The sequence below is a fragment of the Aeromonas sp. 11P genome, assembly GCF_051920165.1.
Classification (GTDB): domain Bacteria; phylum Pseudomonadota; class Gammaproteobacteria; order Enterobacterales; family Aeromonadaceae; genus Aeromonas; species Aeromonas veronii.
The window spans coordinates 2,772,501-2,830,171 of the sequence record NZ_JBQBDJ010000004.1; the positions used below are offsets into that span (position 1 = coordinate 2,772,501).

Annotated in this window: 49 protein-coding genes, 4 tRNA genes and 1 riboswitch (2 of these 54 cut by a window edge); of the genes, 30 read left to right on the top strand and 23 right to left on the bottom strand. The window is 59.9% G+C overall.

Features of this window, described 5'->3' with window-relative positions; all coding sequences use genetic code 11:
- A protein-coding gene (locus ACTG1P_RS12795) for an RNA recognition motif domain-containing protein (protein WP_440001418.1) crosses the window boundary here: on the top strand, nt 1–163 show its 3' end. It extends 329 nt beyond the left edge of the window; the window shows 163 of its 492 coding nt (coding positions 330–492); its start codon lies off the left edge, out of view; its stop codon occupies nt 161–163.
- A 7-nt stretch (nt 164–170) separates the two neighbouring features.
- Here the strand turns inward: ACTG1P_RS12795 and murI are convergent, their stop codons facing one another.
- The 3 genes from murI to nhaR form a co-directional block, all read right to left on the bottom strand.
- Nucleotides 171–974: a glutamate racemase gene (gene murI / locus ACTG1P_RS12800; RefSeq protein WP_440001419.1), complete on the bottom strand. Its 804-nt coding sequence runs from the start codon at nt 972–974 to the stop codon at nt 171–173.
- A gap of 108 nt (nt 975–1,082) precedes the next feature.
- Nucleotides 1,083–2,948, bottom strand: a complete 1,866-nt coding sequence (locus ACTG1P_RS12805; RefSeq protein ID WP_440001420.1) for a TonB-dependent receptor domain-containing protein — start codon at nt 2,946–2,948, stop codon at nt 1,083–1,085.
- A 52-nt stretch (nt 2,949–3,000) separates the two neighbouring features.
- A riboswitch (cobalamin riboswitch) is annotated at nt 3,001–3,178 on the bottom strand.
- 35 nt (nt 3,179–3,213) lie between these two features.
- Nucleotides 3,214–4,116, bottom strand: coding sequence for a transcriptional activator NhaR (nhaR, locus tag ACTG1P_RS12810; protein ID WP_069529133.1), 903 nt, complete (start codon nt 4,114–4,116; stop codon nt 3,214–3,216).
- A gap of 109 nt (nt 4,117–4,225) precedes the next feature.
- Between nhaR and ACTG1P_RS12815 the strand changes: the two genes are divergently transcribed.
- From ACTG1P_RS12815 to ACTG1P_RS12830, 4 genes are all read left to right on the top strand, one after another.
- A complete protein-coding gene (locus ACTG1P_RS12815) occupies nt 4,226–5,152 on the top strand; it encodes a sodium-dependent bicarbonate transport family permease (protein WP_201996004.1) in 927 nt (308 codons plus the stop codon).
- A 4-nt stretch (nt 5,153–5,156) separates the two neighbouring features.
- Entirely contained in the window at nt 5,157–5,459 is a 303-nt protein-coding gene (locus ACTG1P_RS12820; RefSeq protein WP_005321666.1) for a P-II family nitrogen regulator, read from the top strand.
- A 63-nt stretch (nt 5,460–5,522) separates the two neighbouring features.
- Nucleotides 5,523–6,032, top strand: a complete 510-nt coding sequence (purE, locus tag ACTG1P_RS12825; protein WP_202004860.1) for a 5-(carboxyamino)imidazole ribonucleotide mutase — start codon at nt 5,523–5,525, stop codon at nt 6,030–6,032.
- Nucleotides 6,029–7,153, top strand: a complete 1,125-nt coding sequence (locus ACTG1P_RS12830; protein ID WP_440001421.1) for a 5-(carboxyamino)imidazole ribonucleotide synthase — start codon at nt 6,029–6,031, stop codon at nt 7,151–7,153. Before purE ends, ACTG1P_RS12830 begins: the two co-directional genes overlap by 4 nt.
- A 73-nt stretch (nt 7,154–7,226) precedes the next feature.
- Here ACTG1P_RS12830 and ACTG1P_RS12835 read toward each other — a convergent pair whose 3' ends face one another.
- The 6 genes from ACTG1P_RS12835 to fabV all read right to left on the bottom strand — a co-directional run bounded on the left by ACTG1P_RS12835 (nt 7,227) and on the right by fabV (nt 14,294).
- A complete protein-coding gene (locus ACTG1P_RS12835) occupies nt 7,227–8,417 on the bottom strand; it encodes an L-lactate MFS transporter (RefSeq protein ID WP_040069602.1) in 1,191 nt (396 codons plus the stop codon).
- Between the two features lie 109 nt (nt 8,418–8,526).
- Nucleotides 8,527–9,270: a LytR/AlgR family response regulator transcription factor gene (locus ACTG1P_RS12840; RefSeq protein ID WP_058052680.1), complete on the bottom strand. Its 744-nt coding sequence runs from the start codon at nt 9,268–9,270 to the stop codon at nt 8,527–8,529.
- A 129-nt stretch (nt 9,271–9,399) separates the two neighbouring features.
- Nucleotides 9,400–11,073, bottom strand: a complete 1,674-nt coding sequence (locus ACTG1P_RS12845) for a LytS/YhcK type 5TM receptor domain-containing protein (RefSeq protein ID WP_440001422.1) — start codon at nt 11,071–11,073, stop codon at nt 9,400–9,402.
- Between the two features lie 81 nt (nt 11,074–11,154).
- Nucleotides 11,155–12,339, bottom strand: a complete 1,185-nt coding sequence (locus tag ACTG1P_RS12850; RefSeq protein ID WP_440001423.1) for an NAD(P)/FAD-dependent oxidoreductase — start codon at nt 12,337–12,339, stop codon at nt 11,155–11,157.
- 150 nt (nt 12,340–12,489) lie between these two features.
- On the bottom strand, nt 12,490–13,014 hold the full coding sequence (gene ftnA, locus ACTG1P_RS12855; RefSeq protein ID WP_005339225.1) for a non-heme ferritin: 525 nt from the start codon (nt 13,012–13,014) through the stop codon (nt 12,490–12,492).
- 92 nt (nt 13,015–13,106) lie between these two features.
- The gene (fabV, locus tag ACTG1P_RS12860; protein ID WP_440001424.1) at nt 13,107–14,294 is read right to left on the bottom strand and encodes an enoyl-ACP reductase FabV; all 1,188 of its coding nucleotides are present in this window, start codon (nt 14,292–14,294) and stop codon (nt 13,107–13,109) included.
- A 400-nt stretch (nt 14,295–14,694) separates the two neighbouring features.
- On the opposite strand from fabV, the gene ACTG1P_RS12865 reads away from it, so the two are divergent.
- Nucleotides 14,695–15,132 (top strand): universal stress protein, encoded by a 438-nt coding sequence (locus ACTG1P_RS12865; RefSeq protein ID WP_337075611.1) that lies wholly within the window; start codon nt 14,695–14,697, stop codon nt 15,130–15,132.
- Between the two features lie 192 nt (nt 15,133–15,324).
- Nucleotides 15,325–16,338: a tryptophan--tRNA ligase gene (gene trpS, locus ACTG1P_RS12870; protein ID WP_429214137.1), complete on the top strand. Its 1,014-nt coding sequence runs from the start codon at nt 15,325–15,327 to the stop codon at nt 16,336–16,338.
- On the opposite strand, the gene ACTG1P_RS12875 is transcribed toward trpS, so the two are convergent.
- Nucleotides 16,317–17,276 (bottom strand): LysR family transcriptional regulator, encoded by a 960-nt coding sequence (locus ACTG1P_RS12875; RefSeq protein WP_005357110.1) that lies wholly within the window; start codon nt 17,274–17,276, stop codon nt 16,317–16,319. The two genes, trpS and ACTG1P_RS12875, sit on opposite strands and share 22 nt — an antisense overlap.
- 91 nt (nt 17,277–17,367) lie before the next feature.
- Between ACTG1P_RS12875 and ACTG1P_RS12880 the strand changes: the two genes are divergently transcribed.
- Nucleotides 17,368–18,267, top strand: coding sequence for a DMT family transporter (locus ACTG1P_RS12880; RefSeq protein WP_005357113.1), 900 nt, complete (start codon nt 17,368–17,370; stop codon nt 18,265–18,267).
- Nucleotides 18,252–18,413, top strand: coding sequence for a hypothetical protein (locus ACTG1P_RS12885; protein ID WP_005339236.1), 162 nt, complete (start codon nt 18,252–18,254; stop codon nt 18,411–18,413). The genes ACTG1P_RS12880 and ACTG1P_RS12885 overlap by 16 nt, the downstream gene beginning before the upstream one ends.
- 123 nt (nt 18,414–18,536) lie before the next feature.
- Here ACTG1P_RS12885 and ACTG1P_RS12890 read toward each other — a convergent pair whose 3' ends face one another.
- Nucleotides 18,537–18,998 carry a DUF6314 family protein gene (locus tag ACTG1P_RS12890; protein ID WP_440001425.1) on the bottom strand — a complete coding sequence of 154 codons (462 nt, stop codon included), beginning with the start codon at nt 18,996–18,998 and terminating at the stop codon, nt 18,537–18,539.
- A 39-nt stretch (nt 18,999–19,037) separates the two neighbouring features.
- Here ACTG1P_RS12890 and ACTG1P_RS12895 point away from each other — a divergent pair, with 39 nt between their 5' ends.
- Nucleotides 19,038–19,892, top strand: a complete 855-nt coding sequence (locus ACTG1P_RS12895; protein WP_440001426.1) for a carboxylate/amino acid/amine transporter — start codon at nt 19,038–19,040, stop codon at nt 19,890–19,892.
- Nucleotides 19,893–19,898: 6 nt separating this feature from the next.
- On the opposite strand, the gene ACTG1P_RS12900 is transcribed toward ACTG1P_RS12895, so the two are convergent.
- Together ACTG1P_RS12900 and ACTG1P_RS12905 are read right to left on the bottom strand one after the other, a co-directional pair.
- A complete protein-coding gene (locus ACTG1P_RS12900) occupies nt 19,899–20,762 on the bottom strand; it encodes a GGDEF domain-containing protein (RefSeq protein ID WP_191966267.1) in 864 nt (287 codons plus the stop codon).
- Between the two features lie 70 nt (nt 20,763–20,832).
- Entirely contained in the window at nt 20,833–21,546 is a 714-nt protein-coding gene (locus tag ACTG1P_RS12905) for a 3-deoxy-D-manno-octulosonic acid kinase (RefSeq protein WP_100652185.1), read from the bottom strand.
- A gap of 200 nt (nt 21,547–21,746) precedes the next feature.
- On the opposite strand from ACTG1P_RS12905, the gene ACTG1P_RS12910 reads away from it, so the two are divergent.
- From ACTG1P_RS12910 to ACTG1P_RS12940, 7 genes are all read left to right on the top strand, one after another.
- The gene (locus tag ACTG1P_RS12910; RefSeq protein WP_440001427.1) at nt 21,747–22,802 is read left to right on the top strand and encodes a glycosyltransferase family 9 protein; all 1,056 of its coding nucleotides are present in this window, start codon (nt 21,747–21,749) and stop codon (nt 22,800–22,802) included.
- 299 nt (nt 22,803–23,101) lie between these two features.
- Nucleotides 23,102–23,728 (top strand): guanylate kinase, encoded by a 627-nt coding sequence (gene gmk, locus ACTG1P_RS12915; RefSeq protein ID WP_104016763.1) that lies wholly within the window; start codon nt 23,102–23,104, stop codon nt 23,726–23,728.
- 80 nt (nt 23,729–23,808) lie between these two features.
- The gene (gene rpoZ, locus ACTG1P_RS12920; RefSeq protein ID WP_026456240.1) at nt 23,809–24,084 is read left to right on the top strand and encodes a DNA-directed RNA polymerase subunit omega; all 276 of its coding nucleotides are present in this window, start codon (nt 23,809–23,811) and stop codon (nt 24,082–24,084) included.
- 136 nt (nt 24,085–24,220) lie between these two features.
- Nucleotides 24,221–26,338, top strand: a complete 2,118-nt coding sequence (gene spoT / locus ACTG1P_RS12925; RefSeq protein WP_139394799.1) for a bifunctional GTP diphosphokinase/guanosine-3',5'-bis pyrophosphate 3'-pyrophosphohydrolase — start codon at nt 24,221–24,223, stop codon at nt 26,336–26,338.
- A gap of 44 nt (nt 26,339–26,382) precedes the next feature.
- Entirely contained in the window at nt 26,383–27,114 is a 732-nt protein-coding gene (gene trmH, locus ACTG1P_RS12930) for a tRNA (guanosine(18)-2'-O)-methyltransferase TrmH (RefSeq protein ID WP_440001428.1), read from the top strand.
- Nucleotides 27,115–27,184: 70 nt separating this feature from the next.
- Nucleotides 27,185–28,225: an alpha/beta fold hydrolase gene (locus ACTG1P_RS12935; protein ID WP_440001429.1), complete on the top strand. Its 1,041-nt coding sequence runs from the start codon at nt 27,185–27,187 to the stop codon at nt 28,223–28,225.
- An 89-nt stretch (nt 28,226–28,314) separates the two neighbouring features.
- Nucleotides 28,315–29,130 (top strand): Cof-type HAD-IIB family hydrolase, encoded by an 816-nt coding sequence (locus ACTG1P_RS12940; protein WP_440001430.1) that lies wholly within the window; start codon nt 28,315–28,317, stop codon nt 29,128–29,130.
- Nucleotides 29,131–29,205: 75 nt separating this feature from the next.
- Here ACTG1P_RS12940 and ACTG1P_RS12945 read toward each other — a convergent pair whose 3' ends face one another.
- Nucleotides 29,206–29,520, bottom strand: coding sequence for a hypothetical protein (locus ACTG1P_RS12945; protein WP_440001431.1), 315 nt, complete (start codon nt 29,518–29,520; stop codon nt 29,206–29,208).
- Nucleotides 29,521–29,798: 278 nt separating this feature from the next.
- Between ACTG1P_RS12945 and ACTG1P_RS12950 the strand changes: the two genes are divergently transcribed.
- Entirely contained in the window at nt 29,799–31,373 is a 1,575-nt protein-coding gene (locus ACTG1P_RS12950) for a methyl-accepting chemotaxis protein (protein WP_440001432.1), read from the top strand.
- A gap of 4 nt (nt 31,374–31,377) precedes the next feature.
- Here the strand turns inward: ACTG1P_RS12950 and ACTG1P_RS12955 are convergent, their stop codons facing one another.
- From ACTG1P_RS12955 to ACTG1P_RS12965, 3 genes are read right to left on the bottom strand one after another with little or no spacing between them, the layout of a single operon-like run.
- On the bottom strand, nt 31,378–32,655 hold the full coding sequence (locus tag ACTG1P_RS12955) for a sigma-54-dependent transcriptional regulator (protein ID WP_440001433.1): 1,278 nt from the start codon (nt 32,653–32,655) through the stop codon (nt 31,378–31,380).
- Complete coding sequence (locus tag ACTG1P_RS12960) at nt 32,639–35,047, bottom strand: ATP-binding protein (RefSeq protein ID WP_440001434.1); 2,409 nt, start codon at nt 35,045–35,047, stop codon at nt 32,639–32,641. Before ACTG1P_RS12960 ends, ACTG1P_RS12955 begins: the two co-directional genes overlap by 17 nt.
- Complete coding sequence (locus ACTG1P_RS12965; RefSeq protein WP_440001435.1) at nt 35,044–36,303, bottom strand: ABC transporter substrate-binding protein; 1,260 nt, start codon at nt 36,301–36,303, stop codon at nt 35,044–35,046. Before ACTG1P_RS12965 ends, ACTG1P_RS12960 begins: the two co-directional genes overlap by 4 nt.
- Before the next feature lie 314 nt (nt 36,304–36,617).
- On the opposite strand from ACTG1P_RS12965, the gene ACTG1P_RS12970 reads away from it, so the two are divergent.
- Both ACTG1P_RS12970 and pyk read left to right on the top strand, forming a co-directional pair.
- Nucleotides 36,618–37,955 (top strand): MFS transporter, encoded by a 1,338-nt coding sequence (locus tag ACTG1P_RS12970; protein ID WP_184237170.1) that lies wholly within the window; start codon nt 36,618–36,620, stop codon nt 37,953–37,955.
- Nucleotides 37,956–38,027: 72 nt separating this feature from the next.
- On the top strand, nt 38,028–39,506 hold the full coding sequence (gene pyk / locus ACTG1P_RS12975) for a pyruvate kinase (RefSeq protein ID WP_440001436.1): 1,479 nt from the start codon (nt 38,028–38,030) through the stop codon (nt 39,504–39,506).
- Between the two features lie 23 nt (nt 39,507–39,529).
- On the opposite strand, the gene ACTG1P_RS12980 is transcribed toward pyk, so the two are convergent.
- From ACTG1P_RS12980 to ACTG1P_RS13000, 5 genes are all read right to left on the bottom strand, one after another.
- Entirely contained in the window at nt 39,530–40,045 is a 516-nt protein-coding gene (locus ACTG1P_RS12980; RefSeq protein ID WP_108613339.1) for a ricin-type beta-trefoil lectin domain protein, read from the bottom strand.
- A gap of 179 nt (nt 40,046–40,224) precedes the next feature.
- Nucleotides 40,225–40,301 (bottom strand) — tRNA-Pro (locus ACTG1P_RS12985).
- Nucleotides 40,302–40,377: 76 nt separating this feature from the next.
- Nucleotides 40,378–40,463: transfer RNA gene (locus ACTG1P_RS12990), tRNA-Leu, on the bottom strand.
- Between the two features lie 20 nt (nt 40,464–40,483).
- Nucleotides 40,484–40,559 (bottom strand) — tRNA-His (locus ACTG1P_RS12995).
- Nucleotides 40,560–40,610: 51 nt separating this feature from the next.
- A tRNA-Arg gene (locus ACTG1P_RS13000) sits at nt 40,611–40,687 on the bottom strand.
- Between the two features lie 232 nt (nt 40,688–40,919).
- On the opposite strand from ACTG1P_RS13000, the gene ACTG1P_RS13005 reads away from it, so the two are divergent.
- The 10 genes from ACTG1P_RS13005 to ACTG1P_RS13050 all read left to right on the top strand — a co-directional run bounded on the left by ACTG1P_RS13005 (nt 40,920) and on the right by ACTG1P_RS13050 (nt 57,477).
- Complete coding sequence (locus tag ACTG1P_RS13005) at nt 40,920–41,516, top strand: TetR/AcrR family transcriptional regulator (RefSeq protein ID WP_005339267.1); 597 nt, start codon at nt 40,920–40,922, stop codon at nt 41,514–41,516.
- Nucleotides 41,513–42,646 (top strand): efflux RND transporter periplasmic adaptor subunit, encoded by a 1,134-nt coding sequence (locus tag ACTG1P_RS13010; RefSeq protein ID WP_005355753.1) that lies wholly within the window; start codon nt 41,513–41,515, stop codon nt 42,644–42,646. The genes ACTG1P_RS13005 and ACTG1P_RS13010 overlap by 4 nt, the downstream gene beginning before the upstream one ends.
- 15 nt (nt 42,647–42,661) lie before the next feature.
- Entirely contained in the window at nt 42,662–45,742 is a 3,081-nt protein-coding gene (locus ACTG1P_RS13015; protein ID WP_005355755.1) for a multidrug efflux RND transporter permease subunit, read from the top strand.
- Between the two features lie 118 nt (nt 45,743–45,860).
- Nucleotides 45,861–47,828 carry an ATP-binding protein gene (locus tag ACTG1P_RS13020; RefSeq protein ID WP_440001437.1) on the top strand — a complete coding sequence of 656 codons (1,968 nt, stop codon included), beginning with the start codon at nt 45,861–45,863 and terminating at the stop codon, nt 47,826–47,828.
- 76 nt (nt 47,829–47,904) lie between these two features.
- Complete coding sequence (gene gorA, locus ACTG1P_RS13025; protein WP_440001438.1) at nt 47,905–49,254, top strand: glutathione-disulfide reductase; 1,350 nt, start codon at nt 47,905–47,907, stop codon at nt 49,252–49,254.
- Nucleotides 49,255–49,611: 357 nt separating this feature from the next.
- Nucleotides 49,612–51,306 carry a potassium-transporting ATPase subunit KdpA gene (gene kdpA, locus ACTG1P_RS13030; RefSeq protein ID WP_440001439.1) on the top strand — a complete coding sequence of 565 codons (1,695 nt, stop codon included), beginning with the start codon at nt 49,612–49,614 and terminating at the stop codon, nt 51,304–51,306.
- Between the two features lie 67 nt (nt 51,307–51,373).
- The gene (gene kdpB, locus ACTG1P_RS13035; RefSeq protein ID WP_440001440.1) at nt 51,374–53,431 is read left to right on the top strand and encodes a potassium-transporting ATPase subunit KdpB; all 2,058 of its coding nucleotides are present in this window, start codon (nt 51,374–51,376) and stop codon (nt 53,429–53,431) included.
- A 61-nt stretch (nt 53,432–53,492) separates the two neighbouring features.
- Nucleotides 53,493–54,020 carry a potassium-transporting ATPase subunit C gene (locus ACTG1P_RS13040; RefSeq protein ID WP_440001441.1) on the top strand — a complete coding sequence of 176 codons (528 nt, stop codon included), beginning with the start codon at nt 53,493–53,495 and terminating at the stop codon, nt 54,018–54,020.
- A gap of 126 nt (nt 54,021–54,146) precedes the next feature.
- Nucleotides 54,147–56,735, top strand: coding sequence for an ATP-binding protein (locus ACTG1P_RS13045; protein WP_440001442.1), 2,589 nt, complete (start codon nt 54,147–54,149; stop codon nt 56,733–56,735).
- Nucleotides 56,736–56,793: 58 nt separating this feature from the next.
- A complete protein-coding gene (locus tag ACTG1P_RS13050; RefSeq protein WP_005355774.1) occupies nt 56,794–57,477 on the top strand; it encodes a response regulator in 684 nt (227 codons plus the stop codon).
- 4 nt (nt 57,478–57,481) lie between these two features.
- On the opposite strand, the gene ACTG1P_RS13055 is transcribed toward ACTG1P_RS13050, so the two are convergent.
- Nucleotides 57,482–57,671: the 3' end of a multidrug effflux MFS transporter gene (locus tag ACTG1P_RS13055; RefSeq protein WP_440001443.1), read on the bottom strand. It continues 938 nt past the right edge of the window; only the last 190 of its 1,128 coding nucleotides appear in the window; its start codon lies off the right edge, out of view; it ends in the stop codon at nt 57,482–57,484.

Genomic DNA, 57,671 nt, shown 5'->3' on the forward strand with positions numbered 1-57,671 from the left:
CAAGCGCAGAGGTTTCGGTTTCGTGGAGATGCCCGCCGCCGATGCCGCCAAGGCGATAGCCGCTTTGAATGACAAAGAGTATCAGCAGCGAACCCTCAAGGTACGCGAAGCGAACGACAAGCGAGACAAAGAGGAGAAGGAGGGTGGTGAAGTCGAGGCTTGATCCCCCGTCAAAACCCCACCTCTTCCAGTGATGACAGCCCCCATGCTTGCAAGGGGGCTGTCAGTTTTTGGGCCTCCCCATCCAGCCGGGTACAGTAAGCCTTGGCAATCACCTCTTCTATATATACAGGCTGCAAGGCGGCATGCCCGCCATTACTCAGCAACCATGCCACCCGTTTGGCAACGGCACTGCCCGAGTCAATAAGCTGGCATTGCGGCATCAGTTGCCCAATCTCTTCATTAAGTAGCGGGAAGTGAGTACAACCGAGCACCAGCGTATCCGGCTTCTCTTCCCCCTCCAGCCAGTCGGCCAGCACTTCACGCAGCAGCGCAATATTGACCGGCAGGCCCGCCAGCTTGTGTTCAGCTTCTATAACCAGCTCGGTGGTGCCCTTGAGCAGCACCCGCTTGCCGGGGGCAAACTGGGCGATCAGTTCGTGGGTATAGTCGCGGCTGACGGTGCCCGGCGTGGCCAGCAGACCGATACAACCGTTGCGAGTCTGCGCGGCGGCGGGCTTGATGGCTGGCACCACCCCCACTACGGGAATATCCAGCGCCTCACGCAAGGCCGGCAGCGCTATGGTGCTGGCCGTGTTGCAGGCAATCACCACCAGATCGATATGATGACGGGCCACCATGGTGGTCACCAAGCGGGAGCAAGCAGCAATGAGGGCGGGCTCGCTCAATTCACCATAGGGGAAGTTGGCATTATCGAAGCAGTAGAAATAGTTGTGTGCCGGCAGAACGCGGCGGATCTCGCGGTAGATGGTCAGGCCACCCATACCGGAGTCGAACACGAGAATATTGGCCACTTGAGCTCCCCTTTGGTGCAAGGCGGCGATCATACTCCCGCCTGCCGCCAATAGAAAAGGCCCTGCCAATGGCAGGGCCCCTGATTTTTCCGCTTGGTCGGGTTCGGCTTAGAGTGAGTAATCCATTGTCACGTAGTAAGCGCGCTCATCGGCCGGATAGCCCACCGCGCTTTGATACTCCTTATCCAGCAGGTTGTTGATCTTGCCAGATACCTTGAGCGCCGGGGTGACCTTGTAGCCGACAGCCAGATTCCACACGCTGTAGCCACCCAGTTTGGTGGTGTTGGCCACATCGCCATAGCGCTCACCCTGATAGAGCCAGCTCAAGGAACCATCAAACTGCTGCCACTGCGCCTGAGTTACCCACTTGGCCCCTTTACGGGAGATCAACTGCAACTGTTTATCGGTCACCTTGTCTTTGGGATCCTTGTATTCAGCAGAGACCCGATGACTCAACCAGCCAGTGTCGAACTCCCCTTCCAGCTCGATCCCTTCAATGCGCGCCTTGCCAACGTTCTGTGGTGTCCACATACCCTGACTGTTGGGTGCCCACTGGATCATCTGTTCGAAGTCGTTGCGATAACCGGTGGCCCGCCACTCGACACCCGCAGTTTGACCATCCAGCATCAGCTCGCTGCTCTTCGACTCTTCCGGCTTCAGGTCGGGATTGCCAGAGCCCGGATAGTAGAGGTCATTAAAGGAGGGGGCGCGGAAACCGGTGCCATAGCGGGCGCTCAGGCGGTAATCCTCGACAAAACGCCAGCCTGCACCGGTTTGCCAGGTGTTGTGACGACCAAACTGCTCGTTGTCATCACTGCGGCCGCTCAGCTCGGCCTGCCAGGTCTGGTTGTCGAACTGGGCAAGGGCATAGAGGCCGGTGTTGTCGCGCTCTTTGGCGTCGGCCGGATATGTGGCGCCGGAGGAGCGGGAGCGATCATCCAGTCGATCACTCTGCCAATCGGCCCCGCCTCCCAGCGTCCAGCTATCGTTCAATTTCAAGCTGTTGACCCAGTTCAGGCTGTACTGGCGGGTGTAGGTCCGGTTATTGGCCTGATCGCGGCCACTGTTGTCCTGATAGTCGTAGGCATCCTGTTTGGAGAAGGCGCCACGCAGCTCACTCAGATAGCGATCATCGTGATAGCGCGACCCCAGCTGATAGCTCTGGTTTTCAGTCCAGGTTTCGTTGCGCTGATGGGTGGCTGGCCCCCAGGCGGAAGCAGCAGAAGATCGGTCGTACTGGGCCACATTGCGGAACCAGCGGGTTGTACCGAACAGATCCCAGTTGCTGCCGAGCGCCTGCTGGTAGTCCAGCATGGCGTTGTAGCCCTGATGCCCGTGACGGTCACCATCGTTGATGCCGGGCAAGGGATGTACGTTGTAACCCTCTTCATCATCAAAACCACCAGCCACCTTGAGCTGACCCGCCTCACCTACCTGGCTGGCACTACTGAAAGCGGCCTGTCGCTGTTGATGGGAACCAGCACCGATATTGAACTTGTGCTGATTTGTCCCCTTGTCGGGACGGGTAATGATGTTGATCACCCCACCGATGGCGTCGGAGCCGTAGATGGTGGCGCGCGGGCCACGAATGTATTCAATGCGCTCCACCTGATTGAGCGGCAGGTTATTCAGTTCGGTCATTCCGGCGGTCAAAGAGGCACTGCGCACCCCATCCACCAGCACCAGCGTCTGGGAGGAGGTGCCACCACGCACCCGCAGCGAGCTGAGCTGGCCTCGGCCACCATTGCTGACCACTTCCACACCGGGCAGGGTCTTGACCACATCGGTCACGGTCTGGGCTTGCAGGCGATCGATCTCGTCCCGGGTCACCACATTGACCGGGGCAAGCACGCTGGAGGCAGGTTGGGCGACGCGGGTAGCGGTCACCACCATGGTGGGATTGACGGGAATGGTCAGCTGCTGGGCAAACGCCGCCGTCGGCAACAGGGCAGCCGCCAGAAATTTCTTCGACATGAGAGATCCTTAAGTTCGCGTAAGTATCTACTTCGTGGCCGGTTTCTCTCGGCCCGAAATACGAACTCTGGCAGGTCTTCGGGCTCGGGGGCTGATAGCCTACGGCGACGGCTTCCCGCCTGACGGCAGTGCCCTGATGTCGCTTCGTTCCCCCTTACCGCTGCGCGCCAGCTCCGGATTTTCACCGGATTCCCTATTAAGCATGATGCGCCAAAGCGGGAGGATTATAGGCAGAGCAAAGCTGGATGTATAGCCATCCAGATTTCTATTTATTGCCAACCAGCGCCGCCAGCCGCTGCTGGGCCCCCTCCATCACCGCCTGTACCCCGGGATGAGAGAGATGGCGCCCTGCCGAGACCAGATAATAAGAGAGGGTAACGTCGGTGAGGGTCGCAATCCGCTCCACTCCGTAGAGGCGACCAATCTCGTCGGCCATCGCCAGCGGCGCCGGGAAGATCCCCATCCCCGCCTTGCCGAATGACTTCATCAGGGTGGAGTCATCAAACTGCCCCACCAGATGGGGATGAATGCCCTGCTGACGATACCACTCCAGCAGCCGATCGTGGGTGGCCGACTTCTCTCCGGGAATAAGCAACGGCAACCCCTCCAGCGAGGCGGGAAAGCCGTCCCGCGCCCGCGCCGCCAGCTCCGGGCTGGCAAACAGCGCCAGCGGGCTGCGCCCAAGCTCGTGGTTATAGCCACGCACGCCGCTGTCGGGAGGAAGCGGGCGATCGATCAGCACCATATCCAGCTTGTGACGGGCCAGTTCGCTGAACAGCTGCTCGGCTCGCTCCTCGTGACACACCAGCCGCAGCGGGGTCGCCAGCGCCATGGCGGGGGCCAGCAGCTCGAACGCCAGGGTACGGGGTACCGAATCGGCGATCCCTACCTGCATGGTCAGCTCCTGGCTGGCGTGGCGCAGGGTGTGCTCCAGCTCAGCGCCGAGCGAGAAAATGGCCCCCGCCTGCTCCTGCGCCTGCCGTCCGGCGGCGGTCAGCACCAGACGCCGCCCCACCCGGTTGAACAGCGCCACACCGAGGGACTGCTCCAGCTCGGCGACCTGACCGCTGATGGTCTGCGGCGTGAGATGCAGCTGTTCGGCGGCCTGCGTCACGCTGCCGCTGCGTGCCACATGCCAGAAGTAGTAGAGCTGTTTGTAGTTGAGCATGCCGTTCCCTATCAGTTTTTACCGAATAACCATCAGCGAGAATCTGATTTTATCGAAACATTGCGGGCTCTAGCATGCAAACATTATCTGAACTGCCCTGCGAACCATCATGCTGGACGTTGTTGTACTCTTCTTTCTGTTTGGTCTGCTGGCCGGTCTGGTGCGCTCCGAGCTCAAGCTGCCGCCCGCGCTCTACGACACCCTCTCTCTCTTTCTGCTGCTGGCCATCGGCCTCAAGGGCGGCGTCGGTCTGGCCCAGCAATCCCTGCAACCTCTGCTGCCGCAACTGGCACTGGTGATCCTGCTCGGCGTGGTGCAGACCCTGCTCGGCTTTGCCGTGCTGCGCCTCAAGATGAACCGGGTCGATGCCGCCGCCACCGCCGCCCACTATGGCTCGGTCAGCGTTGCCACCTTTGCGGTCGGGGTGAACTGGCTCACCGAGCGGGGCATCAGCTTTGAATCCCAGCTCTCCATCTTCTTGGCTGTGATGGAGATCCCGGCCATTCTGGTGGGCATAGTGCTGGCACGCGGCATCAGCCGCGAGACCCGCTGGCGCATGCTGGCCCACGAGACCTTCCTTGGCAAAGGGGTGACTCTGCTGTTGGGCGGCATGGTCATCGGCTATCTGGCCGGGCCGGACGGGATTGCCCCGCTCAAACCGCTGTTTGTCGACCTGTTCAAGGGGGCGCTGGCGCTGTTCTTGCTGGAGATGGGCCTCATCGTCGCCCGCCAGTGTCAGGATCTGCGCCGTCACGGCCTGTTCCTGCTCGGCTTCGCCCTGTTGATGCCGCTCGCCTCAGCGGGACTGGGATTGGCAGCTGGCCAGCTGATGGGCCTCTCTCTCGGCGGCCTGACCCTGCTGGCCACCCTGGCGGCCAGCGCCTCCTATATTGCCGTGCCGGCCACCATGCGCATCGCCGTGCCTCAGGCCAACCCGGGGCTCTCCCTCAGCGCCGTGCTGGGGGTCACCTTCCCGTTCAACATCATGCTGGGGATCCCGCTCTACCACAGCTGGGCCCGCCACTTCACGGAGTAGCCACATGCAGACCGAGACCCGCACCCTGCTGACCGTCATTACGGAAGCCAATCTGGAGCCGACCCTGCTGCGCACCCTCACCCGCGAGGGGCTGCGCGGCTACACCATCACAGATGCCCGCGGCCGGGGGGATCATGGCGAGCGCAACGCCAGCTGGAGCGAGAGCGGCAACATCCGGCTGGAGGCGATCTGCAGCCGGGAGCAGGCGGAGCGGCTGCTGGCCCACCTGCAGAGTCGCTACTACCCCGATTACGCCATGATCGCCTTTCTGCAACCGGTCGAAATCGTGCGACCCGAGAAATTCTGAGCCGGCTTGCCGGCTCTTTTTGTTTACCAAAAGCAAACGTTTAACAACAAGGATTCAGAAAAAATGAACACCCCTCCCCTGATCGGCCTGGTAATGGGCTCCGACTCCGACTGGCCAGTGCTGCAGGCCGCCGCCCGCATCCTCAAGGAGCACGGCGTGCCCTACGAGGCGCAGGTAGTCTCGGCCCATCGCACCCCTGATCTGCTGTTCGAGTATGCCGCCACTGCCCGCGAGCGCGGTCTGCGCGCCATCATCGCTGGGGCCGGTGGCGCCGCTCACCTGCCGGGAATGGTCGCTGCCAAGACCACATTGCCGGTGCTGGGGGTGCCCATTCCCTCGCGCCATCTCAAGGGAATGGACTCCCTGCTCTCCATCGTGCAGATGCCTAAAGGGGTGCCGGTCGCCACCTTCGCCATCGGCGAAGCGGGGGCTGCCAACGCCGCCCTGTTCGCGGTCTCCCTGCTCTCGGTCGCCCTGGATGACGACGCCCCCCGCTACCGGCAGCAGCTCGACGACTTCCGCACCCACGAGCGAGATCGGGTGCTGGCGCTACAACTGGAGGAGCCGACATGATCCTGCCCCCCGCCACCCTCGGCATGCTCGGCGGCGGTCAGCTTGGCCGCTACTTTGTGATGGCCGCCCACCGCCTCGGCTACAAGGTGGTGGTGCTGGATCCCGATCCGGCCAGCATCGCCGGTGCCGCCGCCGATCACCATATTGTCGCCCCCTATGACGACCCGACCGCCCTGCACGAGCTGGCCAGCCGCTGCGAGGCCATCAGCTGCGAGTTCGAGAACGTGCCCGCCGCCACCCTCGCGCTGCTCGAAAAACAAAAGCCGGTGCGCCCGGCCGCCAGCGCGGTGCGGGTCTGTCAGGATCGCCGCGAGGAGAAAGCCTTTCTGCGCGGTGCTGACATCCCGGTCGCCCCCTCTCTGGCGCTATTGCCGGAAGAGCCCATCCCCGCACAGGCCAGCGAACTCTTGCCCGCCATCCTCAAGACTGCCCGCGAAGGGTACGACGGCAAGGGGCAGTGGCAGGTGAGCAATCTGGATGAGCTGGCGACGGCACTGGCAGCCAGTGGCGTGCCCTGCGTGCTGGAAAAACGGCTGGCACTGGAGGGGGAATTTGCCCTGACCCTGGCCCGCAGCCCGAGTGGTGCCATCAGCTCCCTGCCGCTGGTGCAGAACTGGCACAGCGGCGGCATCCTCGATCAGACTCGCTCCCCGGCCAATGTGCCGGCGCTGGAGAGCGAAGCCAAAGGGATCGCCGAACACATCATCGCAGCCCTCAATTACGTGGGGGTACTGACGGTGGAGTTCTTTCTGGTGGAAGGCCGGCTGCTGGTCAACGAGCTGGCACCCCGCCCCCATAACTCGGGTCACCCGAGCCTCGATAACGCCGCATGCAGCCAGTTCGAGCTGCAGGTGCGCGCCCTGTGCGATCTGCCGCTGCCAGATCAGATCGCCGTGCATCCCGCCCTGTTAATCAACCTGCTGGGGGATCTCTGGCAAAACGGCCCCCCCGACTGGGCCACCCTGCTGGCGCTGCCCGGCCTGCATCTGCACCTCTACGGCAAGGGCGAACCCCGCCCCGGCCGCAAGATGGGCCACATCACGGTAACCGGTGACGACTGGCCAACGGTGAAGGAAACCTGCTGCAAGGCCCGCCAGCTGCTGGGGCTAGCGCCGCGCTAATCGAGCATCGGAAATGCAGAGACCCGGGCAGGGCCCGGGTCTCTGTTTTTGCTTGCTATGGCAGGGAGGCTTATCAGGCCCGCTCCACCGCTACCGGTGCCGGCAGGCGGATGGTGAGGGAGAGCACCAGCGCCACCACCAGCAACACCAGAATCAGGTGGAAGGTCGCCATAAAGCCGCCAAACAGGGAGGCCACGATGGAGCCGATGATGCTGCCCAGACCAAAGCCCAGATAGATGACGCCGTAGTTCTTGGTCAGGTTGTTAAGACCGAAGAAGTCGCTCACCAGCGAGGGGTAGACGGTGATGGTGCCGCCGAAGCTGAACGCCACACAGGCGACCGCCACAAAGAACAGGTTGGCATTGAGCGGCACGAACAGCAGCAGCGCCATGCCCGCCAGGGTAATCAGCTGAGCGATGGTGATGACCCGGATGCGGGACATCTTGTCGGAGAGGATGCCCAGCACCAGACGGCCACCCAGGTTGGCCATGGCGATGATGGCGACGGCGTTTGCGGCCACCACGGCTGGCAGACCCACCATCTTCTCGCCGATATCCTTGGCCACGCCGATAACGTAGAGGCCGCTCATGCAGGCGGTGAGGAACATCAGCGCCAGCATCCAGTACTGCGGCTTGCGCATCGCCTCGGCCAGAGTGAAGTCGCGGCTCTCGCTCTGCTGCACGGACGCGGCCTGCTTGGGCGCATCCTTCATCAGCATGCCGCCCACCAGCACCATGGACATGGCGATCAGCCCCCACAGCTGGAAGGTGGTCTCAAGGCCGGAGCTGGAGAGCAGCAGCAGGTTAATGTATTTGAAACCGAGACTGCCGAGACCATAGGCACCGATGGAGCAGGCGGAGATCAGCCCCTTGCGCTCCGGGAACCACTTCACGCAGTTGGAGAGGGTCATCAGGTAGCCGGTACCGTCGGCAAAACCAACCAGAATGCCCGCGCAGAGGTAGAGCATGGCCAGATTGCTGGCGTGAGCGGTGAGGAAGAAGCCGATGCCGAGCAGCACGCCAGCACCCAGCGTCACGTTACGCACCCCGAACCGCTCCTGCAGCTTGCCCGCCATGGAGGAGGCGACCGCCAGCGACAGGCTGAGCAGGCCGAAGGCGAAAGCGACCTGACTCACCGGCTCGTCCAGCTTGTCGGAGAGCTGGGCGTTGAACAGGCTCCAAGTGTAGACAGAACCCAGTGCGAACTGGGTGATGATGGTACCGATTAGTGTCAGGTACCGGGTGCGATTCATCTCTTTGGTCATGATGCGTCTCGGTCGATGGCCTTCAGGAAATTGAGGCCACTATAGGCAAGACGCAGCTCGCGCCGATCGATTAAGGCATGAAATGCAGATCGGCGGGAATGAATGACAATCAGAGCCGCATCAGCTGACGGAACGCCTTGATGTTGCTGCGACTGACCGGCACCTCGAACGGCAGATCATGGAGCCGGATGAGATAGGTGCTGTTAAACCAGGGGACTATTTCGCGGATCTTGTTGATGTTGACGCAGTAGGAGCGGTGGCAACGGAAGAACCCCTCGGCAGGCAGCCGGCTGACAAACTCGCTGATGGTCATGGTCATCACGTAGCGGTCATCACGGGTGTAGACATAAGTAAGCTTCTCGTCGGCTTCCGCGTAGTAGATCTGCTCGCAGGGGGTGACAATGATGCGCTCCCCCTTCACCAGATTGACGGTGCGATTGTGCGGGCTGCTCCCCTCACCGCTCGCCTCCCCCGTGGTGGCTGGTTGCGACTTGCCCGCATGCTCGAGCTTTTGCAGCAGGTTGATGATGCGGGGCTCGTTGTAGGGCTTGAGGATGTAGTCGAACGCCTCCAGCTCGAACGCTTCCACCGCAAACTCCTTGTAGGCGGTAACGAAGACAATGTGGGGCGGATGGCTCGACTTGTGCAGGTTCTTGGCCAGCAGCAGGCCATCGATGGAGGGGATCTGGATATCCAGAAACACCACATCCACCTCGTGATCCTGCAGGTATTTGAACGCCTCCAGCCCATCCTCGAAGCTCGCCACTATCTCGATCTGGCTGTGCTGATTCACCAGATAGATCAACTCCTCGCGAGCCAGATATTCGTCTTCCACTATGATCGCTTTCAACATGGCATTGCCCCCTGAAGAAGCACAGGAGAGGCAAGCTCCTCACGAATCAAACATTCGTCTTCCACAATGATCGCTTTCAGCATGACAACACCTCTCGCGGCACACACTTATCCTCAACCATGATGGCTCTCAGCATGGCATCGACTCCTGATCCGGCAGATAGAAACTCACCTCGGTACCCGGTTCCAGCCGCTTGAGGTGCAGGCCGTCGCCATAAAGCAGCTTGACCCGCTGATGCACGTTCATCAGGCCGATGCTGCGACTCTCCACCCGACCGGCGGCCACCCCGTCGATCACCGCCTGACTGATGCCGTAACCTGTGTCTCGTACCGAGATCCGGATGCCGCCCGCCAGCTGTTTTACCTCGATGGTGACCCGACCCGGCGCACTGCGGGGCTGGATGCCGTGCAGGATGGCGTTTTCCACCAGCGGCTGCAACAGCAGGCTCGGCACCTGAATGTGCACATCGTCCACCTCGAACACCACCTCCAGCTTGTCGCCGAAGCGGGCCTGCTCGATGGCCACGTAGTCGCGCACCTGCTGCAGCTCCTCCTGAATGTCGATGAGTTCATTCCCCTTGTTGAGGTTGTAGCGCAGGTAATCCGCCAGATTGGCGATCAGCTGGCGCGCCTGCTGGGGCCGGATGCGGATCAGCGACGAGATGGCGTTGAGGGCATTGAACAGGAAGTGCGGGTTGATCTTGCTCTGCAGTGCGGTGAACTCCGCCTTGCGAGTCATCTCCTTGAGTTGCTCGATGCGCGACACCTCCATCTGGGTGGAGATGAGCTGGGAGAGGCCCACCGCCATCTCCCGCAGGGAGCTGGTGATGCTGTGGGTGCGGCGGTAGTAGATCTTGAGAGTGCCGCTGACCGCGCCGTTTTCCCGCAGCGGAATAATGATGACCGAGTGAAAATCGGAGAGGTGATACTGGCGCAGATCGTTGTTGATGATGATCTGATCGAGCAGCACCGCCTGCTGGGTCATGCCGCTGATGGCGTGGTGCTCGTCCAGCTCGTAATAGTCCTTGCCCACCCCGACATAGGCCAGCACGTCATGGGTATCGGTAATGGCCACCGCATCGGCGCTGATGTCGCGCCGGATCACATCGCACACCTGACTGAGGGAGTGGCGATCGATGTTCTGGAAGAAGGGCAGCGTCTTGTTGGCGATATCGAGCGCCAGCTTGGCCTGCTTGGCGGCAATCAGCTCCTTTTCGTCATCCAGATCCTGCACCAGCTTGATGATGAGGCCGATGCAGAGCGCCCCGGCGATCATCGGATAGGCGATGTGGTTAACGATCTCCACCCCCACCTCATGGGGCTCGGTCAGCAGCCAGATCAGCAGCATGGTGAGCCCTTCGCACAGCATCCCCGCCAGAATGCCGTAGAGCCAGAGCCGTGACTTGCGGCAGCGCAGGTGCAGCCAGGTGGCGAGCAGGCCGGCGATGATGCTGGCGATAAGGCACGGGATGGAGGTGTGGCCATCCATGTCGATGAGGTAGCGGTGCAGGCCGGAGATAACCCCGGCCGGGATACCGACCCAGGGGCCGAACAGGATACCGCCGGAGATGATGGCGATGATCCGCACGTTGATCAGCGCCCCCTCCACCGGAATGCCGGTGTAGGTGCTGAACACCGCAAACAGACAGAAGATGGAGGCCACCAGCACCAGCTCCGCTGGGGTGTGATCCCGCTTCTGGAACAGCCGCTGGAACGGCCGGGTGCGGGTCAGGAAGAAGAGGGTCATCAGCATCAGCGCCGCCCGTTCGAACACCGCCAACAACATCATCTGATTCTCAAGCATTTGCGCCCCCTTGCAGCAACCCGACCGATCACCATAACCCTGACCAATAAATCGGGGCCGGATAAACCAGCCCCTGTGACATCAACAGTACTGCCCAGCCACCCAGCCGGAAGACCAGGCCCACTGGAAGTTGTAGCCACCGAGCCAGCCGGTCACATCCACCACTTCACCGATGAAGTAGAGGCCGGGCACCTTGCGCGCTTCCATGGTCTTGGAGGAGAGCTCGTTGGTATCGATGCCACCCAAAGTCACCTCAGCGGTGCGATACCCCTCGGTGCCGTTGGGCAGGATCTGCCAGTCCCCCAGCAAGTTGGCCACCGCTTCCAGTTCCCGCTCGTTGTATTGGCGCATCGGCTTGCTGACCAGCTGACCCAACTCTACCAGCTTGTCGACGAAGCGCTTTGGCAGCTCGCGCCCCAGCACGGTTTTCAGCTCCTGCGCGGGGTGCGCTTGCGCCCACTCGCGCAGGGCGGCCGGAATATCCAGCTCCGGCAGCAGGTTGATATGGATCTTCTCACCCGCATGCCAGTAGGAGGAGATCTGCAGGATGACGGGGCCGGAGAGGCCGCGATGGGTGAACAGCATCGCCTCCTTGAAGCGGGTGCCATCCTCGGCGGTCACCGCTACCGGCAGGCTGATGCCCGCCAGATCGGCGAACGCCTCTTTCTCCGCCTGATGGAGGGTAAAGGGCACCAGACCGGCGCGGGTCGGAATGACCTTGAGGCCAAACTGCTCCGCCAGCTTGAAGCCGTATGGGGTCGCCCCCAGCTTGGGCATGGAGAGTCCTCCGGTCGCCACCACCAGTGAGTGACAGCCGATCTCACCCTTGCTGGTCGTCAACACAAAGCCTTCGTCCTGCTTGCTGACGGTGAGGATCTCGGTCTGGAACTGCAGGGTCACCCCGGCCCAGTCGCACTCGGTGAGCAGCACATCGACGATATCTTTGGCACTCTCGAGACAGAACAGCTGCCCCAAAGTGCGCTCGTGATAGTTGACCCCGTGGCGGTCCACCAGATCGATAAAGTCCTGCTGGGTGTAGCGGGCCAGCGCCGACTTGCTGAAGTGGGGATTCTCCGAGAGGTAGGCGTGAGCACCCGCCTGATGGTTGGTGAAGTTGCAGCGACCACCGCCACTGATGAGGATCTTGCGGCCCGGCTTCTTGGCATTGTCGAGCACCAGCACGGAGCGGCCACGGTAGCCCGCCTGCGCCGCACACATCAATCCGGCCGCACCGGCCCCGATCACCACCACATCGACCTGCTTCATCATCACTCACTTATCAAAATAGAAACGGCACCTGGCCAGAACCGAGATTGCCTCTGGCGGAACAGAACCATAGTGGCTGCCCACCAGAATAAACAACGGCCCTTAAAAGGGCCGTTATTGTACTGGCTGAACACTAAGTGTCCACGACTATCAGGCGTTGCTGTCCATGATGCTGGCAGGGGCGCCCTTGGCCAGTTCGGCCAGCTCCTTGTCGATGAAGTAGAGGCCTTTGCCATCTTCACCCACCAGACCCAGACGGTCGACGATGCTCTTGAACAGCTTCTCCTCTTCATGCTGCTCGGCCACATACCACTGCAGGAAGTTGAAGGTGGAGTAGTCCTGGGTGGTGAAGGCTACGTGGGCCAGACCATTGATGCACTTGGTGATGTGATATTCGTGCTCCAGGGTGGTACGGAACACGTCGCCCAGCGACTTGAACTCGTGGGGAGGGGCATCGATTGCACCCAGCTTGGGCATGGCACCGGTCTCGCTCACATAGGTGAACAGACGCTCCATATGCTGGCGCTCCTCGACCGCATGTTGGCGCAGGAAGGTCGCCGCCCCTTCAAAGCCCTTGTCTTCGCACCAGGCGCTCATCTGCAGATAGAGATTGGAGGAGTAGAACTCCAGGTTAATCTGCTCGTTCAACTTCTCGATCATGGCTTGGGCCAGCATCTTGTTTCTCCTCAGTGATTTGGTATCGATTGTCGCCACACTCCCGCCGCGAATCAACCAGCCAACGAGAGGGAGATCCCGTTTCTTTCAGCTCAGGGGGTCAGCTCCCCAAGGGAGGCGACATCCACCGGTGCAGCATAATCGACGCCCGGCAGCTCGAAGCCATTGAGCTGCATGAAATCCTGCCGCAGCCCGGCAAAGTCCCCCAGCCCGTGGAAATTCTCCGGCGTCACCTTGGGCCAGAGCGCCGAGACGGCGGCCTGAATGGCCGGGTCGAGCTCGTGATCATCCATCCGGATCAGCCGGTTGCCATCGGCCACCACCCCATTGGGCCCATACATCTTGGCTGCAAACAGCCGCTGCATCTGCTCGATACAGCCTTCGTGCACACCGCGCTCCTTCATCACCCCCATCAGCAGTCCGAGATAAACCGGCAGCACCGGAATATAGGCGCTCGCCTTGGTCACCAGCGCCTTGCAAACCGACACCCAGGCGTGGCCACCGATCTCGGCCAGCTGCAGGTTGATGGTCTCGGCGGTGGCGTGCAGATGCTCCTTGGCATAACCGATGGTGCCATCCCGATAGAGGGGATAGGTGGATTCGGGGCCGATGTAGGAATAAGCGACGGTTTGCGCGCCGGGCGCGAGACAATCCGCCTCCTGCAACGCCTGCATCCAGAGCTGCCAATCCTCGCCCCCCATCACGGTGACGGTATCGCGGATCTCCTCCGGCGTGGCAGGCGCCAGCGACTGCTGCACCAGGGTATCGCGCTCCAGATCCAGCCCCCAGCCGCCGAATGGTTGACCGGTGGTCTTGAGCACCGAGCGCACTTGCGTGCCGTCGGGCAGCACCCGGATGCCGCTCGCCAGCGAATAGATCACCAGATCCACCTGCCCCAGCTGCTGACGGATGGTGTCGATGGCCTGCTGGCGCATGCCGTCGGAGAAGGCATCACCAATCAGATTGATGGCGATACGCCCCTCCTGCTCCGCCTCCTTGCGAAACCAGATGTTGTTGTACCAACCGGCACTGCCCAGCCCCTTGTCGGAGGGGCCCCGCTCGAAGGAGATACCGATAGTGTCGGCACCGGCACCAAAGGTAAGTGCAATGCGCGACGCCAGTCCAAACCCGGAGGAGGCACCCAGCACCAGCACCCGCTTGGGGCCGTTGAACGGGCCAGCGGCCTTGATCCGCTCGATCTGCTGCTGCACGGCGGCGCGACAGCCGATGGGGTGACAGTTGCGGGCAACACAACCTTGAATCTGGGGATGAATGATCATGGGAAGGCCTCCAAAGAAACTGGCTACAGCATAACCAAATCGAAAGAGATTAACTTGATGCCGGATCGCTATCAGTCAGAAAAGCCGCGGGAATTGAGGCAGAAAAACAAAAGGGAGCACGTGGCTCCCCAAAGCGGTATTCAGATGCTTTTTGTTGTTTTGTGTTCATTGCGAAGCACGGGCCCATCCTATGCCTCTCCCCTTTCATGGGCAAGCCAAAGGGTGTGACCGGCTTCAAACTCCTGTTTAATTTATAGGCAAATAGTGGTTAATAACTGAGTGGCTGACCCTGTGCCACACGCCATTAAACTCATTTAAATCCCAAAACTGTGCCTGAGGCACCATTTTAGTTTCAGCAGAGATTGGTATAGTGAGTAAAGGATCGGTAAGGAGACATCCCATGAGTGGAACAACCTATTACAAGCATATTCTGGCCGCGATCGACCTCTCTGAAGACAACCGCAAGGTGATCGACAAGGCGGTGGACAGAGCCCGCTCCAACGGCGCCAAGCTGTCAGTTATCCATGTCGATGTGGACCTCAAGGATCTCTACACCGAGATGATCGATATCGACATCGACAACGTGCAGGATCAGGTGATCGCCGAAGCGAAAGAGAAGCTGGAGGCCTTCCTCTCCTCGGTGGACTATCCCATCGAGAAGAAGCTGGTCATCTGCGGCGATCTGAGCGAGCGGGTCAATCAGGCGGTCAAGGAGTACGAGATCGACCTGCTGGTGTGCGGCCATCGCCAGAGCTTCTGGAGCCTGCTCACCTCCAGCGCCCGTCAGCTGATGAATACGGTGCCCTGCGATCTGCTGGTCGTCCCCTTGCAGAAGTAATGAAACCGGCGTAGTTTGATTTGCTATGAACATGACCGCATTCAATCACAACTACTGGTGGTGCTGCTCCTAAACAGGCGGCACTGCGTTTCTATTGTAAATTTCCCAAAGAAAACACCGTGACCGCCGAGAGGCGGTCAACTGTTTTTATCCCTTTGTCGCCTCCCGGCTCACCCAACTGGAGAGAGTGACATGCACAACCCCGTAATCCTGACTGGCGATCGTCCCACCGGCAAACTGCACATCGGCCACTATGTCGGCTCCCTGCGCCAGCGCGTCGAAGCCCAGCACCACTACCGTCAATTCGTGATGATCGCCGATCTGCAGGCGTTGACCGACAACGGCCACAATCCGGCCAAGGTGACCGACAACGTGCTGGAGGTGATGGCTGACTATCTGGCGGTCGGTCTCGACCCGGCCAAGACTACCTTCTGCCTGCAGAGCGCCCTGCCCGCCCTCGCCGAACTCACCTGCTACTATCTCAATCTGGTCAGCGTCGCCCGGCTGGAGCGCAACCCCACCGTCAAGGCGGAGATCCAGCAAAAAGGGTTTGAACGCACGCTGCCAGCCGGTTTTCTGGTTTATCCGGTCAGTCAGGCCGCCGACATCACCGCCTTTCGCGCCAGCCACGTGCCGGTCGGGGAAGATCAGCTGCCAATGCTGGAGCAGACCAACGAGATCGTCCGCCGCTTCAACTCGCTGGTAGGCAAAGAGGTGCTGACCGAATGCCAACCGATCCTGAGCGACACCGGCCGCCTGCCCGGCATCGACGGCAAGGCCAAGATGTCCAAATCCCTCGGCAACACCATAGAACTGAGCATGTCGGCGGAAGAGGTCAAACAGGCGGTGTTCGCCATGTATACCGACCCCAACCACCTCAAGGTGAGCGATCCGGGTCAGGTGGAGGGAAATACGGTGTTCGCCTATCTGGATGCTTTCCACCCCGACAAGGCGCTGGTCGCCGAGATGAAGGCCCACTACCGACGCGGTGGACTGGGGGACATGCGCTGCAAGCAGGTGCTCAATGACTGCCTGCAAACCCTGCTCGCCCCGATGCGGGAGCGCCGTGCTGCGGCCATCGCCGACAAGAAGATGCTGCTGGAGCTGCTCTATCAGGGCACCGAGCAGGCTCGCATCATCACCGATGAGGTCTTGGTAGAGGTGAAAAGCGCCATGGGGCTCGACTACTTCGCCAGCATCCGCTGAGCGGGAGTCCCGAGCGCATCGTCGCCGTAGAGGTCGAACACCAGCTGGTGCAGCAGGCTCTTGAACCAGCCGATCGCCTCGTCGTGGGCGGTGAGCGGGTGCCCCGCCATCAGATAGACGATGGGGATGGCGGGGTCGAGCTGGTGCATCCGCAGCGGGTAGTAGCGGCAGAAGTGGCGCCCGATCATCTCGGGCACCACCACCAGATAGCGGCCGGTCGCCATCAACGGCGGCACCGCCATAAAGCTCGGCAACCTGACCCCCAGCTCCCGCTCCACCCCGAAGCGGGCCAGCCAGAGCTCCACCATCGCCTGACTGTGACCCCAGCTGGAGGTGTGGATGTGGGGACGACTCACCAGCTCGACCGGGGTCAGCACATCGGGCAACTCGCTACCGAGTGGCGACAGGCAGACCAGCGGGTTGTTGAACCACTCCTCCCGCCACAAACGGGGTGAGAGGTGATTCGCCCCGGCGAAACCGATCACCAGATCCAGCTCACCCTTTTCCAACTCCCGCTCGTAGTCGCTGTCCGCCAGCTCGCACACCTCAAGCCGACAGTGAGGGGCCTGCCGATGGAGCCTCTCCACCAGCACCGGCACCAGCCCGTGCTCCACCGAGCCCGGGGTGGCGATACGGAAAATCCGCCGTGCGGTAGCGGGATCAAACCCCTTGGCCTGCCGCAATCCCTGCTCCAGCATCGCCAGCGCCTGGCGCACCGGACCGGCCAGCGCCTTGGCCCGCTCGGTCGGCATCATCTCGCGCCGACTCATCACGAACAGCGGGTCATCCAGCGCCACCCGCAGCCGCCCCAAGGCGTGACTGACAGTGGATTGGGACAAATGCAGCCGTTCGGCGGCACGGGTGACATTGCGCTCCTGCATCAGCATGTCGAATACGGCGAGCAGGTTGAGGTCGAGACGGGCGAGCGAGCTATCCATCGATATTAGCCATAGTTAAATGCCAACAATTCATTTTTACCATAGTAACAGATTGCCTAGAATGCGCTGGCTTAATACATCGGAGATTCAAATGCGTAGCTATCTGTTATTGCTGGCCATTGGCCTGCTGTGGGGTTCCCAGTTCATTTTCATGCACCAAGCCGTTGCCGAGTTGCCCCCCATTCTGGTGGCTGCCGGTCGTGCCCTGTGCGGCAGCCTGACCCTGGGTCTGCTCTGCCTGTTCATGCGACTCAAGAGTGAGCACACCCCGTGGCGCACCTATATGCTGATCGCCCTGCTGGATGCCACCATCCCCTTCATCATGGTCGCCTGGGGCCAACAGTATGTGGATAGCGCCATCGCCGCCGTGGTCATGGGTTGTATCCCGTTTGTGACCATTCTGGCTGCACCGCTGTTTATTTCTGGTGAAAGAATCACCAAAACCGGCCTGCTTTCCGTGATCATCGGCTTTGCCGGTGTGCTCACCCTGTTCTGGCCGAAACTCTCCCAGGGCATGAACGCCGGTCTGCTCGGTGCCATGGCCATCCTGCTGGGAGCCAGCTGCTTCGCCATCGGCCTGCTGATGATCAAGCGCTTCGCCAAGGACCATCCGGTCGTGGTCGCCCGCAATATCCTGATCTCCTCGGCAATCCAGTTGCTGCTGGTCGCCCCATTCATGGTTGATCTCGGCAGCCTGACCCTGCCGAGCACCCAGGCCCTGAGCGCGATCACCGTGCTGGGTACCCTCTGTACCGGTCTGGTCTACTTCCTCTACATGGCGCTGATCCAGAAGGCCGGCCCGACGTTCGCCTCCTTCAGCAACTATCTGGTACCGCTGTTCGGCGTGATGCTGGGTGCCCTGTTCCTCGGCGAGCAGATCCATCCCACCACAGGTGTTGCTCTGGCCCTGATCCTCGGCTCGGTCGCCATGAACCAGTGGGCGCAGCAGCGTCGCATGCAGCGCGAGGTCTCCCTATGTCAGGCATCCTGACCACACTGTGCGGTGGTCTGGTACTGATTGCCGGCTGGCAGTATCGCCAGCGGCTGGCCGGGATCCTGGGCCTGCTGATGGTACTGCTGCCCTGGTTCTTCGATAGCAAGCTGCAAGCCATGCTGAGCTATGCCCTGAATGCCTGAAGTCCATCTCTGAATGTGTGACGAGAGTCTATCTCTCCTGTTTTTGGGACTGTTTTAAAAACCTCCGATTTGTCCCCCGCTACCGGCGCTCTGCGCCGGTTTTTTTATACCTGCCAGCCGGCGTCAGATCAGATAGCGATAGCTGAGTCGCTCGTTCTTGCGCGGCCCGGTGATCTGCCAGCTCAGCAAGAAACCGCCGTCGATCTCGGTCAACTCGGCGCTGTAGTGATCCGCCCCGCACAGATGGGGTTCGGCGGTCAGCCAGCGGCCATCCCCCTGCGGCAGCAGCTCGAACAGTTCGACCGGCGCCTCATAACGCAAATGGGAGAGACGGATCCCCCGCTCGCTACGCTGCCACCAGAAGCTGTTATGCATGGCGAGTTCCCTGCCATGAGGCGTGGTGTAGCGACCCTGCTCGTTAAAGAGTAAGCCACCCTGATGATCGGTCACCTGCACACGCCCCTCGCCCCGACCATTCCAGTCGGTCTCCGACCCCTCGCCATTGCTGGCGGTAAAGGAAAATGCTCCGACCTGTGGCAATCGCGCCCATAAACGCTGGATTGCCGCTTCCATCTCGGCCATCATAGCCCCCTTAAAATTGACAATTGACGATAAATCAAACACATGAACTACTTGATAGGGGTCACCCTGCTCTGGTCATTCTCCTTCAGCCTGATCGGGGTCTACCTCGCTGGCCAGGTGGATGCCTACTTCTCGGTGCTGACCCGCATCGCCCTCGCCAGTCTGGTGTTTCTCCCCTTCCTGCGCCGCCGCTGGCTGCGCCCCGATCTGGTGGCCAAGCTGATGGCGCTGGGCGCCATCCAGCTCGGCATCATGTATCTCTTCTACTACCACTCCTTCCTGCTGCTGACGGTGCCGGAAGTACTGGTTTTTACCATCTTCACCCCCATCTACGTCACCCTGCTCCACGACCTGCTGGAAGGGCGCTTCAAGCCCACCTATCTGTGGGGCGCCCTGCTGGCGGTGCTCGGGGCTGCCGTCATCCGCTTCGACGGCCTGACCGAAAGCTATGTGCTGGGATTTCTGGTGGTACAGGGGGCCAACCTCTGTTTCGCCCTGGGTCAGGTGGGCTACAAGGTACTGCTGGCGCGGGAGGCGGAGCAACCGCCACAACTGGCGGTGTTCGGCTGCTTCTATCTGGGAGCGCTGGTGATCGCATTGCCCGCCTGGTGGCTGCTGGGCAAGCCGCAATATCCGACGTCAGGGTTGCAGTGGGGCATTCTGCTCTGGTTGGGGGTGGGTGCTTCCGGGCTGGGCTACTTCCTGTGGAACAAGGGGGCGACGCTGGTCACCAGCGGAGTACTGGCCATCATGAACAATGCGCTCATTCCGGCCGGCTTGCTGGTCAATCTGCTGCTCTGGGGCAAGGATACCGACCTGACCCGGCTGACCATCGGCGGCATGCTGATGCTGGCCTCGCTCTGGGTCTGCCAGCGTGACAAGCGCGGCCAACCCTGACCACACTCAGCCGACGACGGTGTTGTGCTCCCGTCTGGCCTGACTGTGACAGCTGGCCAGCCGGGCCAGCAGATGATCGAGCTGCTCGCCAGCCTGACTCTGCACCAGTCCGATACTGACGGTGACCGGCCGCTGTGACAGCAGGCTGGCATCGGCAATCTCGAGGCGCAGCCGCTCGGCGATCTCCAGCGCACTCATTCGCTCGGTCTGGGAGAGCATCAGGATAAAACCGTCCTCATCCCAGCGGGCGAAGGGATCTTCCCGCCGCAGTTCGTGACGCACGATACGCGCCAGCTTGGCCAGCATGGCGTCGCAAGCCGCTTCGCCAAACAATTGCTGGATTTTGGCCATGTGATCGACCGAAAACTGCAGCAGACTGAAAGTGCCACTCTCGGTCGCCAGCCGCTCCTCCAGCAGTTGCTCGAAACGGCCACGGCTCTCCAGACCGGTCAGCGGATCGGTGCCATGTCGCTCCTCCACCAGCACGGCAGCGGGATCGAGGTGACGGACAACCCCCAGCAGATAGCCCCGCTCATCGCGACGCATCCGCTCTTCCAGCCGGATGTAGTGACCGTGATGATGCAGAATGCGGTATTCGAGGCGCAGACCGCTGCTGCGGCCGCTCTGGCAGGCGAGCAGGGCATCTTCCAGCCGGGCAACATCGTCGGGATGCACCCGATCCAGCCAGCCAAGATCATCCGGCCAGCACTCTCCCAATCCCAACAGGCGCAGGCAGGAGGGATCACGCTGCAACCCATGTTGGGCTGACCAGGTCCAGATCCCCGCCTCCAGCAGCGCCATGGCATCAGACAGCAGACCCGGATCAAGCCGGGCAGTCACATCGACCAAAGGTGTCTTGAGCATTTCCATGGAGCGCCTCGAAACAGGATCTGAATATCTGCTCAATAAGTAACATTGGCGTTCACGCCGAGCAACAGGGTCAGAGCGCTTTTCCCTGATACCCGTTCATCAAGGTCTGCCAGTTCTCCGGTACGAAGTGGAAACTGGTATGCAGTTGAGACTCTTTATTGAATGAACGGAGCAAGCGTTCCAGATTGGCCTTCTGCCATTCGCCGGGGGAGCGGATCGCCCCCTTGTCAAAATCGATCACCCACACCTTGCCCTCTTTATCGAGCAGCAGGTTGTGGCTGTTGAGATCGGCGTGATAGACCCCGGCATCGTGCAGCTGACGCACTGTCTGACCTATCTTGTGCCACACCTCGGTCGCCACCGGCCCCTGCTTGAGCAGCGCAACCATATCCTTGGCACCGCGAATTCGCTCGATCAGGATATCGGCGCGATAGAAGGGGCCCTGTTTGACCATACGGGCACCAAACGGACGCGGCACCGGTAACCCCAGTTCGCACAACCTGGCCAGCAGAGTGTATTCGGCCATGGCGCGGCTCGACTCGACCCCTTCGAACCAGAAGCGATCCCGCACCACCTTGCCCACCATGCCGCCGCGATAGTAGTGACGCAGCACCAGATGGCGGGACTCATCCTTGACGAACCAGGTCACTCCCCGCCCGATGGAGGTCCCCACCACCTGACGGTTGTTCTGCCACCAGGCAGGATCGAATAACTGGGGAGAGGGGTCGCGAAAGGCCCCTTCGGCATACCAGCAGATCTGGTTGTGTTCGGTCTGTACTCGCATCGTGGAGATCCCGCTCGGTGGGTCGTTGATCGCCCCTGTTTATGGGCGATGAGGCTGCGACTGTGGCATGCCCGCAACATGTGCCAGCCATGGCGGCTATTCGGGTGGCAAAGCCCGGCTGACGATTGTGCGCAATTTTACAATCCACAGGGGAGTTTGCATAATGCCATCCACCCTTTTTGCCAGCTGTGCGCCACAACATGCCGCTATTTCAAACGCCCCCCTCCTCCATCTGCATCCTGCGGCTCTCCGCCATCGGGGATTGCTGCCACGCACTGGCGCTGGTGCGCGTCATCCAACGGGAGTGGCCACAGACCCGTATCACCTGGATCACCGGCAAAATCGAAGCAACCCTGTTTGCCGATCTGCCCGGGGTCGAGGTGATCCCCTTTGACAAGAGCAAGGGGTGGCGCGGCTATCGCGATCTCTGGCAGACCCTCAAGAGGCGCAAATTCGATGCCCTGCTCCACCTGCAGGCGGCGATGCGGGCCAGCATCGCCACCCTCGGCATCAAGGCCAAGGTCAAACTCGGGTTTGATCGGGAGCGGGCCAACGACGGCCAGTGGCTGTTCACCAACCACAAGGTGCCCTCGCCCGCCTCTCCCCACGTGCTGGATGGTTTTCTCGCCTTTGCCAAAGAGCTCGGCATCAAGGATCTGACCCCGGATTGGCAGCAGCCCATCAGCCCCGAACATCAAGCCTGGGCGAAAGAGAAGGTTGGTGGCAAACCGACCCTGCTGATCTGCGCCGCCGCCAGCAAGGCGTTCAAGAACTGGACGGCTGCGGGCTATGCCGCACTGGCGGATCACGCCGCCAGCAAGGGTTTTCAGGTCTATCTCTGCGGCGGGCCAGCCAAACTGGAGCGGGATCTGGCCGCCGAGATCCGGCAACTCAGCCAAAGCAAACCGGTCGATCTGGTTGGCCAGACCAACCTCAAGCAGCTGCTGGCGCTGATTGGCGAGGCGAGTCTGGTGCTGGCCCCCGACACCGGCCCAACCCATATGGCCACCATAGTCGGCACGCCGGTCATCGGCCTCTATGCTCACCACAATCCGGCCCGCACCGGCCCCTATCTCTGCCGGGATTATGTCGTCAGCGTCTATCAGACCCTGATTGAGCAGGAGACCGGCAAACCGCTGGCCGAGCTCGGCTGGCGCACCCGTCTCAAGGACCCGGAGGCCATGCGAAAAATCACCTGCGAGCAGGTGATCGCCGCCTTCGATCGCCTCTGCGCCGATCGCCATCTGCCTGACTGAAAGCAGCTCGGAAATCCCGAGCCGTGAGGCAGGGATAACCTGATGGCCCCATGCCGGAGCGACAGGCAGAATAACGACCGATGTGGGTTACGCTCCCGCAACAAGCTACGAACACTTTGATCGGCCGGAATATGATTCCGGCCGTTTTTTTATTCGCCACCTTCTGTTAAAATTCGCCGCCTTTACATCCCCCTGATCCAAGAATTTATCCGCATCATGCGTTTGGCTGTCTCCCTTTCGGGCACAAGACGGCGGCCTCTGCTACAACCAAAATGCGGGTTCCGATTAAAGGTAATAACATGGCGCAACAAGGCACTCTCTATATCATCTCCTCCCCGAGCGGTGCAGGTAAATCCAGTCTGCTCAACGCCTTGCTGACCAACCACAATCAAGCTGGCAAGATGCAGCTGTCGGTCTCCCACACCACACGCGCTACACGTCCGGGCGAAGAGCACGGTGTCCACTACCACTTCGTCAAGGTGGAAGAGTTCAAGGAGCTGATCGCTCGCGGTGATTTTCTGGAGTGGGCCGAGGTATTCGGCAACTACTACGGCACCTCCCGCGCCGCCATCGAGGCCTGTCTGGCGCAGGGTATCGACGTATTCCTCGACATCGACTGGCAGGGCGCCCGCCAGATCCGCGAACTGATGCCGACCAAGTCCATCTTCATCCTGCCTCCCAGCCGTGAAGAGCTGGAACGCCGCCTGATTGGCCGCGGTCAGGACAGCGCAGAAGTGATCGCCGGCAGGATGGCGAAAGCCATTGCCGAAATGGTGCACTACGACGAATATGACTACGTGATTATCAATGAAGAGTTCGAGCAGGCGCTGTTCCAGCTCAGAGCCATTATTGAGTGCCAACGGCTGGAGATGCGTCATCAACAGCAGGCACAACAAAACTTGCTGCAACAGTTACTGGCAGAATAAGCCAAAAACGAGTAAACTTTTGCGTCATTTTTAAACACCGCTTTTCTAAACACAGAAAGCCCACATAACTGGAGTCCTGCATGGCACGCGTTACTGTAGAAGATGCTGTAAAACAGGTTGGTAACCGTTTTGACCTGGTGCTGGTCGCCGCACGCCGCGCCCGTCAAATCGCGGTTCAAGGCAAAGATCCGCTGGTTGAAGAAGAGAACGACAAGCCGACCGTGATCGCCCTGCGTGAGATCGAACTGGGTCTGGTGAACAACCAGGTAATGGACACCCAGGACCGCTACGAGCAGCAAGAACAGGAAGCCGCCGAGCTGGCTGCCGTTGCTGCCATCGCCGAAGGCCGCGGTTAAGTCACTCTTTCCCCATAGTCGGCACCCGCCCGGGTGCCGACTGTTCATCCCCATTTACAACCGCTCGAAAACCTCGCAAACTCAGGTCTACACGCTCAACTCCACGAATTGCCGTTTCACCGCTGCGGGGACTGTCTTGTATTTATTTGAAAATCTTAAAGAAATAGCCAGTTCCTACCTGCCGCCCGAGCAGGTCGAGAAGCTCAGGCAAGCCTATGTGGTGGCCCGTGATGCCCACCAGGGACAGATGCGTTCCAGTGGCGAGCCCTATATCACTCACCCCGTCGCCGTTGCCCGAATTCTGGGCGATATGCGCCTCGATCATGAAACCCTGATGGCCGCCGTGCTGCACGACGTCATTGAGGATACCCCGATCACCAAGGCCGATCTGGCCGAACAGTTTGGCGATGCGGTCGCCGAGCTGGTAGCCGGGGTCTCCAAGCTCGACAAGCTGAAGTTTCGCGATCGCAAAGAGGCTCAGGCCGAGAACTTCCGCAAGATGGTGATGGCGATGACCCAGGATATCCGGGTCATTCTGATCAAGCTGGCCGACCGCACCCACAATATGCGCACCCTGGGCTCGCTGCGCCCTGACAAGCGCCGCCGCATCGCACGGGAAACCCTCGAAATCTTCGCCCCCATCGCCAACCGCCTCGGTATTCACACCATGAAGAACGAGCTGGAAGAGCTGGGCTTCGAGGCGCTCTACCCCATGCGATCCCGCGTGTTGCGCGAATCGGTGCGTCGCGCCCGCGGCAATCGCCGCGAGATTATCGACTCCATCCAGAGCGAAATCAGCGGTCGTCTGAAAGAGGCGGGGATCGAACATCAGGTCAGTGGCCGCGAGAAGAACCTGTTCTCCATCTACAACAAGATGGAGAAAAAAGAGCTGCAATTTCATGAGGTAATGGATATCTACGCCTTTCGGGTAAAAGTGAAGGACATAGATACCTGTTACCGGGTGCTGGGGCAGATGCACAGCCTCTACAAGCCTCGCCCCGGCCGCTTCAAGGATTACATCGCCATCCCCAAGACCAACGGTTACCAGTCGCTGCACACCTCGCTGGTGGGGCCACACGGGGTACCGGTAGAGGTGCAGATCCGCACCGAATTCATGGATCAGATGGCTGATAAAGGGGTTGCTGCCCACTGGGCCTACAAGCAGGATGGCGACAGTTCGGGTACTACCGCCCAGATCCGCGCCCAGCGCTGGATGCAGAGCCTGCTGGAATTGCAGCAGAGCGCTGGCAGCTCGTTTGAATTTATCGAAGGGGTCAAGACCGACCTGTTCCCCGACGAAATCTACGTATTTACCCCCGAAGGACGCATCATGGAGCTGCCCGCTGGCGCCACACCGGTGGACTTCGCCTACACGGTGCACACCGATATCGGCCACGCCTGCGTCGGTTCGCGGGTCGACCGCCACCCCTACCCGCTCAGCAGCCCGCTGCACTCGGGCCAGACGGTGGAGATCATCACGGCGCCAGGAGCTCGCCCCAACGCGGCCTGGCTCAACTTCGTGGTGACCACCAAGGCTCGCTCCAAGATCCGTCAGTTCCTCAAGAACCTGCGCACCGAAGAGTCGGTGGTGCTGGGTCGCCGCCTGCTCAACCATGCGCTGGGCGCCAAGAATATCGAAGACATCCCCGAGCCGCGCATCAAGCAGGTGCTGGCCGATACCAAGCATGAGAACCTGCAGGGGCTGCTGGCCGATGTGGGCCTCGGCAACGCCATGAGCGTCATGGTGGCACGCCGCATGCTGGGGGATGAACTACCGCCGGAAGAGCAGCCCAAAACCAGCAGCAAGAAGATGCCGATCAAGGGTGCCGACGGCATGCTGGTCACCTTCGCCAACTGCTGCCGTCCGATCCCGGGGGATGCCATTATCGCCCACATCAGCCCGGGCAAGGGTCTGGTGATCCATCAGGAAGCCTGTCGCAACATCAAGGGCTACAGCAAGGAACCGGACAAGTACCTGCCAGTGCAGTGGGAAGTGGACAAGGAGCAGGAACAGGAGTTCCGCACCGGCATCAGCATCGAGATCGTCAACCATCAGGGTGCGCTGGCCGAGCTGGCCAACGTGATTGCCGCCACCGGCGCCAACATTCACGCCATCAGCACCGAAGAGAAGGATGGCCGGGTCTATCAGGTCAGCCTGCTCATCACCACCAAGAGCCGTATCCATCTGGCCAACATCATGCGCAAGATCCGCGTGATGCCCAACGTGCTCAAGGTGAGCCGACAGAAGAACTGAACACAGGCGGCGCAAGCCGCCTGCTGCTTTTATTGAGACAAGCCATGACCCCCGAACGCTTCAAGCGCATCACCGACATGCTGGCCCAGCGTCAGCTCGATTTGACCGTCTGTATGGAAGAGGTCCATAAACCTCACAATCTGGCCGCTATCGTGCGTACCGCCGATGCCATCGGCATCCACCGGGTACACGCCGTCTGGCCCAAAACCTGGATCCACAAGCGCAAGGGCACCGCCCGCGGCAGCCAGAACTGGGTGGATGTAAAACTGCACCCGGATATCGGCACAGCCGTTGCCGAGCTGAAAGCTTCAGGCATGCAGATCCTGGCAACCCACCTCTCCGACAGCTCGGTCGATTTTCGCGCCATCGACTACACCAAGCCGACCGCCATTCTGGTGGGTCAGGAGAAGCACGGCATTGGTGAAGAGGCGCTGGCGCTGGCCGATCACCATATCGTCATCCCCATGGTGGGCATGGTGCAGTCCCTCAACGTCTCGGTGGCTGCCGCCGCCATCCTCTACGAAGCCCAGCGTCAGCGCGAGCTGGCCGGTTGCTATCAGCGCGGCTGCCCGCTCACGCTGGAGGAGCAAAACAACATCCTGTTCGAGGGTGGATATCCCATCTATGCCCAGCTCTGCAAAGAGAAAGAGATGCCCTACCCCCAGCTCGGCCAGGCCGGTGAAATTCTGGCGGACGAAGAGTGGTGGCAACGGATGCAGCTGACCCGCAAAGGGTGGGCGCAACACAATGAAGATGATGGCGAGCAGGAGGAGTGATGCTCTGCCAGCACCATGACCAAGGTTATATCGCCGTGTTTTATCAAACCTGGCAAACGGAGTGTGCCTGATGAAACCTCTATCTCTTTCCTTGTTGGCCCTGACCCTGTTTTCTGCCGGAGCCCTTGCCGTGACCAATACCTATCAGCTCACCAGCGAAGCCGATGTACCCAGCCTCTACCAGCAAACCCTACCCGACTTCTGGCGCCAGCATGCGATGGAAGGAGAGTTCAAGGGCAAGGACGGGGTGACCATCCGCTATGCCGCGCTACGGCAAGCCAAGGTCGATCGCGCCATCCTGATCGTCAATGGCCGGGTCGAGAGCTACCTCAAGTATCAGGAGCTGGCGTGGGATCTCTGGCGCCAGGGCTACAGCCTCTATCTCATCGACCATCGCGGTCAGGGGATGTCCGATCGGATGCTGGATGACCCGCAGAAGGGATATGTCGACCAGTTCGACGATTATGTGGTCGATCTCAAGCAGTTTCATGACCAGATCATCATGGCGGACCAGCCTGCCAAGCTGTTCCTGCTGGCCCACTCCATGGGCGGTGCCATCTCGGCCCGCTATCTGGAGCGCTGGCCGGATGATATCAAGGCGGCCGTGCTCTCCTCCCCCATGCTGGGCATCAATCTCGGCGGTCTGCCCAAGTGGCTGGCCAAGGGATTGGCGAGCACCATAGGCACGGTCGGCGGCTGGCTTGGCGAGCCCCCCTACGGCCCCGGTCAGGGCGCCTATCAGGATCACGGCTTTGCCGACAACGAGCTGACTCACAGTCAGTCCCGCTATCAGGCCTTCCGCCAAATCTACGAACAGCACCCGCAGATCAAGCTGGGTGGCGCGACCGCCCACTGGATTTATCAGGGGATCACCGGTGCCGATGCTGCCATCGCCGATGCGGGCGCCATCAAAACCCCGCTGCTGGTGCTGCAGGCTGGCAACGACAGCGTGGTGGACAATGCCGCGCAGGATCGCTTCTGCACCATTGCCAAGTGCGAAGGGGGCAAACCACTGCGCATCGAGGGGGCCTGGCACGAGCTGTTTATCGAATCCGATGACAAGCGCCAGCCCGCCCTGACCGCGATGGTCGACTTTTTCGCCCGCTTCTGAGCTGGCTATTTTTTGTAACCCTAAATAAATGGGGTGACAGTGCGGGCTAAGGTAAACTGCCCCTGTTTTCAATCGATGCCGAGGTAATGATGTTCAAGGTAGTTGTATCCGATCTCGATGGCACTCTGCTCAACAAGCAGCACCAGATCTCTCCCCGTACCCGGGATACCCTGCACCGCCTGGTAGAACAAGGTGTGAAATTCGTGGTCGCCACCGGCCGTCATCACGTTGACGTACGCAGCTTCCGCGATGCGCTGGGGATGGACATCTACCTCATTACCTCCAATGGCGCCGTGGTCCATGACAAACAGGATCAACTGATTTTCAACCAGCCGCTGCCGACCGAGATCGCCGCCGAACTGATTGCGCTGGAGCGCGACCCCTCTATCCACCTCAATGTCTATCAGGGTGATGATTGGGTGGTGGAAGAGGAGCTGCCCTGGCTGCTGCAGTTCCACGACGAGTCAGGGTTCACCTACCGTCTGGTCGATGACCTGAAGCAGGAACCGAAAGAGCAGATCAACAAGGTGTTCTACATCGGCGACCACGAGAAGCTGCTGAAGATCGAGGCGCACCTCAACCAGCGCTACGGCGACCAGCTCAACGTCACCTTCTCCCTGCCGGATTGCCTCGAAGTGATGCACGCCGGGGTTCACAAGGGCAACGCGGTGCGTGCCGTGCTGGAGCAGAACGGGTTCGACATGTCAGAGGCGATCGCCTTCGGGGATGGCATGAACGACTTCGAGATGTTGACTATGGTGGGACGTGGCATCGTCATGGGCAACGCCCATGACCGCCTGAAACTGGCGCTGCCGGAGTATGAGCAGACCCTCACCTCCGACGAAGATGGCGTCGCCGTCTATCTGGAGAAGCTGTTCGAACTGGAGAGCGTCAGCGCAGCCTGAGTTCAGGCCAGAAGCAAATCAACATGGATACCCGGTGTGGTATCCATGACTGTCACTGTGCAGAAGTTGGCGTGCTCACCGCTTGAAACGGTAATCACAGGCCGTGCAGCAATATTCCCGTGAAATCTGCCGATCGATGGAACGGCCCAGCAACAGACCCAACCCGCCTCCGCTCACTCCACCCAGCAAGGCGCCACCCACAGCGCCTGCGATAGCGCCGACCGGCGTGCCAAGACTGCCCAATGCGGCCCCCCAGCCAGCACCCAGCTTGGCAAAGGTCGCGGCACAAGCGTAGCCACCCGCAGCACAACATCCCATTGCACAGGCCCTGCCGACCCGTTCATCCAATGCTTTCTCAACCCCTTCTTTCAGACATCTTGGACATCTCATGATGCACCTCTTGGCTGACAGAACAGACTTTACGACTCACTCCCCGAACAAGTTTCGCTCTTATCTATGCCGACTGCACCCGATTATGTACCGGTAGTAACCCAAATTTTTATGACTCCAGCCCAACACTGAGACACTCGTGTGAGCCCTCATGAAACATGAAGCCAGATAATGACACGCCATTCACCTCCCTTGCGAGATGCACCATCATGACACTCCTCAATCGCTTATCTCTCACGACCAAAACCCGTCTACCCGTGTTGATTGTGCTAATCATCATGTCCAGCGTGGTTACCGTCGCCTACACCAGCTTTACTGAGCAGCAACGGGTTAATCGCACCATTGTCGAACAGATACTGCCTGTACAAAATTCTCTGGAAGATGCCTATCGCGATCTCTATCAGGTCATTGCCGCAGGCCAGGGCCTGAGCGTGGGTGGCCTGACCACAACAAATGTGGCGCATCAGATCGCGGAGTTTCAGGATAATGGTAACAAGGCGAGAGACAGGCTGCTCCGGGTGCAGGCCCTGATTGATGCTGGCCTCCTCAGCAAGCAATACCAGAGCAATCTTGACCTCATGCTGGCAGAGTTTGATCGCTGGCTCGCACACTATCAGGCCGTGTTTGCCGCTCCCCATGAGAGCAGCCCTCTGCTCGCCAGCCAGTTCCAGGCATCACAGCAACAGTTCACCACCATCCGCAAGCAACTCAATTTGCTCAAGGATGCGATCGAGCTATCCCAGCAGACTCTCAGAAAAGAAGTTCAGGTATCAAGTCAGCATGCGCAACAGGTTTTAAGCGTGGGTACCCTCATTGCCATACTGCTGGCCCTGGTACTCACTTGGTCAGTCACCCGACTCACGCTCAGACCCCTCAACCAGATGCAGCAGGCGCTTGAGGATATTGCTCAGGGCGAGGGAGACCTCACACGCCGCCTGACCATCACCTCGCGCGACGAGATTGGTACCCTGGGTACCACCTTTAACCGCTTCATCGATCAAATACACAGGATCGTCAGCGATGTCAGCCAGACCGCCAACACTGTACAAACGGCATCACGGCAACTGCACACCCTCATGGAACAGATGCTCGGCAATGCCGAAGAGCAGCAGCGCCAGAGTGATCAAATTGCCGCAGCAGTAGAGGAACAGAGCGCGACCAGCACCCTCATGGTGGAACATGCCAGCCAGACTGAGCACGCCTCTGCCAATGCCGCTAGCCAGGTAAAGAGCGCTATGACGGACCTGATGAATACGGTCGCAGCCATGGAAACACTGGCTCGGGACATTCACAGCTCGGAACAGGGTATTCAGCGACTGGAGCAAGATGTCGGGCACATCTCTTCGGTGCTGGAAGTAATCCGCGGCATCGCCGAACAAACCAATCTGCTGGCACTCAATGCGGCCATCGAAGCGGCCCGAGCCGGTGAGCAGGGGCGCGGCTTTGCCGTCGTAGCCGATGAGGTCCGCACCCTGGCCAGCAAGACCCAGCACAGCACGGGTGAAATACAGCAGATGATCGAGCGGCTGCAACAGGGTAGCCAATTGGCCGTGCAGAAGATGGAGGCCAGCAGCCAGAGCGGTACCCAAGCTGTTGCATTGGCACACCAGACCAGGGAAAGCTTGAGCCAGATGAGCCTGGCGATCACCATCATCAACGAGATGAACGGCCAGATCCGGGATGCGGCCCATGAACAAAGCGGCGTCAGCACCGAGATAAACCACAATCTGAACATAGTCTCAGGCAATGGTCGCGCCATGCTGGAGAACCTGGCGATCATTCGCCAGACCTGTGGACAGCTGGAAGAGCAGAGCCAACAACTGGCCACGACTGTACAACAGTTCAAGCTCTGACGGCTCAGCCGGCGGGCTTGAACTGTTCCTTGTCGAGCCCGTGCTTCTTCATCCGCAGATAGAGCTTCTTGCGGGGAATGCCAAGGTAGTTGGCCGCCTCGGTCACCCGGCCAGAAAAGAGGAACAGGGTGTCCTCAATCACCCGCCGTTCAAACTCGTCGACCAGATCATCCAGCGGCTCCTTGGCATTCGTGCCGGGGATGGCTCGCTCAGAGCCCGCCAGCTTGATGATCCCGACCGCATAGAGTTCTGCCACGTTTCTCAACTCGCGAATATTGCCGGACCACTGGTGGCGCTTGAGGGTCTCCAGATAGGCGCGATCCACTGCTGGCACTGTCTTGCCTATCCGCTTGCACCCTTCTCGCAAAAAATGGCGAAAAAGGGGAATGATGTCACAGCTTCGCTCAACCAGCCTCGGCAGTTTGAGTCTCACCTGGGAAAGAAAATAATAGAGCTGGGGCATCAGTAGTTGTTGCTCAACCAGCGCCTCGGGAGACTCCTCAAACAGGGCGATGGTACGCAATGACTTCTCTCCCCGCCGCTCCTGCTCCAGCAGATGGTTGCCCAGCCAGCGCTGGCACTCTGCCGTCAGCCTTGCCGGTGATTGCAGCACCAGCGTCCCCTGTTCCGCCTTGACCAGGCTGGCCTGGATCTCGCTCAGGGAGCACGCTGACGTACAATCATGAAGGTGGAATGGATGCGCCTTCCGTGCACTGATCCGGTGCAACAACTGCGCCAGTGTATAGCGACCGGAACCCGGCGCCCCCTCCAGCATCAGATCCTTGTCGGTCTGCGCCAACTGGTTGATCTGCTGGCGGATCGCGACCAGTTGCGGACTAGTTCCAATCAACTCATCCTCAACTGTCGCCCGGATCTCACTGCGCCGGGTCATGATCGCACTGCGTTGTGCACAGGCCCGCTCCAGCAGATCAAGCAACGACTGGGGATTAAGCGGTTTTTCCAGAAAATCGAAGGCCCCCAGCTTGACAGCCCGCACCGCCAAAGGGATATCGCCATGCCCGGTGATCATGATGACCGGCAGCTCGCCATCGATCTCCAGCACCCGGTCCAGCAACTCCATGCCGTTCATGGCAGGCATATAGATATCGGACACGACCACCCCTGGCCATTGCTGTGACAGCAATGCCAGCGCCTCATGGGGAGAGGTGGTTGCCCTGGGCTGGTAGCCGGAGAGGCGCAACAGGTGGCAATAGGACTCCAACACGTCCTCATCGTCGTCCACCAGCAACACATTGGCCTGACGATTATGGGGTAACAGCATCGCTTTTCATCTCCTTCGGTGGCTCACGCCCCCCGGCAAATTCCACTATAACCATGGCCCCCCTCTCCAACGTGGAGCCCAGCAAGATATCCGCCCCGCAGCGCGCCAACAGGGAGCGACAGATGGTCAGTCCCAGCCCCAATCCCACCTCTTTGGAGGTGGTAAAGGGGGTAAAAAGTTTGGGCAGGATCGCCTCACCAAATCCGGGTCCACTGTCGGCAATCCCGATGCGCAGCGACCCGCCCTCCTGTGCGAGACACAGCAGACGGATCTGGCGCAGCTCCCGTCCGGCGATGGCATCCATCCCGTTGACCAGCAGATTGACCAATACCTGTTCAACCAGAACGGGATCAGCCTCGATCCACAGCCCATCCGGCAGCTCGTTGTGCAACTGGCAGCTATCGCGCTTCGCACGGGTTTCGAGCAGCAACAGCGCCTGATCGGCCAGCTCTTTCGGATCGAGCCGGATGCGGGTATCGGGGGTGGGTGATTTACGGGCAAAATTGCGCAAGGCGGTAATGATGCGATGCATGCGCTGGCTCAGTTTCTCGATCTTGCCAAGATCACTGCCCAGAGAGTGGTAGTGACCGGCATCCAGCGCCGCACGGCTGGTGTAGAGGTAGGTCATCATGGCTGACAGCGGCTGATTGAGTTCGTGGGCCAGACTGGTCATCGCCTGCCCCACCACGGCCATTTTGGCCGCCTGGATCAACTCATCCTGCGCCTGCAGCAAGTTGTGTTCTGCCTGTTGCCGCTGCACCACCTCTGCGGCAAGCAGCCGGTTGTTCTCTGTCAGCTCCCGGGTACGCTCAGCCACAAGCGACCCCAACTCTCGGGCCGTTATCTCCTGCCGGGTCACATCCGTGATGGTGATTATGAACCTGTGTCCGCGCCCCTGCTCGAACCGGCGCAGGTTGAAGTGCAGGAAGCGAGGCTGACTGTCAGCACCGGTAGCAATGGTGCACTCACTGTAGCCCAGCGTGAGCAGTTGCTGCCCGGGCTCGAACTGGGCAGCCAGTATGGCCTTGGCATCATCGGGGAATAACTGCCACAGAGGTTGTTCCGGTTTGATCACTGTCTGCTGAAACAGGGTCAAGGCACTGGGGTTGACCGACTCTATGGTGCCATCGGGATGACAGGTAATTAAGCAGGCCTGGGTGTTATTGATGAGATTGAGGGCATTGGTTTTCTCCATTTGTTGCAGCTGCTGACAGAAGTGGCGCAGGCTCTCCCCCAGCTGACCGATTTCGTCCCGGCCTTGCGTTCTGACCACCGCATCCATCTGACCTTCCGCAACCCGGGCGAGATCCTGCCCCAGGGTATCGAGCCGGCCAATCAACCTGCGTCCAATCAGCACCACCAGCACGAAAATGCTGATCAAGACGGAAAGTCCGAGCACCACCAGGATCACCAGCTTGCCCGTTGCCACCATCTGGCTACTGTTGCGACCGAGCACACTCAGAGAGCGGTTCGCCTCGGTCACGATCAGAGAGACCCGCTGATGGTAGCGGGAGACAGCGCTATCAAGCTGTGGCCGCAGTGCTGTTAGCTGTTGGTGGGTTTGCGCATCGGCTTGCAACAACAGGTAAAGGTGCCCGTTCGGCTTCACCAGCGTCACGATATCCTGCAGGATCTGGCGATAACTCACGGTCGAAGGATACTCGGCCAGGCGGGAGATCAGCTCATCCATCTCGTCGATCTTGTAGCCGATAAACAGAAATGCACTCTCCAGATCCTGCTGATTGCGCTGGGCAATCACCTCGTTAACCAGCGCCAACAGCTCATTCTCCTTGAACGTAAGGTCTTGCAAGGCAGAGAACTCCTTGATGACGGAGCCGAACTCCCCCATGTCATCCTGGCTGCCGACCATACCGGTGAGATGCCACTCCACCTCTTGCAACAACGGCGCCACATCATCCACCAAATCCTGATGCAGCCAGTTGATTCGCTTCTGTAACTGTTGCAACGACTCAAGATGATCGATCTGGCGCTTGAGGTAAGTACCATGATTGTCCACCAGCAAGTTCAGTTCGGCGAACGCCTGCTGCTGTGAGCGCTCATCCTCACTGCCCCGGGGATATGCGTTGCGGATATCAAGCAGGGTGCTGGAGACCTCCGCAGAAAGCTGGCTGTATTTCACCGGATCCCGGGTATCACGCAACTGTGCCAATAGCAGCAACAGACGGGAGCTGGCCCGCTCCAGCTGATAAGCGCTGCCGATGGCCGGCAGGCTCTCTTCAACAATCAGGTTTACCTGCTGTCCCAGTCGACCCCACACCATGTAAGCCGCCATCCCCATGACACAGGTCAGGACCGTAATGGAAACAAACGCGAGAATAAGACGACGGCCCAGACTACTCGGCAAGCGCAACAGGCGACTCCAGCTCATCATGGCTTCACCACCTGATCGACCAGCAGGCGAGCCTCGCCAAGACGAGCCTCCATAGCCTGGCGCCACTGGTGCATCACCTTCTCGGTTTGCGGATTGCTCTGATCACGGTCATACAGTCCGTCAAACAGAGCCAGCAGGGCCGGGTCATTTGCCTCCTGCTCACTCAAAGGGGGAGTGCTGGCTTTGGCTCTTGCCTGTTCCAGCAGGCGCTCACGGGCAGGATCGCCCCGAGTATCCGCACCGTTGATCCCCTGCCAGGTGAGCTTCAACCGCGGCAACTGTTGGGTGATGGTCTGCTCGAACAACGCCTTGAGCAGACCGGCGCGCCGGTACAGCAGATCTTTGTCGGTGACATATTTGGCCTCGCTGGCAAGGCGGGGCTGATTCAGCGTCACCTTGGCCATACCCGGAGTAGCAATAATGGCCTGCCCCTTGGCTGATAACAGGTACTTGATAAAGCGGGCCGCATTGGCCGGATGCTCGCTGCTGCGAGCAACGCCAAGATAGGTAGGCAGGATCACCGCATCAGGCAGGATATTGAAGCCAACGTGCTCGAAACGAGCCTGACTGTTGCGGGCATAGCTGTCGATCACCAGACCGGCACCAGCCAGACCACGAGTCACCCCGTCGCTGACGCCGAAACTGCGGGCCGTAATGGCCGACAGGTTGCTGCCAAGCCTCATCAGGAGTGCCCACCCCTGCTCCCAACCATACTGCTGCAAGACACTCTCCACCATCATATGGGTCGTCCCTGACTGGGAGGGAGAGCTCATCATCACATGCCCCATGAACTGTGGTGAGGCCAGCTGCTGCCAGGTGGTCGGCACCGGCAACCGATATTTGTCCAGATAGCGGCGGTTATACATGATGCCGCTGCCCGAGTATCCAACCACAGCCACCTTGCTGCCCAGACCCAGCATATGGGGAGTCAGCCAATCAGGAGGCACCGTTTCAGCCGATAAACCGGCCAGCAAACCGGCCTGATCCAGCGTGTGAAAAAAAGTCGGGGATGAAGACATGATGATGTCGACCCCGGGAGCATCATCCGCCGTCAGCAACCGCAAGGCGGGAAGCGTCCGGCGATAGATGACCTCAACGCGGATCGCCGGATATTGCCGGGAGAACCCCTCGATCACCGCCTTGACCGGCGCCTCCGAAAAGGAGGTCAATACCGTCAGGGTCGAGGCATGGAGAGGGGTCAAAGGCAGCAGGATCGCGACCAGCAAAAACGGGAGCTGTCGGCAAAATATGGGCATGGTCTCTCTGTCGGCTCACTGGCAATTATCGGATTATGTGCGGTACATCCAATATTCAACACAAGGGGTAAAAATCATTTCATCAGGGGTGAGCCAGTTTTGACTCATGTCCCTGTTACAGGAGCCTATTGTTATTCATCGCTCGTTACCGGGACAGTCAAAAGAAGTCATTTTCGCCCCACGAAACCCACACGATTGAGTCAAGGTTGACTCATTTCAGCCATTTTGCCGCCCAGTTTTCTCCTTTCATATGATGGCTCCAGCTAACAGAGCTTCCTCTGAAACCTTGCTGCCCAACATACACGGAGAACAATATGTTCAACTTTTTCAAAACGCGAGCAGACCTTCCGGTCATGGATGCCTCGCCCGATAAAATCCGCTCGATTTACCGCAAGTACCAATGGCAGGTATTCCTCGGTCTGGTACTCGGCTACGCCATGTTCTACGTCGTCCGAATGAGTTTGAACGTGGTCAAGAAACCCATGCTGGACGCCGGCATAGTGACGCTGGAAGAGCTGGGGGTCATAGGTTCAGCCTTCCTGTTCACCTACGCCGTCGGCAAGTTCTCGAACGGCTTCCTCTCCGACTACGCCAACATTGGCCGCTTCATGTCGGTGTCGCTCGGTCTCTCTTCCATCTGTACCATCCTGATGGGCATGAATACCGCGACCTTCTTCCTGGTGCTGATGTGGGGTCTGAATGGCTGGTTCCAGTCGGTCGGTTCCGCACCATCCTGCGTCTCCATCTTCCAGTGGTTCTCACCCAAGCAGCGGGGCTCCGTCTATTCCATCTGGGGCGGCTCGCGCAACATCGGTGAAGGTATCTCCTGGATCCTGACCGCCAGTATCGTCAGCTTCTTCGGCTGGAAAGCGGGCTTTATCGGTGCCGGCCTTGCCTCTCTGGCTGCCGCGCTGTGTATGTATCTGGTGCTGAAAGATCGCCCGCAGACCTATGCCCTGCCAGAACCTGCCGTTGCCTTTGGCGAACAAGCGGAGATCACCAAGAAGGTCGAGCCAGCCGAGATCCGTCGCGCCCAGCTGTTTGTGCTTAAACAGCCGACAGTGTGGCTGATCGCGGCAGCCTGTGCCTGCATGTACATGTCTCGCTACGCCATGAGCTCCTGGGCAGTGCTCTATCTGCAAGAGCAAAAAGGGTACAACCTGATCGATGCGGGTTTTGCCATGTCTGCCTACCCCATCGCCGGCTTCCTCGGCGCCATTCTGGCTGGCATCATTTCTGACAAAATCTTCAACGCCAACCGTCACATCCCGACCCTGCTCTACGGGTTGGCCAACATTGCCGGTATGTGCCTGATGTTCTGGGGCCCGCAGAGCCGCATGATGGACGCCGTTGCACTGGCGCTGATCGGTTATGCAATCGGGGGACTTGTCGTGTTCCTGGCGGGCCTGACAGCCTGTGACCTGATGCCAAAAACGGCCGTGGGCGCAGTGAAAGGCTTTATCGGCCTCTGCTCCTACATCGCAGCCTCCGGTCAGGAGCTGGTCTCCGCCGCCCTGATCAAAACCAGCGTGGTCGATGGTGTCACTCACTATGACTTCAGCAGTGCCCAGTATTTCTGGCTCGGTGCATCCGTGGTCTCCATGCTGCTCGCCTTGACGGTATGGAACGCCAAAAAAGTGGTCGATTATTGATCTTGTAACAGAAAAAGGGTGGTCAATTGACCACCCTTTTTTCATTGCCAAATCCGAGAATGGATGTTTCCGATGCGTAAAACCAAAATCATTGCCACTCTGGGCCCAGCGAGCTCAACGGCCGACATGGTGGAAAAACTGATGGTGGCTGGCGCCAATGTGTTTCGCCTGAACTTCTCCCATGGCAACGGCGAACAACATATTGCCACCGCCAGCCTGATCCGCACGACCGCCGCCCGGCTGGGGCTCCATATCGGGATCCTGGCCGACCTGCAAGGCCCAAAAATCCGTATTGCCCGCTTTGCCACAGGGAGCATCACCCTGACCCCTGGCGCTTCTTTTATCCTTGATGCGGCGCCAAGTGACCAACCGGGCGATCAGGATCGCGTCGGCCTCGACTACCCGGAGCTAATCAACGACGTACACAGCGGCAACATCCTGCTGCTGGATGATGGCCGGATCCAACTTGAGGTCCTGAATATCGAAGGCAGCAATATCTTCACCCGGGTGCAGATTGGTGGCCCCCTCTCCGACCGCAAGGGGATCAATGTACTGGGTGGAGGGCTCAGCGCCCCGGCACTCACCGACAAGGACAGGGCCGATATATTGACCGCCAGCCAGATCGAGGCCGACTTTATCGCCGTCTCCTTCCCTCGTTGTGCTGCCGACCTTGTTGAGGCCAGAACGCTGATCCGGGCAGCAGGCAGTCATGCCGCCATCGTCGCCAAGGTAGAACGAGCGGAAGTGGTGGCCTCGGTCGAGGCGATGGACGAGGTTATTCGCGCCGCAGACATCGTCATGGTGGCACGTGGAGATCTGGGGGTAGAGATTGGCGATGCCAGACTGCCCGGCGTACAAAAGAAGCTGATCAAACGTTGCCATCAGCTCGGCCGACCGGTCATCACGGCCACCCAGATGATGGAATCCATGATCAGCAGCCCCATGCCAACCCGAGCCGAGGTGCTGGATATCGCAAATGCGGTGATAGATGGCACGGATGCCGTCATGCTGTCGGCCGAATCAGCGGCGGGTCTCTATCCGGTCGAGGCTGTGGAAGCCATGGCTCGCATCGCACACGGAGCAGAACGTGAAATAGATCCGATTCAACCACGCTGGCAGAAAGCGTCCCATCACAGCGATCAATCCAGCCACTGCATGGCGCTGGCAGCAATGACGGCGGCGTTCAGTCACGATCAATCCTGTGGTATAGCAGTGCTGACCTCACAGGGAGATGCCGTCACCGCTATCTCTCGCAGCAACCTGAACAATCCAATCTGGGCACTGTCCAACAAACCCATGTTACTCAACCAGATGACGATTCTGCGCGGTGTCACCCCCCTCTTTTATGAAGAGGAGGTGGAAGATGAGAGAGACTCACGGCAGCTGATAGCAACGCTGGAGCAAGCCAATCAACTACATGGCATTCATTCTCTGCTGATCAACCGGCTCGATTCGCTGGAGGGAGCGGGAAACGAAGATGTCTGCCGCCTGATACCGCTTGGTAGCAAGTGCCACGATGCTCCGTCCAGCCGGAGCTCATCTTTCCTCTAACGCTGAATAGAGACAGCAAAGCCTCACCATGTGAGGCTTTGTTTTTTCAAGGTTTCCAGCCAGGGATTGGGCCGCTGCCAGCTGAAGCTCTGGTTCGCCCCGCCGTAGCATTCAGCCAGCCGCAGCGGCGTGCCGGGAGTATGGCGTCGCCCGGCCACATCGAGGCAGCGGGAGACCTTGCTGTTGAAAAGCCTGTCTTTCTGCCACTCCCACTGCGCCTGACCGTCACAGGGTGCCAGCATCACTTCGCTGTCGTTTTTGGCTTGCAAACAGAGATCCTGCAGGCGCAACTCACCCAGATCCCACTCGAACAGTTGATCGTCTTTTCCGCTGCAAGGTTGTGCCAACACCTTTTTTTGGGACACGGCAACGCAAAAATCACCGCTGGTCAGCAAGGGGGAGAGAGAGCGCTCCTCCTGCGGTTGTGAAGCAATGGAGCCCATCATCACATCGGTGGATGGCGGCTTGATGGTACAGCCACCCAGCAGCAAGGCAGCCAGCAGGGCAGGAGAGCAAGAAAAGGAAATTTTGTTATTCATGGAAAAATGCCTGAAATGGGCCGATGACATCCGGTTGTCAGTGACTCGAGGCTGAAGCATAACCGAAAGGCGGGGCGCGCTGCCCAAATAGAGTGTAAACAGACGTAACAGGGAGAGAGTACTGGCACGGCGGAGGCCAGAAAGCAAAAAACCCCGCCGAAGCGAGGTTTTTCTAAATGTGGTCGGTGATAAAGGATTCGAACCTTTGACCCTCTGGTCCCAAACCAGATGCGCTACCGGACTGCGCTAATCACCGAGGCTATTTCTTTCAAAATAGTTTACTTCTAAAAAACAAAGACGACCTTATGGTCATCCTCGTCATACAGCAAGTATGGTGCGAAGAGAGGGACTCGAACCCTCACACCCGGGGGGCACTAACACCTGAAGCTAGCGCGTCTACCAATTCCGCCACCTTCGCGTACCTGACAAGCTGTAAAATGGGGTGGCTGATGGGGCTCGAACCCACGACAACCGGAATCACAATCCGGGACTCTACCAACTGAGCTACAGCCACCACAGCTGTATTCGTTCCACAACAACGCCCGTTTAACCGACGCACTTTTGATGGTGCGCCCGACAGGATTCGAACCTGTGACCTCTGCCTCCGGAGGGCAGCGCTCTATCCAGCTGAGCTACGGGCGCTACGCTGTCGAACGGGGCGCATTATTAATGATGGTTGCTGGTTTGTCTACACTTTTCTGTCACCAAAACACTGTTAGTTGTTTTTTCAAGCACATTGCGCACTTTTCTTCCACTATTCCCCAGCTGACAGCCGAAAAGGGACAGATCACAGTCGCAAATCGCCTTGCTGCCTTGACTTGATTTGATGCCCATCTAGAATGAATGAACGTTCATTCAATCGAAAGTCACACTGATGATTCTGGATAAAAAAGAGAGCATCTTCAACGCGGCTCATGAGGTGCTGGGTGAACGGGGTTTTCATGGTCTGTCGATTGCAGAAGTCGCCAAGAAGGCCAATGTTGCCACCGGCACCATCTATCGCTACTTCGGCGACAAGGATGATCTGATCCGGCAACTGCACCAGCACACTATCTTGCAGTGTGTGCCCATGGTCATGGCCGATGTAGCAATCGATAAAGTTTCATTTCAACAATTTCGCCAATTATGGCTCAATATTCATGCCATTTTTGTTAACGAACCCAACGCTATCCGGTGCAAATTGCAGTACGAGAGCTCTCCGCTAGGGGCAGAATTGGAGACCAATCCTGTCATTCTGGCCGCTTGGGAGCCTCTGGACCGATTTTTTGAACAGGGCGTTGAACAAGGACTGTTTATTGATTTACCGATACGGGCACTGCAGGTGTTGAGTCTGGACAGTGTCATGCATCTGGCCCTGCAGTGCAGGGTTCACAACATCACGCTGACCGAATCGCAGTTGGAAACCGCGATCCGGGCCAGCTGGAATGCCATTTTATCCCCCAATCTTTCCACCTCAGGAGCCTGTTCATGAAAAAGTGGATGGCCATTATGTTGCTGATAGCGATCGCCTTGTTTGGCAGCGTCATCGGCTTCAATTTGTTCAAACAGAAGATGATTGCCCAATATATGGCCAACCGGCCGGAACCCGAGTTCCCCGTCACCGCCATGGTGACCAAGGCGCAGGATTGGGTACCGACCATCGAAGCAATCGGCTTCATCGAGCCGAATCAGGGGGTGACCCTCTCCACCGAACTGGCAGGTACCATTGACGCCATCACCTTCGAGTCAGGCAAACCGGTCAAGGCTGACCAGCTGCTGCTGAGCCTGGACTCTACCGTGGAGCGGGCCAATCTGCGGGCCTCCCAGGCCAAGCTGCCGGCGGCAAAAGCCAAGTTCGATCGTTTCCAGAACCTCTACAAGACCAGCTCCATCTCCAAAGAGCAGCTGGATGAAGCTGAAGCGGCCTATCGCTCGCTGGAAGCGGATATCGAGAGTCTGAAGGCGACCATTGCCCGTCGTGAAGTGCGCGCGCCCTTTAGCGGCGTGGTCGGCCTGCGCAATGTGTTCCTCGGTCAGTATCTGCAGCCGGGCACCGATATCGTGCGCCTGGAAGATACCAGCGTGATGCGCCTGCGCTTCACCGTGCCCCAGACCGATATCTCCAAAATCAAGCTGGGCCAGACCATCAAGATCAATGTGGATGCCTATCCGCAAACCCAGTTTGACGGTCATATCACCGCCATCGAGCCTGCGGTCAACTTCCAGAGCGGCCTGATCCAGGTACAGGCAGACATTCCGAACAACGACGGTCAGCTCCGTTCCGGTATGTTCGCCCGCGCCAGCATCATTCTGCCGACGGTGAAAGATCAGATTGTGATCCCGCAAACCGCTATCTCCTTCACCCTTTACGGTCAGAACGTCTACGTGCTCAAAGAGGGCGAAGAGACCGACAAAGAGGGTAACAAGGTGAAAGTGCTGCGAGCCAAGCAGGTTGTGGTCAAGGCCGGTGAGCGCCGTGGCAACGATGTGCATGTGCTCTCCGGCATCCAGGCCGGTGACCAGATCGTACTGTCGGGTCAGGTTCGCCTGAGCAACGACACCAAGGTGCATGTGGTCGAAAACGATGCCCTGGCCGTTCCGGCACAAACCCCGATGCTGTAAGCGCGGAGATCTGCGATGCGATTTACTGACATATTTATAAAACGGCCTGTGCTGGCAATCTCGCTCAGCTTCCTGATCGCCTTGCTGGGCTTTCAGGCCATCTTCAAGATGCAGGTACGGGAATACCCCGAGGTGACCAACACGGTGATCACCGTCAGCACTGGCTACTATGGCGCCAGTTCTGATCTGATCCAGGGATTCATCACCCAGCCGCTGGAACAGGCGGTCGCGCAAGCCGACAACATCGACTTCATGACCTCCTCCAGCCAGCTGGGCAGCTCCACCATCACTGCGTACATGAAGCTCAACACCGACCCCAACGCCGCGCTGTCCGACATCCTGGCGAAGGTGAACTCGGTGCGCTCCCAGCTGCCGAAAGAGGCGGAAGACCCGTCGGTCACCTCCTCCACCGGTTCAACCACGGCGGTGCTCTACCTCGGTTTTACAAGCCCGGAGCTCAACTCCAGCCAGATCACCGACTATCTGGAGCGGGTTATCAAGCCGCAGCTCTTTACTGTCGGCGGGGTCTCCAAGGTTGACCTCTACGGCGGTGTCGAGTTTGCCCTGCGGGTATGGCTGGATCCGGCCAAGATGGCGGCCTTCAACCTGACTGCCAGCGACGTGATGACGGTGCTCAACAGCAACAACTATCAGTCCGCGACAGGTCAGGCGACCGGTTACTTCACCCTGTTCAACGGCAACGCCGAGACCCAGGTCAAGGATGTCGACGAGCTGAAGCGTCTGGTCGTTGCTACCCGTGACGGCAAGGTGATCCGCCTTTCCGACATTGCCAAGGTGACCCTCGAGAAGAGCCACGACATCTATCGCGCCAGCGCCAACGGCCGCGAAGCCGTGGTCATGGCGGTCAACGCCGCGCCGACAGCCAACCCCATCAACATCGCCCACGATGTGCTGGCGTTGCTGCCGAGCCTTGAGCGCAATATGCCGAGCACCATGCGTCTCAACGTGATGTATGACTCCACCGTGGCGATCAACGAGTCCATCCACGAGGTTATCAAGACCATCCTGGAGGCAGCCGCCATCGTTCTGGTGGTCATCACCCTGTTCCTCGGTTCGTTCCGCGCGGTCATCATCCCGATCATCACCATTCCGCTCAGTCTTATCGGCGTGGTGATGATGATGGATATGTTCGGCTTCTCGATAAACCTGATGACCCTGCTGGCGATGGTGCTGGCGATCGGTCTGGTGGTGGATGACGCCATCGTGGTGCTGGAGAACGTCGACCGCCATATCAAGGAGGGGGAAGAACCGTTCCGGGCCGCCATTATCGGTACCCGTGAAATTGCGGTACCGGTTATCGCCATGACGGTCACCCTGGCGGCGGTATACGCGCCTATCGCCCTGATGGGGGGCATCACCGGCTCCCTGTTCAAGGAGTTTGCCCTGACCCTGGCCGGTGCCGTGTTCGTCTCGGGCATCATCGCCCTGACTCTGTCACCGATGATGTGTTCCAAGATGCTCAAGGCCAACGAGCAGCCGGGCAAGTTCGAGAGCACAGTCCACCACCTGCTGGAGCGGATGACCGATCGCTACGACAGCATGCTGCACGCAGTGATGAAAAAGCGCCCCGTCATCGTGGTGTTCGCCGTCATCGTCTTCGCCAGCCTGCCGCTGCTGTTCAAGTTCATCCCGAGCGAACTGGCACCTTCAGAGGACAAGGGGGTAATGGCCGTGCTGGGTACCGCACCGTCCAACGCCAACCTGGACTACATCGAAAATACCATGGCGGATGTGAACAAGATCCTGGACGACCAGCCCGAGATCGCCTTCTCCCAGGTCTTCTCCGGGGTGTTCAACGCCAACCAGGCGTTCGGTATCGCCTCCATGGTGCCCTGGAGCCAGCGTGAAGCGAGCCAGAAAGAGGTGCTGGACCGGGTCGCCAATCTGGTGAAAGACATCCCGGGTATGGCCATCACCACCTTCCAGTTCCCGGAACTGCCGGGTGCATCGAGTGGTCTGCCGATCCAGTTCGTCATCACCACCCCGAACAGCTTCGAAAGCCTGTTCCTGGTGGCAGGGGAAATTCTGGCAGCGGCGCAGAGTAACGGTCAGTTCGTCTATTCGGATCTCGATCTGAACTACGACTCCGCCACCATGAAGATCCGCATCGACAAGGACAAGGCGGGTGCCTACGGCATCACCATGCAGGATATCGGTATCACCATGGGCACCATGATGGCGGACGGTTATGTCAACCGTATCGACCTGGATGGCCGCTCCTACGAGGTGATCCCGCAGGTCGAGCGCAAGTACCGTCTCAATCCGGAGTCCATCAAGGGCTATTACGTGCGGGCCGCAGATGGCAAATCGATCCCGCTCGGCAGCCTGATCAGCATTGAAGTGGTCGGTGAGCCCCGCGCCCTGCCCCACTTCAACCAGCTGAACTCCGCCACCATCGGTGCCGTTCCGGCTCCGGGCGTGGCCATGGGTGATGCGATCAACTGGTTCCAGACCACCGCCGACGAGAAGCTGCCGCAAGGCTACCGTTACGACTTCATGGGGGAAGCCCGTCAGTTCGTCACCGAAGGCAATGCACTCTATGCAACCTTCGCGCTGGCACTGGCCATCATCTTCCTGGTGCTGGCGATCCAGTTCGAGTCGGTGCGTGACCCGCTGGTCATCATGGTCTCTGTACCGCTCGCCATCAGCGGAGCCTTGATTGCCCTGGCATGGGGTATGGCGACCATGAACATCTACTCCCAGGTAGGCCTCATCACCCTGGTGGGTCTGATTACCAAGCACGGTATCCTGATCTGTGAAGTAGCAAAGGAAGAGCAGTTGCTGCGCGGCATGAACCGGATGGAAGCCGTGATGCAGGCCGCCAAGGTGCGTCTGCGTCCGATCCTGATGACCACGGCCGCCATGATTGCCGGTCTGATCCCGCTGCTCTACGCCGCAGGTGCCGGTGCGGCACAGCGTTTCAGTATCGGTATCGTCATCGTGGCAGGTCTTGCCATCGGTACCCTGTTCACCCTGTTCGTGCTGCCGGTGATCTACACCTATCTGGCTTCCGAGCACAAACCCTTGCCGGTATTCGATGAAACCATTCCGCCCAAAGCAAACGGCGGACATTAATCATCAATCACATGCGAAGGCCCCGATACGGGGCCTTTTTTATGCTTCGCAGGAAAGACGACATAAGTGCATGAAGCAGTTAAACTAAAAAACACCACATCCAGACCGCAAGGACGCCATGTCAGGACTCTTCACCAAGACCGCCAGGGCCGTAGGCCGCAACGGACTCTCATATCGCCTGCTCTCCTACATTCTGGTCTGCAGTACCGTATTGGCAATGATCATTACGGCGCTGCAACTCGCCTGGGATTACCGCAAGGATGTCGCCGTTATCGAAGACAGCATCGGCCAGATCGAGGCCTCGTTCCTGCAACCCATCGCCGCCAGCTTGTGGAACCTGGATGAAGAGCAGGTCAAAGTGCAAATTGAAGGGATCATGAACCTGCCCAACATGCAGTTCGTGATGGTCAAGGAGATGCTCGGCAACTCCGAAGTCCCGCTGCTGACCCAGGGGGTCGAGCGGGAAAGCTATGATATCTCCCGCGAATTCAACCTCACCTATCAGGGTGAAATCGTCGGCAAGCTGTTCGTTGCCGCCTCTCTCGAGCAGATCTACCAGCGCCTCATCGAAAAATCGGTGCTGATCATGGTCAGCCAGACCATCAAGACCCTGGTGGTCTCATTTTGCATCCTGATCATCATTTACTATCTGGTAGTCAGGCACATCAACCGCATCGCCAACTACGCCCAGAAGTTCAACCTCGATCGGCTCGACATGGAGCTGGAGCTGGAAGGTCGCCCGCAGCCGCGCAAGAAACTCGATGAGCTGGACACTCTGGTCTCCACCCTCAACCAGATGCGCACCAGACTGCGTGACGAGCTGGTTGCCCGCCATCAGGCGGTCGAACAGCTGCAAAAGGAGCGGGACTTCTCCGCTACCCTGATCAACTCCGCCAACATGGTCATCTGCTGCATGGAGCCAGATTTGACCATCGCCAGCATCAACCCGGCAGCCATACTGCTGACCGGATACCACCAGCAAGAATTGTTGCAGCACAACTGGCTGGATCTCTTTGTCAGCCCGGCGCAACGGGAAGAGCTGAACGATATTCTGGCGGCGGAGGGTTCACTGTCAGACAAAGAGGTCATCATGCATGACCAGCAGGCTCATGAGCTGGTACTGCAGTGGACCTTCGTACCCTTCTACGATGGTCCCAACCTCAAGTACCAGATCGGCTTCGGCTACGACATCACCCAGCTGAAAAAGGTCGAGCGGGAGATTATCCAGCTCAACGAACAGCTGGAAGGCAAGGTGGTGGAGCGTACCCGCAGCCTGAGCGAAGCCAACAACCAGCTGGGCAAGGCGTACGACGACCTGAAGCAGGCCCAGCAAACCCTGGTGGAGTCCGAGAAGATGGCCTCCCTCGGCTCGCTGGTAGCCGGGGTGGCACACGAGATCAACACTCCAATCGGCATCAGCGTGACCGCCTCCTCCTACCTGCAGGAGCGGGTCGCCGACTTCAAGTCCCATATCGACTCCAAGCAGCTGTCGCGCTCCTATCTCAACGAGTTCACCGTCAACCTCGACGAATCGATGCAGCTGCTGCAGAGCAACCTGCGGCGCGCCTCCGAGCTGATTGCCAGCTTCAAACAGGTAGCGGTCGATCAGTCATCGGAAGCGCGCTACAACTTCAGTCTCGCCGACAACCTCCATCAGGTAGTGGTCTCGCTTGGCCACAAACTGAAGAAGAGCCAGTGCGAAGTGGATATCCAGTGCGATCCCAAGCTGTCGATCTTCTCCTTCCCGGGCAGCTTTACCCAGATCTACTCGAACCTGATCCTCAACTCTATCAACCACGGGTTCGACAGCTGGGACAAACCGAAGAAGATCACCATCAAGGTGGAACAGCAGGGAGAGGAGCTGTTTATCGACTATTCGGACAACGGCCGCGGCATCCCGCCCGAAATCTTGCCGCGCATCTTCGATCCCTTCGTCACCTCCAAGCGGGGTCAGGGCGGCAGCGGTCTGGGCACCCACATCATCTACAACTTGGTGGTGCAACTGCTGAAAGGCCGTATCAATTGTGCCAGCGAACCGGGCCAGGGCGCCCAGTTCCATATTCGCCTGCCGATCCAACATAACTGAGTGCTGGCTCTTGTGAGCCAGCCGCTTTATCCCCATCATGCTGTGATTGCATTCTTAATGAGCGGAGAACCTCGCAATGGCACAGCATTTTGACTATATCGCCATCGGCGGCGGCAGCGGCGGTATTGCTTCTGCCAACCGGGCTGCCATGTACGGTAAGAAAGTTGCCCTGATTGAAGCCAAAGAGTTGGGTGGAACCTGCGTCAACGTAGGCTGCGTACCGAAGAAGGCCATGTGGTATGCCGGCCAGATCGCAGATGCCCTGAAATATGGTGCCGACTACGGCTTTGACACCACCCTCAACCACTTCAACTGGGCCAAGCTGGTCGAGTCCCGCCAGGCCTACATCGGCCGCATTCACCAGTCCTATCAGAACGTGCTGGGCAAGAACCAGATCACCGTCATCAAGGGCTTCGCCCGCTTCGTCAGCAGCAACACCATCGAGGTCAATGGCGAGCACTACACCGCAGATCACATCCTGATCGCTACCGGTGGCCGCCCGGAAATTCCGGCGATCCCGGGAGCCGAGCTGGGTATCGACTCCGACGGCTTCTTCGATCTGCAAAGCCAACCCAAGCGGGTTGCCGTGGTGGGTGCTGGCTACATCGCAGTCGAGATCGCCGGGGTGATGAAGGCGCTCGGCTCCGAGACCCATCTGGCGGTGCGCAAGCACGCACCGCTGCGCAACTTCGACCCCATGATCCACGAGACACTGGTCGAAATCATGGCGCAGGAAGGGCCCAAGCTGCACACCCACGCCATTCCCAAAGCCGTGCTCAAAAACGCTGACAACAGCCTGACCCTGCAACTGGAAGATGGTCGCCACCTCACCGTCGACTGCCTGATCTGGGCCATCGGCCGGGTACCGGCTACCGACAACCTGAATCTTGCCGCCGCAGGCATCGCGCTGGACGAGAAGGGCTTTATCCCGACCGACAAGTTCCAGAACACTTCCGTCGCCAACATCTATGCGGTGGGTGACAACACGGGTCGCATCCAGCTCACCCCGGTGGCCGTCGCTGCGGGCCGTCGCCTCTCCGAGCGGCTGTTCAACAACAAGCCGAACGAGCACCTCAACTACGATCTGGTGCCGACCGTGGTGTTCAGCCACCCGCCCATCGGCACCATCGGCCTGACCGAACCGGAAGCCATCGCCGAATACGGCGAGGATCAGGTGAAGGTCTACCGCAGCCAGTTCACCGCCATGTACTCTGCGCTGACCCAGCATCGCCAGCCCACCCGGATGAAGCTGGTCTGTGTCGGCCCGGAAGAGAAGGTGGTCGGTCTGCACGGCATCGGCTTTGCGATGGACGAGATCCTGCAAGGTTTCGGCGTCGCCATGAAGATGGGCGCCACCAAGGCAGACTTCGACAACTGCGTTGCCATTCACCCGACCAGCGCAGAAGAGTTCGTGACAATGCGATAGGCACGTTTGAAGCTGGCCTGTCACGAGCAGCCGGCTTCGACAACCATGTAATCCCTCCACCCAAACCCGGCTAAGGCCGGGTTTTTACTCCCTCCTCGCTATTTCTCTCGCAAATCCGTCGTTCTTTACGCCGATTTTACGCCTGCCACATGGCGCTTTATGGCGCCTTTACGCCTGTTTTACATACCCTTTTCAACGTCAATGACACCAACAGAGTCGATATGGTTTTACATCGGCTCTCGCAGCTAATTATCTCAATGGAGTCGATATGAATTGGCTATATCTGCTGCTCGTCCTCGCCTTGATGGCCTATCTGATGCGCGCACTCACGCGCAGTCACGAGTGAGGAACTAGAACATGTGGCAAGAAATAATCTATCCGGTGGCCTTCGTGCTGCTGGTTCTGCTGCCGGCACCGCTGCTGGGCAACTACATCTACCGGGTATTTGAAGGCAAAATCCGCTGGCTGGCACCGGTCGAGCGCGCCACGCTGGCTTGTTGTGGCACCGATGGACGGGAGCAGGACTGGAAGTCCTACGCCCTCAGCCTGCTGGCCTTCAACGGCGCCGGTTTCGGTCTGCTGTTCCTGATCCTGATGGCGCAGGGGTTGCTGCCCCTCAACCCGCAACAACTGCCGGGTCTGAGTTGGCAACTCGCCTTCAACACCGCGGTCAGCTTTATGACCAACACCAACTGGCAAGCCTATTCCGGTGAGGCCAGCCTCTCCTACTTCAGCCAGATGGTAGGCCTGACCACCCAGAACTTCGTCTCCGCAGGGACGGGCGCCGCCGTCGCCATTGCCCTGTTCCGCGGTATCGCCCGTCAGCAGACCATCAACCTTGGCAACTTCTGGCAGGATCTGGTTCGTTTCTGCCTCTACGTGCTGCTACCCATCGCGCTGATCATGGCGTTGGTGCTGGTGTGGCAAGGGGTGCCGCAAAGCCTCTCCGCCTATCTGCCGTTCCACGGTATCGAAGGTCAGGAGCAACTGCTGCCCCTCGGCCCGGCGGCTTCGCAGATCGCCATCAAGCAGCTTGGCTCCAACGGCGGCGGCTTCTTCGGCATCAACTCGGCACATCCGTTCGAGAACCCGACCGCCCTCTCCAACTGGCTGGAGATGGTCGCCCTGCTCACCATCGCCGCCGCCATGGTCTTTACTCTGGGCCGCTATGTGAAAGACATGGCCCACAGCCGCGCCATTCTCGGCGCCATGACCCTCATGCTGGTGCTGGGGCTCTTCGTCTCCATCACTCAGGAGCTGAAACTGGATCCGGCCCTCGCCCACCTCACCACTGACGCCAGCAATATGGCTGGCAACTGGGAAGGCAAGGAGAGCCGCTTCGGCCCGGTGCTCTCCAGCATCTGGGAAGTGGCGACCACCGCTGCTTCCAACGGCTCGGTCAACGCCATGCACGACAGCTTTTCCCCGCTCGCAGGCATGGTTGGCATGATCAACATGCTGCTGGGTGAAGTGGTATTCGGCGGTGTGGGTGCAGGTATCTACGGCATGATGCTGTTCGTGCTGCTGACCGTGTTCCTCTGCGGCCTGATGGTGGGGCGCACCCCGACCTATCTGGGCAAGCGCCTCGGCATCACCGAGATGAAGTGGGTCGTCGCCAGCATGCTGGTCATGCCGGTGGGGGTTTTGGTGATCGGTGGTGTCACCCTGCTGATGCCGGATGCCAGCACCATCATCGGCCATGATGGCCCGCACGGTCTGTCACGCCTCATCTATGCCTACGCCTCGGCTGCCGGCAACAACGGCTCCGCCTTCGCCGGTTTTGCCGCCGGTGACAACTGGCAGTGCATCGCCATCGGTCTGGCCATGCTGCTCGGTCGCTTCGGCTACATCATTCCGGTACTGGCGATTGCCGGTCAGCTGGCCCGCGCGCCCCGTCAAGATACGAGCGAAGGGGACTTCCCCATCAGCGGCCCGCTGTTCGTTACCCTGCTGATCATCACCGTCCTGCTGATAGGTGGCCTCTCCTTCCTGCCGGTGCTGGCACTGGGCCCGGTAGCCGAACATCTGAGCCTGATTGGAGGGGCATTCTGATGAACCTGACCCTGTCGATCACCATCCGGATGCCAATGGCCAACTATCTGATGCTGGGAGCTTTCCAATGAGCAAGTCCACTGCAATGAGTACCGACACCATTCAGGTGAAGGGCAAAAAACAGAAATCACAGATCATCCAGGCAATGGTTGAGGCCCTCTATCGCTTCAATCCCAAGGCGCTGTTTGGCAGCCCAATCCTGTTCACCCTCTGGCTGGCCGCCGTGATGGCGACCGTGGAATCCCTGATGGGGCAACCCCTCTCGGGGGTTGCTCCCTCGCTGGCCTGGCAGCTGACCACCTGGCTCTGGCTGACCCTCTGGTTTGCCAACTTCGCGGAAACCCTGGCCGAGGGTCGCGGCAAGGCCCGCGCCGACAGCCTGAAAGCGGGCATGAGCCAGCTCAAGGCCCGTCGGGTGGCGAATGCCAAAGATGGTCAGGGCGAGTGGGTACCAGCCACCAGCCTGATGAAGGGGGACCTGGTGCTGGTACGCAGCGGCGAGATGATCCCGGCCGACGGTGAAGTAATCGCCGGTATCGCCTCGGTCAACGAAGCCGCCATCACCGGCGAATCTGCACCTGTCATTCGCGAGTCGGGTACCGATCGCAGCGGCGTGACCGGTAACACGACGGTCGTCTCCGACGAGATCTGGGTGCGCGTCAGCAACAATCCGGGCGAGAGCACGCTGGATCGGATGATCGCACTAGTGGAAGGGGCCAAGCGCCAGAAGACCCCCAACGAGATGGCGCTCGACGCCCTGCTGGTGGGCCTGACCCTGATCTTCCTGCTGGTAGTCGCCACCCTGCCCTGGTTCCTCGACTACAACGGCACTCAGGTACCGCGTCTCTACCTGATCGCTCTCTTCATTACCCTGATCCCGACCACCATTGGCGGCTTGCTCTCCGCTATCGGCATTGCCGGTATGGATCGACTGGTGAAGCTGAACGTCATCGCCAAGTCTGGCCGTGCCGTGGAAGCGGCTGGTGACGTGCGCACCCTGCTACTGGACAAGACCGGCACCATCACCTTCGGCAACCGGATGGCTGACGAGTTGATCCCGGCACCGGGCGTCGACCCTGCCCTGCTGGCACAAGCCGCCATGCTGGCCTCGTTGGGTGACAATACCCCGGAGGGCAAATCCATCCTGACTCTGGCCAGCAAGAGCATGGCCAAGCCGAGCCAGCTGGAGAGCGACAAGGTGATCCCCTTCAGCGCCGAGACCCGGCTGAGCGGCCTGGATCGCAACGGTCATCAATACCGCAAGGGTGCGGTGGATGCCGTGCTGAACTACCTTAGCCTCGACCGCAAAGCGGTGCCGGAGCTGGTGCTCAAGTCAGTCGACAGCATCGCCCGTCAGGGTGGGACTCCACTGCTGGTCTGCACTCAGGAGAAACTGCTGGGGGTGGTCTACCTCAAGGACATCATCAAGCCCGGTATCAAGGCTCGCTTCCAGATCCTGCGCCACATGGGGATCCGCACCGTGATGATCACCGGCGACAACCCGAAAACCGCCGCCGCCATCGCCGCCGAAGCCGGGGTGGATGACTTCATCGCCGAAGCGACGCCGGAGAAGAAGCTCGCCTATATCCGGCAGGAGCAGGCCGATGGTCGTCTGGTTGCCATGTGCGGCGACGGTGCCAACGATGCGCCCGCGCTGGCGCAGGCTGACGTGGGGCTGGCCATGAACGAGGGTACCCAGGCCGCCAAGGAGGCGGGCAACCTGGTGGATCTCGACTCCAACCCCACCAAGCTGCTGGACGTGGTGCTGGTCGGCAAACAGCTGCTGGTGACCCGTGGCGCCCTGACCACCTTCTCCATCGCCAACGACGTGGCCAAGTACTTTGCCATCCTGCCAGCCCTGTTCATCGCCGCCTACCCGCAACTGGGGGCACTGAACCTGATGCAGCTGGGCAGCCCGCAGAGCGCCATCCTGTCGGCCATCATCTTCAACGCCCTGATCATTGTGGCGCTGGTGCCGCTGGCGCTGCGTGGCGTCGACCTGAAAGGATCGGCCGCCAGCCTGCTGCGCCGCAACCTGCTGATCTACGGTGTCGGTGGCCTGCTGGTGCCTTTTATCGGCATCAAGCTGATCGATCTGGTCATTACCGGCCTGGGTCTGGTGTAACGACATAACCGGGATGCGGGTCAGACCCGCATCCCCAGCCATCCTTTGGAGCAAGCGAATCATGATAGCAATCAGAACCCTGTTGACCCTGACCCTGCTGCTGGGGGTCGCCTACCCGCTGGCGGTCACCGGACTGGCACAGCTGCTGTTCCCCTGGCAGGCCAACGGCAGCCAGCTGACCGACAGTAAACAGCAACTCATCGGTAGCGCCCTGCTGGGGCAGAAATTCGAGCGGGCTGACTATTTCCATCCCCGTCCCTCCGCCAGCGATTTCAACACCATAGGCGGCAGCGCCAGCAATCTGGGGATGAGCTCGCCGCTGCGGGCAGAGTTTGCCGAACAGGCAGCCAAAGCACAGCCGGGAACCAGCTCCCCCGCCATGCTGACCCGCTCCGCCTCCGGCCTCGATCCCCACCTGCCGCTGGATGCGGTGCTGGCTCAGGTCAACCGCGTCGCCAAAGAACGTGGACTGGATCCCGCCCAACTGACGGAGCAGGTCAAGTCGGCCACACAAGCTGGTATCCTTGGCCCGCAGGTGGTCAACATTCTCCAGCTGAATCTGCAACTGGATCATAAAAAGGGCGCCTGATGGCGCCCATTCCGGTTTGGTGATGACCTCGATTTTCGAAACGGGCGGTTGGCTCGATAGGGATAACAATGGCTGATGTAGCAAGCGCTGATGCCCTGCTGACGAGTCTGATGCAGGAGCATGGGGATGCGTGATGAGGTAAGGGCCGACGCCCTGCTGGCGAGCCTGGAACAGGAGCACAAGGGCAAGCTGAAGGTGTTTCTCGGCGCCGCTCCCGGCGTGGGCAAGACCTACGCCATGCTGCAGGCGGTGCGGGAGCAGGCCAAAGAGGGGGTAGACATCCTGATCGGCGTGGTGGAGACCCACGGCCGGCAGGAGACGCTGGCTCTGCTCGACAAGCTCGCCATCATGCCGCGCAAGATCCACATGCACCGCCAACAGCGACTGGAGGAGATGGATCTCGACGGTCTGCTCGCCCGCAAACCGGCCATCGCCGTGGTGGACGAGCTGGCCCACAGCAACGCCCCCGGCAGCCGCCACGAGAAGCGCTGGCAGGATGTGGAGGAGCTGCTCAACGCCGGGATCGACGTCTACACCACCCTCAACGTGCAGCATCTGGAGAGCCTCAACGATCTGGTGTGGCAGCTGACCGGGGTCAGGGTGAAAGAGACCCTGCCCGATCAGGTGCTGCTGGAAGCCGACAGTCTGGTGCTGATCGACCTACCCCCCAAGGAGCTGCTCGGCCGCCTCAAGGAGGGTAAGGTCTATGTGCCCCATCAGGCCAAGGCTGCGCTGCAATCCTTCTTCTCCCTCAACAACCTCACCGCATTGCGGGAGCTGGCGATGCAGACCGCCGCCAGCCATGTGGAGGGCGATCTGCAACTGCAGTGGCAGGCTGCAGGCAAGAGCACCTTACCGCTGCGGGGCAAGCTGATGGTTTGCCTCGGTGACCTGCACGGCTCGGCGCTGGTGCGCTACGGCCACCGCTTTGCCCAGCGCCGTCAGCTCCCGTGGCTGGTGGTGCATGTCGACAGCAATGGCCGCCGCTCGGCCGATGTGGAGCAGGCGCTGGCGCTCGCCTCCCACCTCGGCGCCAAGGTGCTGACGCTATCCAGCCCGGCGGTCGCCAACACCCTGCTGGAGACCGCCGAACAGCAACAGGTCTCCCAGCTGCTGCTTGGCAAACCCCACAAGGCGCCGTGGCGCCGCTCGCTGGTGCAACACCTGCTCAAGCAGGCGCAGGGGCTCGAAATCACACTGGTCGATACCGAGAAGCAAAAGCCCGAAGTGGGGATGCGCGTCCCGACCCCGAAGGATATTCACCACAGCCTGCTGGCGGTGACCATCATGGGGATCACCTCGGCCGCCGCCTGGGGGCTCTCCTACTGGCTGCCGCCAGCAGCGTTGCCGCTCATCTTCGTGCTGGGGGTACTGGCGACGGCCCTCACCACCAGTCTGGTGCCCGCCACGCTGGCGGCGGTGCTGGGCTTTATCGCCCACAATCTGCTCTTCACCGCCCCCTACTTCTCCCTGAGCGTCGCCAACCACAGCGATCTGCTCACCCTGTTTGTGCTGCTTATCGTCGGCATGACGGCAGGACGGCTCGCCTCCCGTCAGCGCCAGCAGTTGATCGGTCTGCGCGAGACCCAGCAGCTGGGCAATGCATTACTCTCCCTCAGTCAGGGGCTGGCGACCGCCAGCAGCCCGGAGGAGGTGCTCAGACAAGGTGCCCAGGCCATTGCACTGGCGCTAGGCCAGCCGACCGTGGTGATCGACAAGGAGTTCAACGACAGGCTCGGCAACGAGAAGCACAGGCCCGGCCAGACCGACAAGGCGGCCATCGACTGGTGTCTGGCCCAGAAGCAGAGCGCCGGGGCCCACACTGCGACCCTCAATGCCGCCGAGGCCCAGTATCACCACCTCAGCGACGATCTGGTGATCGGCATAACGCTGGCCAATCCGCTCTCCTCCTCCGCCGAGCATCAGCTGCAGGCGCTGCTCACCGACATTCGCGCCGCGCTGGCGCGGATCGACCTCAACGAGCGGCTGGCCGACAGCCAGCTGCAGGCGGAGACCGACCGGATGCGCGCAGCCCTGCTCTCCTCGGTCTCCCACGATTTGAAAACGCCGCTGGCCACCATCATGGGGGCTGGCAGCACCCTGCTGGAATATGGTGACCGGATCCCCACCGAAGACCGTGACGAACTGCTCCACTCGGTGCAGGAGGAGGCGCGCCGCCTCCACAGCTATGTGCAGAATCTGCTGGATATGACCCGCATCGGCTCCCCCGACTTCCAGCTGAAACGGGACTGGGTCGATCTGGCGGATCTGGTGGAGAGCGCCCGCAAGCGGCTCGACTCCTCCTGGCGCCAGCACAAGCTGCTGGTCCATTTCGATCAGCATGTGCCCCAGCTCTATGTCCATGGCGCCCTGATCGAGCAGGTGCTGGTCAACATCCTCGACAACGCCTCCCGCTACTCGCCGGCAGGCACCCCCATCGAGTTCAAGGTGATGGTGGCTGAGCCCGACCTTATCATCGACATCATCGATATCGGGGTCGGTATCGCCGAGTCGGATCGGGAGAAGATCTTCAACCTCTTCTACACCCAGCCGGTTGGCGATTGCGGCAGCCGTGGCACCGGGCTTGGCCTCGCCATTTCCCGCGCTATGATAGAGGCCCACGGCGGCAAGATTTGGGCCTTCTCCGGCCCCAATGGCAACGGCACCTGCATGCGTATCTCCCTGCCGCTTGCCCTCAATTCACCGGAGGTCTGATGGTTGACCACCAGATCGGGTCACTCAGCCCCTCCCACCATTCGCCTCTGGAGGTTCGATGGCGCACATTCTGGTCATAGATGATGAAGCGGCGATCCGTCGCTTTCTGCGGATCAGCCTGATTGCCGAGGGGCATCAGGTGAGTGAGGCGGTGGGGGTCAATGAAGGGCTGGAGCAGTATCGCCACCTCAACCCCGATCTGGTGATCCTCGATCTCGGTCTGCCGGATGGCGATGGCATTCAGGTGTTGCAGGCCATTCGCGAACACCACCCCAATCCTGTGCTGGTGTTGTCGGCCCGTGATTCGGAGCAGGAGAAGGTGCGGCTGCTGGATGCCGGCGCCAACGACTACATGAGCAAGCCGTTCGGCATCGGCGAGATGATGGCCCGCATTCGCGTGCTGCTGCGCCAGCGGGCTGGCGTCAGCAGTGGCGAACGGCGCCACTTCCCCCAATGCGGCCTGACGCTCGATATCAGCAGCCACAAGGTGACCATGAAAGAGGAGGAGATTCCCCTCTCCCGCAAGGAGTTCGCCCTGCTGCAGGCGCTGGTGTGCCACCCCGGCAAGCTGGTGATGCAGACCCAGCTGCTCAACGACATCTGGGGACCGAGCCACAAGGAGGACACCCACTACCTGCGCATCGTCATCGCCAGTCTGCGCAAAAAGCTGGGGGATAACCCCCAGCAACCGACGCTTATCGAGACCGAATCCGGTATCGGCTACCGCTTTATCGGCAACTGACGTTTCACGTGGAACGACGCCCACTGCAAATCAGCGCCAGCAGACCGCAGCCACTCAGCAACAGGCCGAGATCCTGCAATCCGGCCGCTACCACCAACCCCAGACTGAGCAGCAGGTAGTAGCCAAGCCCGAACAGGGCGCCAGCGCTGCCCGCTACCTCGCGATAGGCCAGCAGCGCCTGACTCAGCACATTG

Coding starts and splice junctions, on each gene's coding strand:
- ACTG1P_RS12940 (WP_440001430.1), top strand. CDS start 28,315: ATGTTCAAGGTAGTTGTATCCGATCTCGATGGCACTCTGCTCAACAAG.
- ACTG1P_RS12960 (WP_440001434.1), bottom strand. CDS start 35,047: ATGATGAGCTGGAGTCGCCTGTTGCGCTTGCCGAGTAGTCTGGGCCGT.
- ACTG1P_RS12965 (WP_440001435.1), bottom strand. CDS start 36,303: ATGCCCATATTTTGCCGACAGCTCCCGTTTTTGCTGGTCGCGATCCTG.
- ACTG1P_RS12830 (WP_440001421.1), top strand. CDS start 6,029: ATGATCCTGCCCCCCGCCACCCTCGGCATGCTCGGCGGCGGTCAGCTT.
- ftnA (WP_005339225.1), bottom strand. CDS start 13,014: ATGCTGGCCCAAGCCATGATCGAGAAGTTGAACGAGCAGATTAACCTG.
- ACTG1P_RS12885 (WP_005339236.1), top strand. CDS start 18,252: ATGTCAGGCATCCTGACCACACTGTGCGGTGGTCTGGTACTGATTGCC.
- ACTG1P_RS12950 (WP_440001432.1), top strand. CDS start 29,799: ATGTCCAGCGTGGTTACCGTCGCCTACACCAGCTTTACTGAGCAGCAA.
- ACTG1P_RS12905 (WP_100652185.1), bottom strand. CDS start 21,546: ATGCGAGTACAGACCGAACACAACCAGATCTGCTGGTATGCCGAAGGG.
- ACTG1P_RS13050 (WP_005355774.1), top strand. CDS start 56,794: ATGGCGCACATTCTGGTCATAGATGATGAAGCGGCGATCCGTCGCTTT.
- ACTG1P_RS12900 (WP_191966267.1), bottom strand. CDS start 20,762: ATGGAAATGCTCAAGACACCTTTGGTCGATGTGACTGCCCGGCTTGAT.
- rpoZ (WP_026456240.1), top strand. CDS start 23,809: ATGGCACGCGTTACTGTAGAAGATGCTGTAAAACAGGTTGGTAACCGT.
- ACTG1P_RS12820 (WP_005321666.1), top strand. CDS start 5,157: ATGCAGACCGAGACCCGCACCCTGCTGACCGTCATTACGGAAGCCAAT.
- ACTG1P_RS12880 (WP_005357113.1), top strand. CDS start 17,368: ATGCGTAGCTATCTGTTATTGCTGGCCATTGGCCTGCTGTGGGGTTCC.
- ACTG1P_RS13045 (WP_440001442.1), top strand. CDS start 54,147: ATGCGTGATGAGGTAAGGGCCGACGCCCTGCTGGCGAGCCTGGAACAG.
- fabV (WP_440001424.1), bottom strand. CDS start 14,294: ATGATCATTCATCCCCAGATTCAAGGTTGTGTTGCCCGCAACTGTCAC.
- ACTG1P_RS12935 (WP_440001429.1), top strand. CDS start 27,185: ATGAAACCTCTATCTCTTTCCTTGTTGGCCCTGACCCTGTTTTCTGCC.
- ACTG1P_RS12815 (WP_201996004.1), top strand. CDS start 4,226: ATGCTGGACGTTGTTGTACTCTTCTTTCTGTTTGGTCTGCTGGCCGGT.
- kdpA (WP_440001439.1), top strand. CDS start 49,612: ATGTGGCAAGAAATAATCTATCCGGTGGCCTTCGTGCTGCTGGTTCTG.
- ACTG1P_RS13020 (WP_440001437.1), top strand. CDS start 45,861: ATGTCAGGACTCTTCACCAAGACCGCCAGGGCCGTAGGCCGCAACGGA.
- ACTG1P_RS12845 (WP_440001422.1), bottom strand. CDS start 11,073: ATGCTTGAGAATCAGATGATGTTGTTGGCGGTGTTCGAACGGGCGGCG.
- ACTG1P_RS12840 (WP_058052680.1), bottom strand. CDS start 9,270: ATGTTGAAAGCGATCATAGTGGAAGACGAATATCTGGCTCGCGAGGAG.
- ACTG1P_RS13005 (WP_005339267.1), top strand. CDS start 40,920: ATGATTCTGGATAAAAAAGAGAGCATCTTCAACGCGGCTCATGAGGTG.
- ACTG1P_RS12850 (WP_440001423.1), bottom strand. CDS start 12,339: ATGAAGCAGGTCGATGTGGTGGTGATCGGGGCCGGTGCGGCCGGATTG.
- trmH (WP_440001428.1), top strand. CDS start 26,383: ATGACCCCCGAACGCTTCAAGCGCATCACCGACATGCTGGCCCAGCGT.
- ACTG1P_RS13040 (WP_440001441.1), top strand. CDS start 53,493: ATGATAGCAATCAGAACCCTGTTGACCCTGACCCTGCTGCTGGGGGTC.
- ACTG1P_RS12955 (WP_440001433.1), bottom strand. CDS start 32,655: ATGCTGTTACCCCATAATCGTCAGGCCAATGTGTTGCTGGTGGACGAC.
- gorA (WP_440001438.1), top strand. CDS start 47,905: ATGGCACAGCATTTTGACTATATCGCCATCGGCGGCGGCAGCGGCGGT.
- purE (WP_202004860.1), top strand. CDS start 5,523: ATGAACACCCCTCCCCTGATCGGCCTGGTAATGGGCTCCGACTCCGAC.
- ACTG1P_RS12865 (WP_337075611.1), top strand. CDS start 14,695: ATGAGTGGAACAACCTATTACAAGCATATTCTGGCCGCGATCGACCTC.
- ACTG1P_RS12875 (WP_005357110.1), bottom strand. CDS start 17,276: ATGGATAGCTCGCTCGCCCGTCTCGACCTCAACCTGCTCGCCGTATTC.
- ACTG1P_RS12835 (WP_040069602.1), bottom strand. CDS start 8,417: ATGACCAAAGAGATGAATCGCACCCGGTACCTGACACTAATCGGTACC.
- nhaR (WP_069529133.1), bottom strand. CDS start 4,116: ATGCTCAACTACAAACAGCTCTACTACTTCTGGCATGTGGCACGCAGC.
- ACTG1P_RS12910 (WP_440001427.1), top strand. CDS start 21,747: ATGCCGCTATTTCAAACGCCCCCCTCCTCCATCTGCATCCTGCGGCTC.
- ACTG1P_RS12945 (WP_440001431.1), bottom strand. CDS start 29,520: ATGAGATGTCCAAGATGTCTGAAAGAAGGGGTTGAGAAAGCATTGGAT.
- ACTG1P_RS12980 (WP_108613339.1), bottom strand. CDS start 40,045: ATGAATAACAAAATTTCCTTTTCTTGCTCTCCTGCCCTGCTGGCTGCC.
- ACTG1P_RS12890 (WP_440001425.1), bottom strand. CDS start 18,998: ATGATGGCCGAGATGGAAGCGGCAATCCAGCGTTTATGGGCGCGATTG.
- kdpB (WP_440001440.1), top strand. CDS start 51,374: ATGAGCAAGTCCACTGCAATGAGTACCGACACCATTCAGGTGAAGGGC.
- trpS (WP_429214137.1), top strand. CDS start 15,325: ATGCACAACCCCGTAATCCTGACTGGCGATCGTCCCACCGGCAAACTG.
- pyk (WP_440001436.1), top strand. CDS start 38,028: ATGCGTAAAACCAAAATCATTGCCACTCTGGGCCCAGCGAGCTCAACG.
- gmk (WP_104016763.1), top strand. CDS start 23,102: ATGGCGCAACAAGGCACTCTCTATATCATCTCCTCCCCGAGCGGTGCA.
- ACTG1P_RS13010 (WP_005355753.1), top strand. CDS start 41,513: ATGAAAAAGTGGATGGCCATTATGTTGCTGATAGCGATCGCCTTGTTT.
- ACTG1P_RS12970 (WP_184237170.1), top strand. CDS start 36,618: ATGTTCAACTTTTTCAAAACGCGAGCAGACCTTCCGGTCATGGATGCC.
- ACTG1P_RS13015 (WP_005355755.1), top strand. CDS start 42,662: ATGCGATTTACTGACATATTTATAAAACGGCCTGTGCTGGCAATCTCG.
- ACTG1P_RS12805 (WP_440001420.1), bottom strand. CDS start 2,948: ATGTCGAAGAAATTTCTGGCGGCTGCCCTGTTGCCGACGGCGGCGTTT.
- ACTG1P_RS12895 (WP_440001426.1), top strand. CDS start 19,038: ATGAACTACTTGATAGGGGTCACCCTGCTCTGGTCATTCTCCTTCAGC.